Genomic DNA, 57,671 nt, shown 5'->3' with positions numbered 1-57,671 from the left:
CTTAGTTACGTCATTCGTTCTGTTGAAACTTTATTTGAAAGGTATAAAATCAATGCTGTAAAAATCGGAATTGTTCCCAATCTGCATTATTTAAATCGAATTCTTTCGACTATTAAATTGTTATCACCTTCAACACAAATTGTTTGGGACCCTGTTTTAAAATCAACAACAAAGTTTGAGTTTATGAGTATTGAAGATCGTTTGGATCTGAATAAAATAGTATCCAAAATTGATTTGATAACGCCTAATTATAATGAAATAGAATTGCTTTTCCCGGGTTTTACTCAGCACCAACTTAGAATGCAAAATGAAGTCTCGAGTGCTATTTTACTAAAAGGCGGTCATAATCCTTTGGCTATTGGCACAGATCGTTTGTTTCTAAAAGATGAAATCATTGATTTATTGCCCTCCGAAAAAAAGTGCTTTGAAAAACATGGCTCGGGTTGTGTTTTGTCAGCCGCAATCGCCTCAAATCTTGCATTAGATCAAACTTTACAAGAAGCTTGTAAAAATGCTAAAACCTACATAGAAAAATACCTGAGCTCAACTTCAACTTTAACCGGATATCATTATGTACCATAAACTGCAATACATTTCACAAGGAAATACCATCGAAGAACAATTGTATAATATTCATCAGGCTCTGGACGCTGGATGCGATTGGATACAAATGCGTTTCAAAAATCAAACTGCCAAAGACACTTTTGCATTAGCAGAGGCTGTAAAATTTTTATGCGAAGAATATCTCGCCAATTTTATAGTAAACGATAATCTTTATCTGGCACAACAAATTGCAGCCGATGGTGTGCATTTGGGTTTAACCGATATGAATATTGCCGAAGCAAGAGCAATTTTGGGAAACACAAAAATTATTGGAGGAACCGCAAATACTTTTGAAGATATACAAAATCACGTAAAAAATGGTTGTGATTATATTGGTTTGGGACCATTCCGGTTTACTAAAACAAAAGAAAAACTAAGTCCTGTTTTAGGCTTATCGGGCTATTTACAAATTATGCAAAAACTCCAAACCAACCAAATAAAAATTCCGGTTTATGCAATTGGGGGAATTGATTTAAAAGATATTGATCCGTTAATAGCAACTGGAATTCATGGAATTGCCGTTTCGGGAATGATCACAGAAAGTGATGAAAAAACAAAAACAATTCAAAAACTAAACGAAAAATTATATGCAAACGTCATTGTTTAATATTGGTGACAAAACCTTCAAATCCCGTTTGTTTTTAGGAACGGGAAAATTTGGTTCGAATCTGGAAATGGAAGAAGCAATTTTAGCCTCAGAAAGCGAATTAGTGACTGTTGCTTTAAAACGTATTGATCTTGAAACACAAACAGATGCTATTTTATCGCATTTAAAACATCCAAATATTCATTTGTTACCTAATACTTCCGGGGCAAGAAATGCAAAAGAAGCTGTTTTTGCGGCACAGTTGGCTAGAGAAGCCTTAGAAACCAATTGGGTAAAACTAGAAATTCATCCGGATCCCAAGTATTTAATGCCTGACCCTATTGAAACTTTAAAAGCTACCGAAGAGTTGGCCAAACTCGGATTTTTTGTTTTGCCCTACATTCATGCTGATCCGGTTTTGTGCAAACATTTGGAAAATGCAGGAACAACTGCCGTAATGCCTTTGGGCTCTCCTATTGGAAGCAATAAAGGTTTAAAGACAATTGATTTTCTTGAGATTATTATCGAACAAAGCAATGTTCCTGTAATTGTTGATGCTGGAATTGGCGCGCCGTCTGATGCTGCAAAAGCAATGGAAATTGGTGCCGATGCGGTTTTGGTAAATACTGCCATTGCCGTTGCCGGAAACCCGAAATTAATGGCAGAAGCTTTTAGAGAAGCTGTAATTGCCGGTAGAAAAGCATTTGAAGCCAAAATCGCTAATCAGCAGAATTTTGCTGTTGCGTCTAGTCCTTTGACTTCATTTTTGTATGACTAGATTATTTCACGCAGATTTTTGCAGATCTAAGCAGATTAAAAATGATTTTAATTTTAATAAAGATGAAAATAAATAAAGTAAGATTATTCTTTAATTTTGTATTAATAACTAAAATAAAGAATAATGACAGAAAACGAAATATCATATCTAGTAAGAGGAGCTATTTTTAAGGTATATAATAATTTGGGGCCTGGGTTGTTTGAATCCGTTTATGAAAGTGCTTTGTTCTATGAATTAACAAAAACTGATTTACAAGTTCAAAAACAAGTTGAAGTTATAATTCCTTATGAAGAAATAATATTGGATCCTGCTTTCAGAATTGATCTTTTAGTAGAAAACAAAGTGATAATTGAATTAAAATCTGTTGAAGATTTAGCTCCAATACATTACAAACAACTTTCTACTTATTTAAGGCTCACAAATAAAAAATTAGGTTTACTTGTAAATTTCAATACTCTAAATATACTAGATGATATAAAAAGAGTTGCAAATAAAATTCAATAAACAGATACTGTATTTATAAAAAATTAAAATCATTTTTAATCTGCTTAGATCTGCAAAAATCTGCGTGAAATAAAACACACAATCCAATGAAAACATTTAAAGCAATATTTGAGCAATACAATTGGGATAACATTCAATCAAAAATATACCAAACATCAGCAAAAGATGTTGAACGTTCTTTATCAAAAACCAAACGAAATCTCGATGACTTTTTAGTTTTAATTTCTCCGGCTGCCCAAAATTATTTAGAACGAATGGCACAGGAATGTCATCAAATCACGAAGAAGCGGTTCGGAAAAACGATCCAAATGTATGCACCGCTTTATTTAAGCAACGAATGCCAGAACATTTGTACTTATTGTGGCTTTAGTTTAGACAATAAAATCAAAAGAAAAACACTTTCTGATACTGAAATTAAAATTGAAGTTGAAGCCTTAAAAAATCTTGGTTTTGATCACGTTTTATTAGTTACCGGTGAAGCAAATTATAGTGTAAATATTAATTATTTCCTGAATGCGATTGCTTTGATAAGAAAACAATTCTCAATTATTTCTGTTGAAGTTCAGCCTCTTTCTACAGAAGAATACAAACACTTGCACGGAGCCGGAGTTTATTCGGTTTTAGTTTATCAGGAAACATATCACCAGGAAGTTTACAAAAAATATCATACAAAAGGAAAAAAATCAAATTTTGATTATCGTCTGGAAACTCCTGACCGAATTGGAACCGCGGGAATTCACAAAATAGGTTTGGGCGTTTTATTAGGCTTGGAAGATTGGCGAACAGACAGTTTTTTTAATGCACTGCATTTAGATTATCTTCAAAAGAAATACTGGCAAACCAAATACTCAGTTTCTTTTCCGAGATTGCGTCCCGCAGAAGGTATTATTGAACCCAATTTCATTATGGACGACAAAGATTTAACTCAACTTATTTGTGCGTACCGTTTATGGAATGAAGATCTTGAAATCTCAATTTCAACCCGTGAAAATGAGAAATTCAGAAATAACATTATCCCAATTGGGGTAACGAGTATGAGTGCAGGTTCTAAAACCAATCCAGGTGGTTATGTTGTTGACCCGCAATCTTTGGAACAATTTGAAATTAGTGATGAACGTCCAGTTAGTGAAATTGCCCAAATTATAACTAATTCAGGCTACGAACCCGTTTGGAAAGATTGGGATAAAAGTTATAGTTAGGAAAAATTCCAAAAAATAAATTCCAAATTCCATCCCGAAGCTTCGGGACTAAAATCTAAAATGAGCAATTTAAAATTCCCAAAATGAGCATTATACAAGAATTTCTACGCTATAACAGACAAACTATATTGCCGGAAATTGGCGATGAAGGTCAGGAAAAACTAAAAAAAGCAAAAGTATTAGTTATTGGAGCAGGCGGTTTGGGCTGTCCAATTTTACAATATATTTCGACTGCCGGAGTTGGTTTTATTGGAATAATGGATTTTGATACTGTTGAAATTCACAACTTGCATAGACAGATTTTATATACCGAAAATGAAATTGGACAAGAGAAGGCAATCGTCGCTACAGAAGTAGTTTCAAAACTAAATCCGTTGATTGAAGTTGAAGTTATTAATATGAAATTGACAACTGAAAATGCCTCTACGATTATTCAACAATATGATATTGTCATAGATGGTTCTGATAATTTTGCAACACGTTATCTGGTTAATGATACTTGTGTTCAATTTCAAAAATCTTTAGTTTATGGAAGTATTTTAAAATTTGAAGGTCAGATTGCTGTTTTTAACCACAATGGAAGCAAAAATCTTCGAGATTTATTTCCTGAAATGCCAGATCCAAAAGATGTTCCAAATTGCAATTTAAATGGTGTTTTAGGAACTTTACCCGGAATTATCGGTACCATGATGGCGCACGAAACACTTAAAGTAATTTTAGGTTTACCGGTTTTAAAAAATGAATTAGTACTTTTTAATACTTTAAACTGGAGTTTTACAAAATTGAATTTTTAGAAAACAATTTCGTCCCCAACTTTAATTAATCCGCTATTTAAACTTACAATATTGGTTCCAAAAAAAACTGAATTGTCCACTTTTCGGTACTTACTTAAAGTTTTCAAAGGTTCTTTTTTGATGATGCCTTTTTGCGGATCATTATTTACCATGATACATCTTCCACAAGGCTTTACGTTTTTAAAATTGACTTCTCCAATTTTGAAAGTGTCGAAGTTGTCTTCTTCATGAGAAACTTCACTGCTTATAACAATATTTGGGCGAAATCGTAAAATTGTAATTTTATCTTCTAATTTTTCATTCAAAAAATCAAGACTTTTTGTCCCAACTAATAAATAAGGATAACCATCAGCAAGGCTTACATTGAAGGTTTCTTTTAATCTTGAGCTTTCATGTTTTCGATCTCCGCTTTTGATGATTTTTACCAATTTACACTCAAAACCTAATTGTTCGCTAAACCATTTCGATGTTGATTTATTTACTTCGACAACTTCACTTTTATCCTCCCACACTTTGGTATCTATTGGCTGATCTAAATGTTCATTAGCCGAAAATTCATGTTTAAGCTCTTTAAAAGTAATACTGATTTTTCCATCTGAAATTTGAGGATAAAACTGGCTCAAAATTGGGTATTCTCTTTGCGTTAAATGTAGATTTTCAGTATTAATCAACATCCATCTACGATCGTTTTCAAATCCCATTTCTTCAGCAAAAGCTTGTTTACAGCTAATTCCTGCAAGACTTTTTATCGGATAAATATAAATTTCTTTTACAGTGTAAATTGCACTCATAATTTCTTATTTTCTAAAATGGACATAAATTCTTCACGGTCAATTTCACGACAACCTAAACTCTCTAAATGCGGATTATAAACCTGACAATCTAATAGCTTGTAATTTTCTTCTTTTAAAGATTGTACCAATGCTATAAATGCTACTTTAGAGGCATTTGATACTTTTGAAAACATACTTTCGCCACAAAAAACATGGCCTAAATCTATTCCGTATAAACCACCAACCAAAACCTCATCTTGCCAAACCTCAACTGATTTTGCCATGCCTTCTTTATGTAATTGACAATAAGCATCGATCATTTCATTTGAAATCCAGGTTCCGTCCTGACCTTCTCTTTTTATTTTTTGACAATTTGAAATAACCTCCAAAAAATTTTGATTGAAAGTTACTTTAAACTGATTCCTGTTCAAAACATTACGCATACTTTTTGACACAATCAATTCATCCAGAAACAAAACCATTCTGGGGTCCGGTGACCACCAGAGAACAGGCTCTCCTTCATTAAACCAGGGAAAAACTCCACTTGTATAAGCCAGCTTTAAACGTTCGGGATTTAAATCGCCACCTATTGCCAGAATTCCTTCTTCATCGGCTTCAGAAACTGGGGGGAAAAATAAATCTTTGAATACGTAATACATGTTTTAAAATAAAATTACAAAATAAGTAAATTCCAAATTCTAAGCCTTAAGCTTCAAATAGACACAATCTTGTCAAATTACAAATAAAAACAAAAAACCAAACCCCAATTACATATTTATGAATTGGAATTTGGAATTTATATTTTAGAATTTAAACTTTTAGAAAGGCAAATCGTCTGGTTCGTCTTCGTTTAAATTAGTAGCCGGAGCAAATGCTTCTGCAGCAGGCATTGGTGGAGTTTGTCCAGGACCTTCAGGCGCTACTCTTTCGATTCTCCAACCTTGAATACTATTGAAATATCTGGTTTCTCCTTGTGGATTAACCCATTCTCTTCCTCTTAAATTGATAGAAACTTTTACTGCCTCTCCTTGCTTATAGCTACTTAACAAATCGCATTTATCTTGTGTAAATTCGATTAAAATATGTTGTGGATATTGCTCATCAGTAGTAACAACTAATTCTCTTTTTTTGAATGAGGCACTAACTTGTTGCTCTGGGTTTACCACTTTTACTTTTCCTGTAACTTCCATCTTCGTCTATATTAATTATTGTTTCTTTTCTTATTTTTTAGCTAAAAGCACTTTCCAAGCAGATGCAACATCTTCTTTATCAAGGTATTTTTTAGCCTCCAGATGTATCTTTTCCTGATCATCGGAACTTAAAACTCCTTTTACAGAAAAATTTTCTTTCACAAATATACTAACTTCTTCTGTTGTAGGCAAGGCTTCTATGTTTCCTAATTTACCAAGATCATTTCCGTTAAAAACAGGGCTCTCTTTTATAAAATTAGGAATAACATCTACTCCAACACCTAAAGTTGTAAGTGGTTTTTGAACTTCAAAAAGCCCCTGGTTAGACCTTGAATACCAATTATTTCCTAATCTTGAAACCAGATCAATTTTATGCTGATCAATTGCTCCGTTTTCATCTAAAACAGATTCATGAATATGTATTTTTACCACTTCACAAAGAATCAGATTTCCTGCACCGCCTTCTGTTCCCAGCGGAATTATCTGCGTAACTTTGCATTCAAACTGCACCGGAGATTCTTTTACACGATATGGTTTTACAAAATCTGACGGAATTTGTGTTAATCCTGTCTTTATAAATTCGTTTACTCCATCGCCGTATTCTGTACTGGCCAGTGATGTTTGCTGTACCAAATCATAGTTTACAACATTAATCACAACCTCGCGAGTCGCCTCTACATTGATAAGAGTATGTTTAATAGTGTTGTCACGCACTCGTCTTGCCGGCGAAAAAACTAAAATTGGCGGATTGGCACTAAATACATTAAAGAAACTAAAAGGTGACAAATTCGGGATTCCTTTTGCACTTATTGTACTGGCAAAAGCAATAGGTCTTGGGCCAATGGCACTTTGTAAATAACCTTGTAATTTTACCGTTGAAATCTCTTTTGGATCAATGCTAATCATAATTTTTCTTTTTAACCAAATCTCGTTTTGGCAACTACAAAAGTATAGAAATGGTTTAAGTCAGAGAAATAGTTTTAGCCTTAAAAACAAAAATCTTTAGTGCAATCAAAATATTAAATGGGTATATTTCGTTATATTTATACCTCAAAAATTACTTTATGCGTTTTTCTGAAAGTAGAAATACAACTCGTTGGATTATTATTTTTATTTCCTTTTCGATCATTACTTTGATTCTTTGGAATACTTATACTTTTTTTCAAATATTCAAAAATGAGGAAAGAATCAAAATGAAACTCCTGGCTAATGCGCAAATAGCATTAATTAATGCAGACGAAAATACTGATCTCGAACTTCCTCTTCAAATTTCCAGCAACAATACGTCTATTCCTGTAATATTAACAATGTACGACAAAATTCTGACTACCAGAAATGTACCTGACGAAATATTAAACGACCAAAAAAAATCGATGCGCTTTTTAAAAAATCTCCAAAGTGAAAATGAGCCCATTGTATTTGAATATTCTCCCGGAAAGTATCAAAAATTATATTATGGAAATTCGGCTTTACTTAATAAACTCAAATATTATCCCATCGCATTATTGCTGATTATCTTTTTGTGTGGTGCTTTGGTCTACAATTTTTATAAAAGCACAAAAATGGCGACTCAAAATAAACTTTGGGCGGGAATGGCAAAAGAAACAGCGCATCAAATTGGCACACCATTATCATCATTAATTGGCTGGGTTGAGATTTTAAAGACCGAAGAAATTGATCAGTCCATAACTTTTGAAATTCAAAAAGATATTGAACGTTTACAAACCATTACAGACCGTTTTTCAAAAATTGGCTCTGTTCCTGTTTTAGAAGTTCATGATATCGTTGAAGAAACTTTAAACTCATTCAAATATTTACAATCCCGTTTTTCAAAACAAGTTGAGTTCTCTTATGATACTCCAACTGAGCCTATTTGGGTTATGATAAATCCGACTTTACATAGCTGGACAATAGAAAATTTGGTGAAAAATGCCATTGATGCCATGAAAGGAAAAGGAACCTTAGACCTTCAAATTGAGCAGGATGCACATCATGTAAAAATAAATGTAAAGGATTCCGGAACCGGAATTTCTAAAAAACAATTCAAAACTATATTTGAGCCTGGTTTTACTACCAAAAAAAGAGGTTGGGGTTTAGGGCTTTCTTTAACAAAGAGAATTGTTGTAGAATATCATAGCGGCAAAATAAAAGTTTTGCATTCTGAAATAGGAAAAGGGACTACATTTCAAATTCAGTTAAATAAAAAAGTGTAGTAAAATAATTCTACTACACTTTTTTTATTCTTTTTATCAAACTGAACGATTTTATCTGTCAGGCTGAGCGGAGTCGAAGCCTTTTGTGCCCAATCAGAACTGGGCTTCGACTCCGCTCAGCCTGACATACGAAAACTATTCTCTGTAAATCTATTACAAATTTGCCTGAATACTTTTGGCTAAAGCTTCAAATTCTTCTTTAGATAGTGATACTTTATTGTGAAAACGCATTTCATCCATTTCATTTAAAGGAATCAGATGAACGTGTGCATGAGGAACTTCTAAACCAACAACTGCCATACCAACTCTTTTACAAGGAACAGTTTTTTCTAAAGCAATTGCAATTTTCTTAGAAAACTTCATTAATCCCAAATACAATTCATCTTCCATATCAAAAATCTTATTGATTTCTTGTTTTGGAATACAAAGCGTGTGTCCTTTTGCATTTGGATTTACATCTAAAAAAGCCAGATAATTTCCGTCTTCGGCAATTTTATAAGCTGGAATTTCTCCGTTAACTATTTTGGTAAATATCGACATCGTTTATTTGTTTATTTGTTTATTTGTTGAATCGTTAAATCGGTTAAACAAATAAACGATTAACCAATTAAACATTTATAATTTAGTCTCTTGAAATTTCAAGGATTTCAAATTTCAAAACTCCATTTGGCACGGTGATTTCTGCCACTTCTCCAACTGATTTTCCTAGTAAACCTTTTCCAATAGGAGATGTTACCGAAATTTTTCCGGTTTTCAAATCAGCTTCACTTTCAGCAACAAGTGTATATTTCATTTCCATCCCGTTACTTTGGTTTTTAATTTTTACGTTAGAAAGTACCAAAGCTTTCGAAACATCAAGTTGTGATTCGTCTATTAATCTTGCATTTGAATACACTTCTTCTAATTTAGAAATTCTCATTTCTAATAAACCTTGTGCTTCTTTAGCGGCATCGTATTCTGCATTTTCAGATAAATCACCTTTGTCTCTTGCCTCTGCTATGTCTTGAGATGCCTTTGGTCGCATTACACTTTTCAAATGCTCCAACTCATCTTTTAGCTTTTTTAATCCTTCTGCTGTATAATAAGATACTTTACTCATAACTTCATCGTTTATATAAATACAAAAAATCCCATCGGGACGGGATTTCTTATTACAAATATACTATTATTTTTAATAGTACATAATTATATGTTAATCATATAGAATTCAAAACTAAATAATTTAATTTTGTTTCACTAATACTTTTTAAAATAATGAAAAAATTCTGGCTCTTTATCGTATTAACTTGTGTCTTTTTCTCTTGTAGTGATAGTAATAAAAGCAACAACAATCCTAATATTCCTAATTATGCAGTAAATGCTTATCTTAATACAAGTTTGCCATCGTACAATAACCTTTTATATGTGAGCAGCCCGGTTTATGTTCCAAATTATGGAGCAAAAGGTATTATTGTAATGAAAACAGGCGAAGGAACTTATACCGCTTTTGATGCTGCATGCCCAAATCAGGCCTTAACTTCTTGTGTTGCCATGACAATTGACGGTATTTATGCCGTTTGTTCTTGCGACAAAACATCTTACAATTTATTTACAGGACTTGGCGGACAGGAATACCCGATGAAACAATATCGGGCAGAATTATCCGGAAGTTCTGTTCACGTATATAACTAAATAAAAAAAGCCTGAAAGTTAAATTTTTCAGGCTTTTTTGTTTCTGCTCCTTTTTTTAGAATTTTAAAGTTAATCCTGCCAGGAAATTAATCCCCGCCTGAGGATAATAGTATGGGTAAACGTCATACATATATCCGTTTGAAACATATTTTTTGTCCAGAACATTATTTACCAAACCTGTAATCATTATTGATTTAAAAATAGATTTTGGTTTGATTTCAAAAGATACATTTAGATCATTTACAAAATAATCAGCAAGCTTAGCTTCCGGTAATTCTATATTATTCATGTATTGTTCGCCAACATATTTTTGTAATAATGAAATATGTAAATTTTCAATCGGACTGTAAACAATAATATTTCCTGCAATTACTTCTGGTGAATATGCAATAGACGTGGTTCCGTAATTTTGTCCTTCTACAGCCAAATCAACATTTTTATTACTGCTTAAAGTAAAGTTTGGACGCAGCATAAATTTTTCTGAAAGTTTGATTGTTGCATCAACTTCAAATCCTAAACGATAACTTTTTTCACTATTTGAACGAATTGGAGATCCAACATCATCCAGTGTTCCTGTTAAAATTAATTGATCTTTGTAAGCCATATAATAGAAGTTCGAATTCAGTTGAAATTTCTCTGAATTGAATCTCCAGCCTAATTCAAAATCATTTAATTTTTCCGGCTTTACATTTCCACCTTCATAATCGGTTCTGTTTGGTTCGCGATTTGCTCTGGCGTATGAAAAGTAAAGCGTGTTTTTTTGATTGATTTCGTAATTCAATCCCGCTTTTGGATTGAAGAAATTAAAGTTATCATCTACCAAGCCTGTTTCAATACTATTAGCTTTATACTGTACATTTCTATATTGTAAATCTCCGTAAAAACTCAATTTTTCTGTGAATTGATAATTTGCTTTCGCGAAAATATTTCCGTCTGTTTTTGTCGAAAAATCATCATAATAATGATCCCCTAACTCTGATTGAGAAGCATATCTTGCCCAGATTACTTTGCCATAATGATCGCCTTCATATTTATTCCAGCCTCCGCCAAAGATCACGTCAAATTTTTCGTCTTTATATTTTACAGAAAATGTAGTTCCGTAAAAATCATTGTCTAACCATTTTTGGCGTACTAAATCGGTTGTAGTTATTGCCTCAATAGGCAGTAAACCATACTCCTTCATATCGGCATCTTCTTTGTAATTTTCGTAATATCCTTTTCCTTTTGTATAATGTACCGCTAAATTCGTGCTCCATTTATCCGAAAAAGATTCGTTCCAATGCAATTGATAATGATCTTGTTGGTAATTATCAGTTTCATTGTCATAAAAACGAGTATTTCCTGCTTCATCAGTGTACATTCCTGCAGAATTGAAAGTACGGTTTGTATTTAAAGTTTCAGCATCGATCCCATTCCAGGATTGGTATGTTTTTTCGGTTCCGCCAAAAACTAATGCTTTGATTAAAGTAGTTTTACCAACATAAGTTCCCTGTAAAAAATAAGATTTTAAATCAGAACTTGCTCTGTCAATATAACCATCAGATTTTAGTGTAGACAATCGTCCTGCCAATTCAAAATGATCGTTTAATAAACCTGTACTAAATTTTACAGTATTTTTTCTAGAATTGAAACTTCCGTAAGAACTGGAGACTTCGCCATTTGCTTTAAAAGCATAATTATCAGTGAGCATGTTTAAACTGGCTCCAAAAGCTGAAGAACCGTTTGTAGATGTCCCTACACCGCGCTGCAATTGCAAACTTTCTACAGAAGAAGCAAAATCGGGCATATTTACCCAGAATGTTCCTTGACTTTCAGCATCATTGTACGGAATTCCATTGATGGTAACATTTACTCTTGTGGCATCGCTTCCGCGGACTCTGATTCCGGTATATCCAAAACCATTTCCTGCATCAGAAGTCGTAACAACAGATGGTAAATAGTTCATTAAAATTGGAATATCCTGACCAAGATTTCTGTATTTAATATCTTTTTTATCCAAATTACTAAACGTAACCGGCGTTTTTGCAGTAACACGAACAGCGGAAACCAAAACCTCATCGAGAGAATTTACCCTCGTAGAGTCCTGCGTTTGTGCGAAAGAAATTAGAGTACAGAAGAAAGAAAATAGAAGAAAGAAAATAGATTTGGTTTTGCTCAATTGATGAGACTTAGAACCTTTGTAACTTAGCACCTCAGTGCCTTCAAAAAATGTTTTCATCCGTAAAAAATTACGAATAAAAGGGGGAATTATTCTTTTTGTTAAATTAATAAATGTGTTTCTTACAACAAAATATAGTGTGCACACTAACAATTGTCGTTTTTTCCCTTAGCAACATTACTCGCTCAGGTTCTTTGGGTATGATCTCAGCTCGTTATTTAGAGCACCCCTTTGAGACAGTGCAAATGTAAAGTTAAAAATTCCAAAAATCAAATTCCAAATTCCAAAAACTTACTTTTAATTTAAATTCAAAAAAAAGAAATTCCAAATTTCAAAAGACTTACTTATGTAGTTTTCAATTGGAATTTGGAATTTAATAATTGGAATTTATTTTGAAATTTAATCTAAGTTCGGTTTTCTTCGAGATTGCTTTATCTCAGAGATATTCTTTTTATCCTTAATTCTCTTTTTAATTACTGATTTTGGAATCTTGGTTGCTTTACGAACTTTCGGAACAAACAATCCTTTTTTAATGATTTCTAAAAAACGTTTTACAACAATTTCTTTATTTTTAAGCTGACTTCGGTCTTCGTCACAGTTTAAAATCAGAATATTTTCAGATGTTAAGCGCGGGGCAATATTAGTTTGCAAAAGTAATTTCTCTTCTTCAGATAAAACCTGAGAAGCGTTTAAATCAAAAGTCAAAACCACTTTCGAAGAAACTTTATTTACATTTTGTCCGCCGGCGCCACTGCTGCGAACGGCTTTAAAATTTAACTCTGATATGATTTTTTCTGAATCCATTACTGTGGCTGATGTGCCGGTTTTAATAAGTCATTTACTGTTTTTACAGGACTAAAAGTAATTAATGGAACAGCAACAAAAATAGTTATCCAATTTGACATTTCACCGTTCCATAAACCAGGCAATTCGTAACTTTTAACTATTTTTCCATCAACACTTTTCTCTACAATAAATCCTGTTTTATGATCTACAAATTGAGTGAGGTCAAATTTTTCGTTTTTATAATTTTTGATTCCGCAAACTAAATCAACGGGATTAAAATGGGTAGCTTCCGCTAAAATTTGACGCTGTTTCTTGTTTTTTAAATCTACCTGAGATGTTTCTACAATCTGAAGTGAAACTGTTCCTTTTTCATCCATAACCCAAAAAGGACCTCCTCCTGGTTCTCCTTCATTTTTCACCATTCCGCAAACCCTTATTGGTCTGTCTAATAGTTCTTTAATTTTAATAATTTTATTTTCAAACGTAAATTTATTAAAATCATTTGTCAAATTAATATTCAACTGTTCTTTTAAAAACTGAACAATTTCAACAACGTTGCTCTCTTTTATATGCTGTTCTTCAATAGCTTTTAAATAACCAAAAACGTTTTGCTGAATTTCAATTAAAATTCCCGCAAGACCTTTCTTGTACAACGCAATTTTATCAATATGATTTTGAATTACGTTATCTATATTTTTAATAAAAATAATATCTGAATCAAGTCTATTCAAATTTTCGATTAGTGCTCCATGTCCTCCAGGTCTAAAAACCAATTCTCCATTTTTATTTCTAACTAATTCATTATCAACATCGACTGTAATAGAGTCTGTAGTTTTATTTTGATAAGAATATCCAATATTAATTTTAGTTTTGGCCTGTTTTTCTATGTTACCCTGAACCAAATCAACCGCTTTTTCAAATTGAGACTGATGAATTTCTGAAACCGTAAAGTGTAAGTTTGATATTTGATCGGCTGTAGCATAATGCACACATTCATTCAAATGTTCTTCTATTGGGGTTGCAATATGGGTTTGATAGTGATGAAACGGTAAAACTGCTTTGGGCTTATTTGCAAAATCAAAATAGTCAGGAGATAATAATAATTTTATGAAATAATAATTTTTGTAATCTGTGTCTAAAGTTTCAAAATCAGGATAAACTTCTCTAAGCCTTTTGTCTACAGCTTCAAAAAAAGGAAACTTTTCCATTGCTACAATAAAAATAGACAAATCACTATCTTTTTTTCTGTTTATGTAAGCATTTATAGTTTCTTTTTGAAGATCAAAATCATTCAAAAAAGTAGTCAAAAACTTAAACATTCGACTTGCTGCACCAGATGCCGGAACAAATTTCTTTAATTTTAATTTTGATTTTTGAAGATCAAAAAAACGAGCTTTTGCTTCAAAATCAATTTCTGTTAAATTTAAAATTCCATTACTAATTGTAGCCGGACTTATTAAATTACTCTTTAAAATTCCGTTTTTAAAAATTTCCAGTTGCTTTAAAACACTTTCAATAGAAACTCCGTGATTGTAAATTTCAACAAAATCAGAAGATGAAAATCCGTGTTCTTTGGCAATTGTCAGGTTATCAATAATAATTGCGGCTTTTGCCAAGCGGCTTTCTTTATTCCCCGAAAGGGTAATAAATGGTTTTTTATTATCTATTAGAGTTTGTTTAAAAACCGAAAAAACAGTTTCTCTTCCTTCTGGCTTATCTCTAATATCATCTTTTTCCCAAGGAACATCTATATCTGTCAGGAAAAATAAATCGTATTCATGTTCTAATGCTTCTTCATTTAAAAGAGGATCACAAAAACCATAATATATTTCAGAAAAAACTTTTGTAACCATTAAATTGGTATCGCAAAACAAGTATTTCTTTGCCGAAGAAAGTTTTTCATTTTCTAATGACATTTGTCCGTATGCAATTGGAAGCATATCATCTGCCTCACATATATGTTGGTTTTCTTCCCATCTTTTTTGCAAATAATCACGTGCAAACTCAGGAACCCATTCCGTTTCGTAATATGCGGCAAGTTGTTTTGCCAAAGTTGTTTTGCCTGTACTTTCAGGACCAAACAAAGCAATTTTTATTATAGCTGTTTTTTGCTGTCTAAGATTTTTCTCCATTCTAAATAAGCTGAAATAGCTAAAATTGTAAAAATTAAATATTGAAGTGACAGCATTCCTAAGCCGCGATAAGCATAAAGAGGCACAACAATAATATCACCAATAATCCAAAGTGTCCAGTTTTCGATTTTTTTTCTGGCCATATACCACATTCCTGCAAAAAATATTCCCGACGAAATCATATCAACATAATTGTCATTATGAATCTCGTAATCAAAATATTTATAAATGCCGAAAACTACAAAAATGGTCACAAAAAACAATATAACACCGATTATTTTTTCATAAAGATTTGTTCGTGTTATAGGTAAATTATCTTCGACCGTTCCTCCTTTTGCCCAAACGTACCAGCCATAAATGCTCATTACAGAAAAGTAACCATTAATAATCATATCGCCAATATAACCGGCAATATATAAAAGATAAACAGAAATTACAGTCGCAATTAAACCTGTTGGATATACCCAAATGTTCTCTTTTTTAGCAAACCAAACACTTAAAATTCCGAACACAAAAACCAGAAACTCTAAAGCAATATGCCATAAAGGGGCATTTTTATAACTTTCTAAAAAAAAATCAATCATTTGGGTTGTTGTATTTAGCTATTATTTAATTTCTATGACTCAAAAAAACGGCTGTTATTTTCGAAAGCTGTTCCTATAACCACTAAATCTGCACCGGCATTGTACGCATTCTGAATTCCTTGCAAATCTACAATTCCTCCTCCAACAATTACAGGAATTTTAACGCTTTGAGAAATTAGCTGTATCATTTTGAATGGAACCGCTTTTTTGGCACCACTTCCGGCTTCAAGATAAATTAATTTATTTCCTAACATTTCTCCAGCTTGTGAAGTTGCCAAAACCAAATCGAGATTCTCCCTATTTAACGGCTCTGTTTTACTTACTCTTGCCACTGCTGTTTCATTACCGCTTTCGATTAAAATGTATCCTGTTGAGATTACTTCAAGATTCATTTTTTTAAGAATTGGCGCCGCCTGAACCTGATATTCTATTAAATAATCCGGATTTCTACCTGATATTAATGACAAAAACAAAATAGCGTCTGCCTGAGGTGAGATTTGTGAAGGATCTCCAGGAAAGATAACCACCGGTAAATTTGTCTTTTGTTTTAATTGAGCAATTAACTCTTCTAAAATTGTTGTCTGAACAATACTACCGCCCACAAAAATATGCGTAGCCGGAGATTGATTAATTTTCAGCAATAAATTTTCTATATTTTCTAATACAATCTTATCTGGATCTAAAAGAATGGCAAGCAATTTTTGTCCATTGTTTTTGGCCTGAATAATTTGCTCGTAAATATTGGGTATTTTTTGTTGCATAATGGACGTAAAAGTAAAAGTTTTTTAATGTAGAAGAACAATTTTGAATGAATTATATTTGTGTGAAGGCTTTTAGAATCCAAAAAACAAAATTATGATTCCTACTGAATTATTAGAAAAATATGGTGCTTTGAAGAAAGTTTTTGATAAAATGGCTATTATTTTTGAAGAAGGAAATTTACCCGCTTATTATTATCAAATCGTTTCCGGCGAAGTAAAAATGAGCAATTATAATGATGATGGAAGGGAATTTATTCAGGGAATCTTTTATAAGGAACAATCTTTTGGGGAACCGCCTTTGTTTCTAAATCAAAATTATCCGGCTAACGCAATTGCTGTTGAAGATTCGGAAGTTCTTCTTCTTTCAAAAAATAATTTCATGAAATTGCTGGAAGAAAATCCTTCCGTAAGTATTAAAATAATTCAGAATCTGGCGCAGCGATTATATTATAAATCGGTTATGGCGGCAGAAATGTCAACGCAGGAACCAGAACATCGGGTTTTAAAATTAATGGATCACGGAATTGCTTATTTCAATTTCCAAAAGGATGAAAATGGATACCTCATCAATTTTACCAGACAGCAAATTGGCGATTTAACCGGTTTACGGGTTGAAACCGTTATCAGAACTATTAAAGCATTGGAAAAAAAAGGCGTTTTGAAGATTATAAACAGGAAAGTATACAGATAAAAAAGTTTCTGTTTTATGATTAAAGTCATAAAATGGAGTTGTATAGTGCATGTACCTTTGTAGTATAAAAATCTCAATATCATGACACTATATCAAACAACATTCGAAAATTTCAACAAAAACTATATGGGTTCTGCTGCAATGGCTGTAATTGGTCAAAGCTGTTTAGGTGGTGCAGCTGCAATGTACATTCTTTCACACGGAACTTCTATTGTACAAATGATACAATTGGCAATTATTGTTTTAGCCTCTGTTTTTGCCAACACTTCAATTTTAGCACAAATGAAACATAAAGTAGTTTTTAACCTTATCATTTTAAGTGCTCTATTAAGTGTTTTCTTTATATTTCTGAATAGTTTTGTACTATGAAAAAACAAATAGAAAATAGAGCCGATGTCGAATTTCTGGTACATCAGTTTTATGCTAAAATAAGAGCCGACGAAGAAATCGGCTTTTATTTTAATACGATGATAAAAGATTGGGAAAAACATCTTGAAAAACTGACTGATTTTTGGGAAACCAATTTATTTGCCGTAAAAAAATACAAAGGAAATCCGCATGCTGTGCATAATGAAGTTGATGCCCATTTTGGCGAAAAAATTACTTCAAATGAATTCGGAATTTGGCTTAATCATTGGTTTCAAACTATCGATGAGCATTTTGAAGGCGAAAATGCAGACACACTAAAACGTCGCGCCAGAAAAATGAGTACTTTTTTATATATGAGTATGTTTGAACATCGAAAAAAAGAAAGCGAAGTGTAGCTTTTGTCTTTTAGACCGAAGATAGGAATCACAAAATTGTGCATATTTCAAATCCGAAGAGTTAGGGATTTAGTCCACAAACTACTTCCTATTTCTCAAAGGCATACACCAAAGTAAAAATATCATCAAAGTTATCTGATTTAATTTCTTTGTAATGCACATCAAAGTCTTTTACAAGATTATCAAAATGAAGGCTTGCATCCGTTCTACTTTCGGTTAACGAAAAATCTTCAACCTGAATATGATCTTTAAAACTGATTCCTTTTTCATTTCTGATTTTAAAGATCGCTTCTTTTGCTCCCCAAATTACGGTAAGTTTTTTTATGTATTCTTCTAAAACATTTTGATTTAAATAATCAAATTCGGTATCAACAAATTTATCGGCAATTCGAAGTATTTTTTCGCGCTGCAATTCCATATCAATTCCAACAGTTTCGTGACTGATTATTATGGCCGCAAAATGATACGAATGTGTAATCGAAATATAGTTATGACAATCAAAATAAGGTTTTCCAAATTCGTCATAATGCAAATCGTGATCTGTAAAACCCATTTCCTGAATCAACATACGAACACTCAAAAAAGCACGCTGATGCAATTGAGATTTCATTCCGTTTAATCGATTCTGTGTTTTCTCTTTTAAAACTACTTTACTCAATAACTCCTCAAAAGATTCCGTTATTTCCCAAATTAAAAGTTTGGTAGTTTCGTTACACTGTATGGTTTGAAATAAAGGCATTACTTTTTAATTATGAATATGAGTTGTGAATTATGATTTTTCTAATCTTATCAGTTATGAATCTAAAAAATGCAATTAGTAAAGAAAGTACATTTAACAGAATCTTTTTTAAATGAACTTACATCACTTATATGGTGAAAATTAATTTCGAAACTAATGTTCTAAAGATTAAGAAATTAAACATTTCACAAATCTTACAGAAATAGTCAAAATTAAAAACCTATTCCGTAAATTTGCAAAAATTTTACAATATACAAATATACACTATAAATGAGTACTACAACTACGCCTTTTGTGGCTTTCAAAGTAAAAGACATTTCTCTAGCGGCTTGGGGAAGAAAAGAAATTGAACTAGCTGAAGCTGAAATGCCAGGTTTAATGGCGCTTCGTGCTGAATATAAAGACGAACAACCTCTTAAAGGTGCTCGTATCGCTGGATGTTTACACATGACGATTCAAACTGCAGTTTTAATCGAAACTTTAATCGCTCTTGGTGCAGAAGTTACTTGGTCTTCTTGTAACATTTTCTCTACTCAGGATCAGGCTGCTGCTGCAATCGCTGCTGCAGGAATTCAGGTTTATGCCTGGAAAGGTCTTGATGAGCAATCATTTGACTGGTGTATTGAGCAAACTTTATTCTTTGGTGAAGACAGAAAACCATTGAACATGATTCTTGATGACGGTGGAGATTTAACAAACATGGTTATTGATCGTTTTCCAGAATTGGTTCCTGAAATTAAAGGACTTTCTGAAGAAACTACAACTGGAGTTCACAGACTTTACGAAAGAGTAAAAGCCGGAACTTTACCAATGCCTGCCATCAACATTAACGACTCTGTTACGAAATCTAAATTTGATAACAAATACGGTTGTAAAGAATCTGCTGTAGATGCTGTACGTCGTGCAACTGACTTAATGTTAGCTGGAAAAAGAGTTATCGTTTGCGGATACGGTGATGTTGGAAAAGGAACTGCTGCTTCTTTCAGAGGTGCAGGATCTATTGTAACTGTTACTGAAATTGACCCAATTTGTGCTTTACAAGCTGCAATGGACGGTTATGAAGTTAAAAAATTAAACACTGTAATTGCTAATGCTGATATCATCATTACAACTACAGGAAATAAAGATATCGTTCTTGGATCTCATTTCGAACAAATGAAAGACAAAACTGTTGTTTGTAACATCGGACACTTTGATAATGAAATTGATATGGCTTGGTTGAACAAAAACCACGGTGCATCTAAAATCGAAATCAAACCACAAGTTGACAAATATACTATCGCTGGAAAAGATATCATTATTCTTGCGGAAGGTCGTTTAGTAAACCTTGGTTGTGCTACAGGTCACCCAAGTTTTGTAATGAGTAACTCATTTACAAACCAAACTTTGGCACAAATCGAATTATGGAAAAACAGCGCTGCTTACAACAATGACGTTTACATGTTACCAAAACATTTAGATGAAAAAGTTGCTGCTTTGCACTTAGCTAAATTAGGAGTTGAATTAGAAACTTTACGTGACGACCAAGCTGCATATATTGGCGTTCCGGTTGAAGGTCCATTCAAACCAGAATACTACAGATACTAGTAAATTTTAGATTTCTGAGTTTAGATTTTAGATTCTAAATCTCTCGATTTCTTTATTACATATTCAAACCCGATAAGTTTTAAAAACTTGTCGGGTTTTGTTTTTTATTCAGGAAGTAATCAGATTATATTTATATATTAGCTATAAAACAGAGTTTAAATCTCATCGAACACAAAAATATGATTGAAAAAGTTTTATGCGAGCAACATGGATCAAAAGAAATGTCTTTTTCCTGTATTCATATTGCAATGGCTATAGACAAAAAAGAAAAAGTTGGTTTTTTCTATTCAGAGGCTGAAGAAGACCTTCCGCAAATTGCCTGGTGTGGTGCATGTGAACAATGGTTATTAGAAAATGGAGAAGAATGGAATGATACCTTTGAAACCATAGCCGATTTTAAAACATTATGTTCTGATTGTTTTGAAGAAGCAAAAAACAATGAATTAGAAATTCATATCCGATAAATAAATCTCATGAAAAAAATTATTCTTTATATATTTCTTTGTTTGAATTTTACTTTATCAGCACAAAATAAAGATACCTGGATTTCATTTTGGGATAAAGACACAACCCATTTAGGATTTAAAGATAAAAGCGGCAACATCAAAATAGAACCGAGATTTATGGGCTTCACAATTGCTCATAAATTTGAAAATATAATTGCTGTTAGCGAAGAAGAAAATGAAAACTGGAAAAGCTACTATCTAACTAAAACCGGAAAAATAGTCGGACGCGACAGTTTATATGTTTTCGACAATGGTCCTGATTGTGAAAATGAAGGCTTTATACGCTTTAATGATCCTAAAACAGACAAAATGGGTTTGTTTAATGGAGATGGAAAAATCGTAATTCCGGCTGAATACAGTGATTTAACAAGAGTTAGAAACGGAATGATTATAGCTCTAAAAGATGCCGTTAAAGAAAAAGATGGAGAACATTTTTTTTGGACTGGGGGAAAAGAATTTCTAATTGACATTAACAATAAAATTCTAATTGAAAATTTTGGCTTCAATGATGAGTTGAATTTTTATTCTTTAGAAAAATCAAAAGAAAAAAATCCAGATCCTGTCAGAGATAATTTCCTTGGCGTTGATGGACAATATTATTCGTTTATCAATTTTGATAAGGAATTTAAAGAATGGCTTAAAAACATCTTACTTACTGATTTATCAAAAGAAAATTTACTGAAACACTCTTACGATGAAATCACGTATTGGAAAAAGAAAGACGATGACGACGGCTGGATAACCAAACCAAAAGAAGCGTTTATGAAACTAAATTACAAACTCATAAAAGCGAAACTATTAGAATTAAAATCGACAAATTGTGATTATCATATTTTTTCTGAAAGCTTAAATAAATTCATCTTTGAAGCAGATGAATATGATCAATATTTTGATAATTGTCGTCAGGCGAAAGACTGGATTAATCCTGTAAAAAATATTGTTATTTCTCCTCAGAATAAAAATGAATCAGGGCAAGATCATTTTGAGTTTTTAAGAACCAAAAACGGATATAAACTTATAAGCGCGTCATCAAGAAAAGAGGATCTTAAATGAAATTACAATTGAATTGTTTCAGGTTTCAAGTTTCAAGTTTCAGATTACGCAACAACCTGAAACTTGAAACAAACAAAAGTGAACTCCGCAAGTTTCGGATTTTATAACCGCAAAATCCACCTGATATTTGTATTATAAAATTGAAGAAATGAACACACAAGAAAACATCAATTATAATCGTATCGCCGAAGCAATCGATTATATCAAAGCAAATTTTAAGGACCAGCCCAATCTTGATGAAGTTGCCGAAAAAGTACATTTGAGTCCGTTTCATTTTCAGAGGCTTTTTAGCGAATGGGCAGGTACAAGTCCGAAGAAATTTTTGCAGTACACAAGTTTAGAACACGCTAAAAAACTTCTTAAAGAAAATCAGGCTACAATTTCTGAAACAGCGTACGAAACAGGTCTTTCAGGTACAAGCCGTCTTCACGATTTGTTTGTAAACATTGAAGGAATGACGCCTGCTGAATATAAAAATGGCGGTAAAAACCTGCAAATTAATTTCAGTTTTGCCGAAAGTCCCTTTGGAAATATTATTGTCGCTTCTACACAAAAGGGAGTTTGTTTTATGGCTTTTGCCGAAGATGAAAAAAGAGGATTTGAAGATTTAAAACATAAATTTCCTAATGCAGCATTTTCAAGAAAACTCGATTTAGCACAACAAAATGCCCTTTTCATTTTCCAAAATGACTGGAGTAAATTATCTGAAATCAAACTGCATTTAAAAGGAACTGATTTTCAATTGAAAGTTTGGGAAACCTTGCTTAAAATTCCAATGGGCCAACTTTCGACTTATGGTTCTATTGCACAGAAAATCGAAAAACCAAACGCATCCCGAGCCGTTGGAACTGCCATTGGAAGCAATCCCGTAGCTTTCCTTATTCCGTGTCATCGTGTTATTCAATCGTCTGGAATTTTTGGCGGTTATATGTGGGGCAATACTCGAAAAACAGCCATTATTGGCTGGGAAGGTGCGCAGGTAAATCCAATAATCTAAAATTTCTATTTACAATTTATGACGACAATCTTTGTGTAGACGCACTGCTGTGCGCCTCTACAGATATGCCTTGTGTGAATAATTCGTCATATAAAATTCAATCTAAAATTATTTATGCAAAATATACAATCAAAAATTGCTTCTCTTAATTGGGAAAGCATCACTGAATCTATGCACGAAAATGGATTTGCAGTTATTCCAAACATATTAAATAACGAACAATGCGAAGATTTAAAATTCGATTATGACAATCCGGCTTTATACCGAAAAACAGTTGTAATGGAACGTTATCGTTTTGGCTTAGGCGAATACAAATATTTTAATTACCCTTTGCCTGATTTGATTCAAAATATTCGATCTTCTATTTATCCGAAGTTAGCCCCAATTGCAAATGGCTGGATGAAAGCATTAAATATCAATACTATTTTTCCTGAAACGCACGAAAAATTACTCGAACAATGTCACGCCAACAATCAATTAAAAGCAACTGTTTTAATTCTAAAATATGGTAAAAGCGGTTTTAATACTTTGCATCAGGATTTATACGGAGATATTTATTTTCCTATTCAAATAGTGCTTTTTCTCAACGAGCCAGATGAAGATTTTACTGGTGGAGAATTTGTCTTAACACAGCAAACGCCCAGAGCGCAATCTAAAGCGATTGTTTTGAAACCCAAAAAAGGTGATGTTTTAGTTTTTACAACCAATTTCAGACCTGTAAAAGGTACAAAAGGATATTATCGCGTAAATATGAAACATGGCGTTAGTGAAATTCATTCTGGCGAAAGACATACATTGGGAATTATTTTTCATGATGCGTTGTCTTAAGAAAAGAGAGACAAAGTGTCAGAGGGACAAAGCTACAAAGATTTTACAGCCTTGTTTACGAATGCCTCCTTACCTTTGAACCTCTGCTTCTTTGAACCTTTAAACCTAAAAACAAATGATCTATCATAATGAAATTCTGGATTCAGATCTTCGAAATAAAATTAAAAATGCAGAAATTTGCTTTGGTGGAAACCAAAAACTAAAAATCTACGGAACCTTAAAATGTTCGTCAGGAAAAAGAATGAAACGTGAAAATCGGGTTTTCTTTTTATCTGAAAATGAAGCAAAACAAAATGGTTTCAGACCTTGCGGACATTGTATGAAAACCGAATATCAAAACTGGAAAAATGGACTTATTTAATCCCGAAATAAACGAAACTACCAACTTGCTTCCAAAAAATGGAACTGTAAATTATTACGGAAAATTGTTTTCGAGAGAAAATTCAAATCATTATTTAGATGTTCTTTTAAATACTATTGAATGGAAAAATGACGAAGCCGTAATCTTCGGAAAATTAATTCTGACCAAACGAAAAGTTGCCTGGTATGGAGATTCGGAGTTTGAATATACTTATTCGAATACAACCAAAAAAGCATTGCCGTGGACGAAGGAATTGTTAGAATTAAAAAAGGTTATTGAAAAAAAAACAGGCGAAACATTCAACTCCTGTTTGCTTAATTTATATCATTCCGGAGATGAAGGAATGGCGTGGCACAGCGATGCCGAAAAGGATTTAAAAAAGAACGGCGCAATTGGTTCGGTAAGTTTTGGTGCTGAGCGTAAGTTTGCTTTTAAGCATAAAGAATCAAAAGAAGTTGTCTCATTAATTTTAGAACACGGAAGTTTGTTGGTAATGAAAGATGAAACACAAACACATTGGCTGCATCGTTTGCCACCTACAAAAACAACTACAAAACCAAGGGTGAATTTAACTTTTAGAACAATTGTGAGGTAACCGTAAAGTAAACCCGACAGGTTTTAAAAACCTGTCGGGTTTCTGTTGACCATAATCTTTGGATTACCAACCTTGATTCAAGCCATTTTTTAGAACTTCTTCATATTTATCTTTATCAAAAGTATAAAGGTTTGGCGCTTTGTGAGCAACGTTACTTTTCTTTTCGTCAAGTTTATTCAGGATTCCGATGTTGGTTATTTTTCGCAGGAAGTTTCTTCTGTCAAGTTGTTTGTCCAAAATGGTTTCATATAATTTTTGAAGTTCCGGAATCGTAAATTTTTCGGGCAATAAATTATATCCAATTGGCATTAAATTCAATTCTATTCGTAGCGTATCCAAAGCTTTATCAAGAATTTCCTTGTGATCCAAAATAAGTTCAGGAACTTCTTTATGGTCAATCCATTCTATGATTTCCTGACTATTATCTTTTTGCGGAATCGCTTTTAGAAAGTCGACCAAAGCATAATATCCAATTGTTACAAAACGCTGTGTAAACCAATTTCCCGCTTCTTTGGGAATTTTAAAATGTTCTAAAACGGCATTGTTAAAATGCTGATCGTTTCGTTTTACTTTTCCGAAAGTTGCAAATTGCCTTAAAAAAATACCTTCTATTCCGGTTCTGCCATTTAAAACTGTACTGGCCGCAGTATCAATATCCTGATCCAGAGGAATAAATCCGCCGGGCAAAGACCATTTATCTTCATAAGGGGTTTTAATCAGTAAAACTTTAAGCTGGTTATCGTGAAATCCGAAAATAACGCAATCAATTGAAAGTCCCGGTTGATAATTTTCGCTATTTTCTATAAATCCGTTTGACATTCGCCTTTTTTAAAATTTGATTTCAATTAAACATGCAATTTAAGGATTTTTATAAATTGACAGAATTTTTTTAAAGAAGCAATATTTCATGCCCATAATTTAGAAGTGTAGAATTCACAATTTTTACTTAAAATAGAAATTGAATTAAAAAAATAATTACATTGCGTCATAATAACACATTAAACAGTTTTTTTGCTTTAAGTTACAGTAAGTACTTACAAAAGTAATAGTTAAAGATAAAATCTTTATTTACAGGTTTAATATTACGACTTTTTGTAACAAACATAAAAACAAATAGTCTATTAGATTTAGAAATATAAATTGATTAATTATGAGCATTCCAAATTTTACAAAACTCAACAAAGGGCTTATTAAAAAGGTCTGTTCTTCTTTTGGATTAGTTTCAAAAAACGATCTTTTAGAAGCTTCTATAAAATACAGCGAAGAGCAGGAAAGAATTTTCAACGAGATGCTTGTTGAAACAGGAACCAAAGATAAAAAAGCAAAACGCGAAGCTTTTGATAAAGCGTTATACGCTTCTTACAAAGGAATTGGCGCTATGGATTTTATAAATACTGTCTTGAAATAATTCAAAACTGTTTATAAAATCCATAACGCCAATTAATTAACATTCTATTTATTGTACTAATTCAAAATTTGCTTTTAATTTAATATCTGCTGAAGAAGCTCCAATCATTACTTCAAAATCTCCAGGTTCAGCAACCCATTCTATTTTATCATTGTAAAGAGAGAGTTTTTCTTTGTCGATTGTAAATTCGATTGTTTTAGATTCTCCTGCATTTAGTTTTACTTTTTGAAAATCTTTCAATTCTAAAACCGGTCTTACTACAGATCCAAATTTATCCTGTAAATACAACTGCACAACTTCTTCTCCGGCAACTTTTCCAACATTTGATAACTGAAAAGAAACTTTAATGGTTTCGTTACTTTTTATTTTAGCAGAAGATAATTTCAAATCGGAATAATTGAATTTTGTATAACTCAAACCATATCCAAAAGGAAATTTTGGTGAGTTTTTCAAATCAATATAAGAAGAAACATAACCTGTTGAATTTTCATTCGGAGCCGGTCTTCCGGTACTAAAATGATTATAATAAATTGGCACTTGCCCTACTTCTCTCGGAAAAGTCATTGGCAATTTTCCAGACGGATTATAATCTCCAGACAAAACATTGGCGATCGCATTTCCTGCTTCAGTTCCCAGCCACCAAGTGTACACAATTGCCGGAATATTATCTGCAGTCCAGTTAAAAATAAGGGGTCTCCCTGCATTTACCAAAACCACAACCGGCTTTCCTGTTGCCTGAATTGCCTTCACTAAATCTTCCTGAACCCCTGGTAAATGAAGATCACTTCGGCTTTTTGCTTCACCACTCATATCGCGTCTTTCACCAATACTCAAAATAACAACATCAGCTTGTTTTGCAGTTGCAACAGCTTCTGCAAATCCATCTTTGTTATCGCCATCTACTTCACAGCCTTTTGCGTAAAGCAATTTGGTGTTTTTGCCCACTTTATTTTGTAAACCATCCCATTGCGAAACAACCCATTTATCATAATCAACGTCTGGCAATTCTACAGACCAAAATCCCATATTGGCTTTGTATTCTTTTACCATTGGACCAATAAATGCAATTGTTTTAAGGCTTTTAGAAAGTGGCAAAGTTTGATTTTCATTCTTTAATAAAACAATACTTTTCTCGGCAACTTCAAGCGCCGCTTTTCTGTTTTCAGGATTATTCAAAGCTTTTTCAGCTCTTTTATCATCTGAATATTTATACGGATTTTCAAACAATCCTAATTCGTATTTTTTACGAAGAATACGTTTTACAGCATCATCAATAAGATCAATAGATACTTTTCCTTCTTTTACTAATTCGGCTAAATTATAACGGTATGCGTTACTTTCCATATCCATATCACTTCCGGCTGTAATAGCAGAAAGTGCAGCCGCTTTAAGATCTTTAGAATAACCGTGGGCTACCATTTCTCCGATTGAACCCCAATCTGAAACTACAAATCCCTGAAAGTTCCATTTTCCTTTTAAAATGTCACGTTGTAAATGCACATTTCCAGTTGCCGGAATTCCGTTAATGTCATTAAATGAATTCATAAAAGTGGCTGCACCTGCATCTAAAGCTGCTTTAAAAGGAGGCAAATAGGTTTCAAACAACATTCTTTCACTCATGTCAACCGAGTTGTAATCTCTACCGCCTGTTGCAGCACCATAAGCTGCAAAGTGTTTTACGCAAGCCATAACAGAGTTTAAATCTCCCAATTTATTTCCCTGAAAACCTTTTACCCTTGCATAAGCAATTTTAGAACCCAGATAAGTGTCTTCTCCCGCACCTTCCATTACACGGCCCCAACGCGGATCACGGCCAATATCTACCATTGGCGCAAATGTCCAGTGAATACCACTTGCAGAAGCCTCGGTTGCAGCAACTCTGGCAGCTAATTCAATTGCCTGTAAATCCCAACTTGCAGCTTCAGCTAACGGAATTGGAAATGTTGTTTTATATCCGTGAATTACGTCCTGACCAAATAATAGCGGAATCTTAAGGCGTGACTGCATTGCTAATTCCTGATATTGTCTGGTATATTTTGTTCCAACAACATTAAGCATCGAACCTATTAAACCAGCTTTTATCTCCGCTTGTTTGTTTGGATTTATGGTAATTGGACCTGTTGCCGAATTATCGCCTGTATATTGATTAAGCTGACCTATTTTTTCTTCAATGGTCATTTTTTTCAATAAAGCATTTACTTTTTGATCGATTGTTTCTTGTTGTGCGGCCGCAAAAAACGACACCATCAACAAGGCAAATGTGGTTAATTTTTTCATTTTAGTTTAATTAATTTCAATATAAACCGGCAAGTGATCTGATGGATATTTTAAATCTTTAGAATCACTTAAAACGGCATGCTTCTGCACTTTTAATCCGCTGTTTTTAGAAATAAAAATATAATCTATAAGCAAGTTTACAGGCTTGTTGTGTTCAAAATCATTAAAAGTTCCTGATGGTCCGAAAGGTTTTTCTATTGAAACATCTTTTGTATCATCCATTACTTTTTTTATCTCTGTAATTTGAGGCGTATCAGGTTCTGAATTAAAATCCCCCATCAAAAAAACAGGATAATTTTTTGTGTTGAATTCTTTTATTTTCGAAAGAACCAATTGTACTCCTTTTATTCTTGCCTCGTTTCCAATATGGTCGAGATGCACGTTAAAAACCCAAAAAAACTTCTTTGTCTTTAAATCTTTAAAAAGAGCCGACGTACAGACTCTGTTACAAGCAGCATCCCAACCCCTGGAAACTACATTTGGGTTTTCCGACAACCAAAATGTATTTATGTTTTGTACCTGAAAACGGTCTTTTTTATAATAAATCGTACACGCTTCGCCTTCTTCTTTTTCTTCTCTTCCAATTCCAAATTTGTTATATTCCGACAAAGCCGAAGCTATATAGTTAACCTGATTTGGCAAAGCCTCCTGAACGCCAAAAATATCAGGACTGTAAAATTGTATTTGCGACGTAAAATATTCTTTTCGATTTGGCCACGCATTTTCTTCATCTGAAGGATTATCTAACCGAATATTATAGGTCATCATTCTTAAATTTTGACCATAAAATGACAAACTCACAAAAAGTACGAATACGACTAAAACAATTTTATTTAACTTTTTCATATTTAAAAAATTTTAATCTGTAAAACTAGTGTTTCCGTAGTCTTAAAGAGAAAAACTCATTTAAAAATTATGTTAATTAACTATCAAGATTTAACTTCTAAAGGAATATGCTCTTTATTTTTTTACTTCAGAGAAATCTAAATAATTCAAATTGAAACCTCCGTTATCAAAAAATACTTTGATTTTATTTGTACCTTTTTTTAATTCAATTCCTGATAAAATAACCGTTTTAAATTTGTCATTTCCTCCTGTTGGAGCAAGCGTAATTGGTTCTGATTTTTTCCCGTTTTCTATTTCTAAATGAAGTTCTCCTTCTAAGTTTTCACTTGAATAACGAATTGCTACATTGTATACATTTGATTTTGAAACTTCAACCGTATATTGCAGCCATTCTCCATCTTCAATAAAAGAAACCTGATAACCGTTTGAACCTGAATTTTTGCATGGCAAAATATCAACTCCGTCATTTCTCATTGAATTTCCTTTGTTCCATTCTTCAAAATTTCCGGTTTCGACTCTGTAATTCACAAAATCTGTGTCTGAATAAGCTTTTCCATTCGTTCCCAAATCATAAAGTGTTGCCGCAATTTTTCCGGGAATAATATGTTTTTTGTATGGTTTTGTATCATTGGTTTGTACTTGCCTGAACATTGCATCAATTACATCCGGTTTTACAGTTAGGTTTTCCATTTTGTAATTATCTGCCATTTTCATCAATGTTTTTTTAGCAAAATCTGCCGATGGTTTTTCTCCTCCGTCTTTCCAATATTTTAGCAAAACATCGTATTCCGGAATTTTGGTTACAGAAGTAACTCCGGCAATATTTTCGATTTTTTTCATTGGCCAAAATGCCCATCCAATATTATTTGTTTCTACTAATGTCAGCGCGTCTTTAAACCAAACATTTGAGTTTTCTCCGCTTTCGCCCAACCAAATCGGAACGTTGTATTGTTTTCTGTAATCGAGCATTTTCTGGATAGAAGCCGTAGTATTGTAATTCCAGTATTTGTGAAAACTCAACGCCATATTTTCATCCCATAAAGGGAAAATTCCGTTGTAATTATTTCCCCAACAATTTCCTTCAATAAAAATTAAATGGTTGGTATCGACTTCGCGAATTGCTTTTGTAACGCGAACCATTAAATCTCTTAAAGGTCCGTTTGCGTTTTCGTCGCAGCCATTTTTATTCGTTCCGGTAAAATTCCAGTTGGGTTCGTTGATAATGTCGTAAGCACCAATCCACGGATTATCTCTGTAACGTGAAGCGAGTTTTTTCCATAAAGCAATCATTTTTTTCTGATTGTCTTCACTTTGCCATAAAGATGGTTTTGTAGTATCGTAATCTGAAATTGCAGCATCATTTCCTTGTCCGCCCGGCGCAGCGTGCAAATCAAGAATCAGATACATTTTGTTTTCAGCACACCATTTTACTAAATTATCAGTCATGGTAAAACCTTCTTCAATCCATGTAATTTTGCCGTTCTTTTCCTGTTCAATTGGAGGTGTGTATAGGTTGTAATGCATGGGCAAACGAATGGAATTGAATCCCCATTTTGCCAGCGAATCAACATCTCTTTTAGTTATTCCGTTTGCTTTATAAGCAGCATAAAATTCTTTTGTCCCTTCTTCGCCAATAACTTCCTGAATTTTTTGTTTAATCATATATTGCGGACTCGCAAAAGGCTGGGTCTGCAACATATAACCTTCCTGCACCATCCAGCCGCCAACGCCCAAACCTCTTAATATTACATTTTTGCCGTTGCCGTCTACAATATTTTGTCCGTCTCTGTGCAAAAATCCTTGTGCAGAACCGGCAATTGAAAGCAACAATTGTAATGTTATAATTAACTTTTTCATCCTTTATTTAAATATTAATCCTTTGGGTGTATTATTTTAACACATAGAAACATAGCTTAGTTTGCGTTCAAAAGGCGTTTCACTTGTATTAATGCATCCCGAAGCTTCGGGACTATGTGTGAGAAACTAGTTTCTTTTTATTCTCTTTTTTATTGATTTCTAAATATAAAATCTATGTTTCTATGTGTTTAATTTAAACTTAAAATACCTACAAGGTTTTGAAAACCTTGCAGGAATGTATTAGACTAATTTATTTTAGTAAAAAATCCGTTTTTTGATTGGCGATTTGAACTGTAAATGTTCCTTTTTCGGAAATCCATTTTAGGTCTTCGTTTACAAATTGAAGGTCTTTTTGGTTTAAAGTAAATTTTACTGTTTTGGTTTCGTTTGGCTCTAGACTGATTTTTTCGAATCTTTTCAAAGATTTAAATTCAGGAGTTATCGAAGCAAAATTATCTGACAAATACAATAAAACCGACTCTTTTCCAGCTCTTTTTCCTGAATTTGTAACATCAACAGAAACATTGATTTCATCTGTATTGCTGATTTCCCTTTTATCAATTTTTAAATTAGAATAAGAAAAAGTGGTGTACGATAATCCCGTTCCAAATTCGAATTGTGGTAAATAACTTTTCTCGTAAGTTGCATCGTTATTTTGCTCTCCTTCAGAAATACTTTCGGTATATTTTCTGTTGTATTTCTCTAGTGAGTTTGGATATCTTGGATAATTATAAGGCAATCTTCCGCTTGGGTTTATGTCTCCGTAAAGAATATCTACTAATGCTCTTCCGCCTTCATTTCCTGGCAAATAACACTGAACAACAGCGCTCATTTTATCTTCAAAATCACTAATTAATCTTGGTCTTCCTTCATTTAAAACTAAAACAATTGGCTTGTTTAATTTTGATAAGGCCAGCGCTAATTTTATTTGAGATTTACTAATATAGATATCGCTGATGTCTCCTGGTGTTTCTGTATAATTTTTCTCTCCTAAACACAATACTATTTTTGATGCATTTTTTGCCAAATCAACGGCTTTCTGAATTTCGGCATCGTCTTCTTTTTCAAGATCGGCACCAGCTGTGTATAATACATTTTCTTTGCCTAATTTATTTTGAAAAGCTTCCAGTATTGTTGATTTATCAGCGGCATAAGTATCTGAGTTTTCGCCTTGCCAATTGTATGACCAGCCTCCGTTAAGGTATTTCATGCTATTTGCAGTTGGACCTGTAACCAGAATTTTTTCTGTTTTGTTTAAAGGTAAAACGGCATCCTTATTTTTCAATAAAGTAATCGATTCTGCAGCCGTATTATACGCTTCCTGAATGTGTTCTGCCGAACCAAATTTTGGATAATCTTTAAAATCAGCTACTGTATTTTGGAACAAATTCAATTCGTATTTCATTCTCAAAATTCTTGTTACCGCATCATCAATTCTGGATATTGGTACTTCACCTTTTTTTACCAAATCAACTAAATCTGTATAAAAAGAAAATTCTTCCGGAACCATGCTCATATCAATTCCTGCCATTACAGCGATACGCACGGCATCTCTTTTGGTTTCGGCAACTTTATGTCTGGTATTTAAGTAGATAATATCTTTCCAGTCGGTTACAACAACGCCCTGAAAACCTAGTTCGTTTTTAAGAATATCGGTAATTAAATGTTTGCTGGCGTGTACGGGAGTTCCGTTGATTTCTCCTGAACTTACCATTACACTTTTTGCTCCGGCTTTGATTGCTGCCTGATAAATTGTTAAATCGTATTGTCTTAGAATGCGTTCCGGTATAATGCTTGGTGTTCTATCTTTTCCGGTTGTTGTGCTTCCGTAACCTATGTAATGTTTCATACATGAAGCAACGCTGTATTTTGAACCTACATTGTTGTTTCCTTCAAAACCATCTACTAAAGCGACTGCCATTTTTGAAGATAGATAAGCATCTTCTCCAAAAGATTCCCACATTCTCGACCACGCAGGATTTCTTGGAAAATCTAAATCCGGAGAAAAAACCCATGGAATTGATGAAGCTCTGGTTTCGTAAGCTGAAATTTCAGCTCCACGTTTTACTAAAGCTGTGTTGAAAGTCGCAGCCAAACCTATTTGCTGTGGAAACAATGTTGCTCCGGCTGTATAACTTGCGCCGTGAATGGCGTCGATTCCGTATAAAACAGGGATTTTTAATCTTGTTTTATTGGCTTCATTTGTAATCGCGGTCATGGTTTCCTGCCATCTTTTTACAGTTGGCGCACCCGGATTTGGCACATTCAAAATAGAACCAATATGATAATCCTGAATTCCCTGCTTTAATTTTGCAGCATCAAAATAACCTGGTTTTTTTGTGTCTTCAAAAATGGTGACCGTGATTTGAGTCATTTGTCCCACTTTTTCTTCTAGTGTCATTTTTGATAATAACTCTGAAACTTTAGCATCAATAGCTGCTTTATTATTTTTTGATTGGCTCCATCCTGCTCCACAAATAAGAAACAAAGACAATAGCAAAACTGAATTTTTCATTTTAATTTTTTAAATTAATATCTTATTAAAAACTAATACACAAGCGTTTGCATCGCATGTGCCGGTATTGTAATTGTATTTTTTTGAGATTTAACTGTAATTGTATACACCACATTTTTGTCTGATTGATTCATAACAATTGTGGCTATTTTTCCATCTGTATTTTTAAATGAGGTTGAAAGCAAAACTTTATCACTTACAGTTTCACTTATTCTTTTAGCATCGGGACGAACGAATTTTGAAAGATGTCCAATATAATAATACATCGGTGTATAAATTAATTGTCCTGTATTTGTATCGGCATGAATGGGTGCAAAACAAAAATTACCAACATGATTTGGCCCGCCATTTTGGTCTAAGAGAATATTCCAGTCTGTCCAGCCAACGGTTCCATTATTAAAATCGTTGATCATGTTAAGACCGTAACGTTCGGCATTTCCCCAAAACTGAAATTTCGTTGCGTCAAATTTTTCGATACAGCCTTCTGTAAATAATAAATTTTTGTTTGGAAAAGCTTTGTGAACGTTACCGACAGATTCGAATTTTGGTGTTCCGCCGTTCCAGGTTTCGTACCAGTGAAATCCAATTCCCCATGCATATTTTGAAACTTCAGGATCTGAGAAAACAAGCTGTGCTCTTTTTTCCAGCATGTCTCCACGATTATGATCCCAGATAATTATTTTTTTATCTCCTAAACCGTCTTTTTCTAAAGTGGGTCCGAGGAAGTTTTTCAGGAAATCTCTTTCGGCTTCGGGAGTATAAATACAAGATTCCCAACGCTGGGTCGCCATTGGTTCATTTTGAATAGTCAACCCCCAAACAGGGATTCCTTCTTTTTGGTATTCTTTTATAAATTTTGCATAATAATTTGCCCATGATTGTGCAAACTCAGGCAATAAAACGCCGCCGTGTAATATATCATTATTGTCTTTCATGAAAGCTGGGGGACTCCACGGACTAACAAATAAAGTTAATTTTCCGTCGGCAGTTTTAATTGCTCTTTTGAGTAATGGAATCCTGAATTTTCGATCGTGATCAATATTGAAAGTTTTCAAATCTTTGTCACCTTCAGCTATATAAGTATAACTTTCGCTGCTAAAATCACAGCTATGGATGTTTGTTCTGGCTAATGAATAACCAATTCCTTTGTTTTTATCGTAATAAGCGGTTAGAAATTCCTGTTGCTTTTCGGGAGAAAGTTTAGCAAAAACTTCGGCACTTGCGTCTGTTATTGCACCACCAATTCCCAAGAAAGTCTGAAACGTTTTTGATGCATCAATTTCAATAAAAACGGTCGCTTTTTCTTTCGAAATCAAATTATTAGACAACGACAGCTTTAAATCTGAATTTTCGGCTGTTGTATATATCTGGATTTTTTTATTTGATTTTGATGATGAAACTCCGGGAGATCCTGCATTTTGTGATGAAGAATAATTAGCCTGCAGAATTAATATCGAGGTTAAAAATATACTGCTGATTGATTTCATGTGGTTCTAAAACTTATTACTTTAAAAATTGTCTTTTTACTATTGCGAAAAAATTAATAAACCAATGTTTGTATCGCGTGCGCCGGAATTTTGACAATCGATTTTTCTGTCCCAATAATAAAATTGTATGTAATTTCATTATCAGTATGATTCATTACAATCGTCGCCATTTTGCCATCAGTATTTAAAAATGAAGTACTTAACAAATAGCTTCTGCTTACTGCACTACTTACTCGAACTGCATTTGGACGAATGAATTTTGAAAAATGCCCGATGTAATAATATGATGGTGTATAAATTAACTGACCTGTATTTGTATCTGCATGAATAGGCGCAAAACAAAAATTACCTACGTGGTTTGGCCCGCCTCGTTCGTCCAGAAGAATATTCCAGTCTGTCCAGGCAACGGTTCCGTTGTTAAAATCGTTAATCATTGAGGTTCCGTATCTTTCGGCATTTGGCCAAAACTGATATTTTGTGTCGTCAAATCTTTCTACGCATCCTTCTGTAAACATTAGTTTTTTATCCGGATATGCTTCGTGTACTCTTGCTACGTTGTCGAACATTGGTTGAGCACCTGTCCAGGTTTCGTACCAGTGAAAACCCATTCCCCAAACATATTTTGAAGCTTCGGGATCTGAATAAATAATGTTTGCTCTTTGTACCATTAAATCACGATTGTGATCCCAGGCGATGATTTTCACATCTCCTAAACCTTCTTTTTTCAATGTTGGTCCAAGATAATTTTTAAGAAAATCTCTTTCTTCTTCTGCAGTATACAAACAAGATTCCCAGGTTTGAGTTGCCATTGGTTCATTTTGTACCGATGTTCCCCAAATTGGAATTCCTTCTTTGTTGTAAGCTTTTATAAATTTGGCATAGAAATTTGCCCAAGGCTGAAAAAATTCAGGCAATAATTTTCCACCTTTTAGTACGTCTTTATTGCTTTTCATAAAAGCATTTGGAGACCAAGGCGTTGCATAAGTAACTAATTTTCCGCCAGCTGTTTTGATCGCATCTTTGATTAACGGAATACGGTATTTTCTATCGTGATCTATCGAAAAAGTTTTTAGCTCTTTATCGCCTTCTTCAATGTAAGAATAGCTTCCACTGCTAAAATCAGAACTCTGAATGGTTGTTCTTAGCAATGAATATCCAATTCCTTTTTGGGCATCGTAATAGGCATTTAAAAATTCTTGTTGTTTTTCTTTAGATAATTTAGCGAAGATTTCGGCACTTGCGTCTGTAACGGCACCACCAATTCCCATAAAGGTCTGAAACTTTTTTGAAGGTTCTACAAAAACCGAAACTTCTGTTTCAACGGGTTGTTTCGATGCTGTAAAACTTAAATTATCTGTAGGGGTTAACCTTAATTTTGTATTATCGGCAGTAGTATAAACTGTGATTTTTTTGTTGGTTGTTGTAAATTTCTGTACCGGTTTTTGGCTCTTTTGTGAAAAAACAGATAAAGAAAAACATAAACAAGTAGTAATAATGAATGTAATTTTTTTCATTGTATATGTTTTAGTAGTAAGACTTTTGTACAAATCTCGTTTTGAACTTAGTCAACCTGATTAAAAAATAGCCCATAATCAATAAAGAATATGGGCTATTCTGACAACCAAACTTAAACTTAACTCAAACTAACATCATATTTGAAGTTACAATTCTTATATGATATTATTATTTTTAAAATAATTTAGTAAAGATCGTTTTGAACCATTTTAGTGTTGTTGAATTCACTGTAAGGAATTGGGAAAGCTTCATTTTTTCCTGCAGTAAATCCTTTGAAAGCCAATTTAGCAGCAGCCTGACCTGTTCTTACCAAATCAAACCAACGGTGTCCTTCTCCGGCAAGTTCTAATCTTCTTTCTGCATAAATAGCATCTAAAGAAACGGGTACCGGTAATACTCCTGCTCTTAATCTAACTGCATCTAAAAGTGCCTGAGCTCTTGCTCCTGTTCCTCCTAAAGCTTCAGCTTCCAGCAAATAAGTATCAGCTAAACGAATGATATAAGTATTAATACCAAAATTTAAGAATGGATTAGACGATTTAATATCGCTATTAACAGCCGCATATTTAATAAAATGATATCCAGTTTCATTATAACTGTCGGTATATGTTATAAGTCCATTGGGATCAGTATTTCCAGTACCTCTTGCTGTACCTGCATCAAAAATAGTAGAAGCATAACGCGGATCTCCTAGTAAAGCAGTTCTTAAATCATTAGTAACTACCATGAAACCCCAACCATTAATATAATCTGGTAAAAGTGCGGCAATACCAGCAGTTTTTCTGGTATAATCTCTAATACCCATTAACTGAGCAGCAACGTTTCCTTCATCGTCACCTCTTTCAAAATTACCCCAGTCAGCATTTGATTTATCTGTATAAGCAATTTCAAAAATAGATTCTGTATTAAATTTGTTCGCATGATTCCATAAATCCGAAAATTTAGGCATCAAATTATAACCATAACTACTTGGCTGGCCAGGAGTAGTTCCGTTTACTTTTGCTAATTCGACAGCAGCTTCTGCTTTTTTATTGTCATATAAATATACTTTTCCTAAAAGAGCAGTTGCAGCTCCCTTTGTAAATCTTCCTAATTCAGCTGATGGTAATGTTATTGGCAAATCAGCAATAGCTTCGTTTAAATCTTTTTCGATTTGAGCATATACTACTTCCGGTTTAGACTGTTCAACTAATGGAATTTCTTCCTTAAGTACAATAGGAGCCAGGATTAAAGGAATGTTTTTAAACATTCTAACAAGATCAAAATAATAATAAGCACGTAAAGCTTTTACTTCGGCAGTAAATCTTGTTTTTTTAGCAGCATCCATAGGAATAGCAGGAAGTTTTGCCAACATGATATTACATCTTGCAACACCTTTGTAATAATCTGCCCAAATATTTGGCGGAATATTTCCAGGGCTTATGCTATAGTTTGACGCAACCTGAAGACCTGGCTGGTCATCTGGCCCTCCACCACCTGCATAGAAATCATCTGATGCAGAGTTTAAAAATAATAAAGGTGCGTTTTCCATTGCTCCTGCAAACTTTCCTAATTTATCGTAAGCGGCAACAAGACCTGAATAAGCTTCTGTTTCGTTTCTATAAAAATTTTCTTCATATACTACTCCATCACCTTTCACTTCTAATTTTTCATCTGTATCGCACGCTCCAAGTGTAAGCAACACTCCAAATGCCATAAGTGACTGTTTAAAACTTATAAGTTTCATAATATTTTATTTTTTTAATTAAAATTGCAAATTAACTCCTAACATGTACGATTTTGCCTGAGGATAATAACCTCTGTCAACACCTTGTACGTTGTTCATCCCTGCAGTAGTAGGCCCTCCAATTTCAGGATCATAACCAGTATATTTGGTTATTGTCCATAAATTTTCTCCTGTTACGTACAATCTTACTTTTTGCAATGAAATGCTTTCTATCCATTCTTTTGGAAATGAATATCCAAGTTGAACTGTTTTAAATCTGAAGAAATCTCCTTTTTCTAAGTTAAAATCAGATGGGTTTGTAAAGTTTTTGTTCGTGTCATTTGTAGTAACTCTAGGATAACTGTTTGTTGATCCCGGTCCTGTCCAACGACCTAAAACTTCTGTTTGGTAGTTTGCGTTTGTAATATCAAGTCTTCTTAAACCTTGGTAAATCATGTTTCCACCAGCTCCCTGACCAAAAACTAACATATCAAATCCTTTGTAATCTAAGTTTAAAGTAAACCCGTAAGTATATTTAGGCAATGAAGTTCCCAAGAAAGTTCTGTCATTAGATCCAATTGAACCATCTCCATCTAAATCTTGCCAACGGAAATCTCCTGGTTTAGCATTTGGCTGAATTACTTTTCCTGCAGCATTTTTATAATTATCAACATCTGCCTGAGTCTGGAAAATACCATTTGTTTTAAATCCGTAGAAAGAGTTATAAGCTTGTCCTACTTGTGTTCTGTTGATCTCATAAGAGCTAGACTGAACCGTTTCATCACCTACTAAAAAGTTAGTTCCTTTATCAAGGTAAGTAATCTCATTTTTGATGTATGAGAAGTTTCCATTAACTGAAAGGTTTAATGCTCCAATTTTTTTACGGTATCCTAATTCAATATCAATACCTCTATTTTCCATATCTGCTAAGTTAGCATATGTTTTTCCTGTTGCTCCAACATATCCCGGAACCGGAACTGGCATTAAGATACCTTCTGTTTTTTTGTTGAAAAAATCTACACTTAAATTGAAATCGTGAAATAACATAGTTTCAAAACCAATGTTTGTTTGTTTTGTTTCTTCCCATTTCAAATCAGGGTTTGCGATTGCATTTGTACTTTGTCCGTTAGCAATGTTTCCACCAATAGTGTAGTTTCTTTGAATTCCAACTGTTGAAATATATAAGAAATCCGGAGAAGAGTCATTACCAGTTACACCGTAACCTCCTCTAATTTTTAAATTATTTACAACATCATTTTCTTTCCAGAAACCTTCTTTAGACGGTACCCATCCTAAAGACACAGAAGGGAAAGTTCCGTATTTGTGGTTTGGTCCAAAACGTGTGGAACCATCACGACGAATAATACCTGTAAAAATATATTTCTCTTTGTAATCGTAATTTAACCTTCCAAATAATGATTCAACTCTGTGCTCTAAAGCTTGTGCATTATAAGCATTTGCAATTTTATCAGCAATTGGAATATCAACGTTAAATGATGCGTCAGCATGAGTTGTTGCAGGAACGCCTCTGTAAGTGATATCATTACCAGATGTAATGTTATCCACATAAGTTCCTTTACCTACTAAAACACTAAAGTTATGATCTCCGAATTTTTTAGCATAATTCAAAGTATTCTCCCAATTCCAGCTATATGATTTTTTGTAAGATCTAAATAATTCGTTTACATCTTTTTTCGTAGCTCCGTTTAAGTAGTAAACCGGAGTAAAATTATCTGAACCGTAATAAGCTAATTTAGCACCTGCAGTAGATCTGAATTTTAATCCAGGCAAAATTTCTGCTTCAACAAAAATATTTCCAACAAAATTTTCAGAGAAATCATTATTTCCTAATCTTGTTTGTGTATAAGCTAATGGATTTGAAGTTTCCTGAGTAACGTTTGTAGAAATACCATAGTAGTTTCCGTTTGCATCTCTAAGCGCATTTGCATTTACATATGGGCTACCTGCAACTGCAGCTTCTGGACCAACAATTGATGGTGTTAACGGATCTAAGTTGATTGCAGATGATAATGGACCGCCAAACTCATCATTTGTGTTACCAATACCAATTGTTTTTTCGTTAGAATATCCTAAAGTCTGACCAATTTTGATATACTTACCAAGCTTATGATTAGAGTTTAAACGGATATTTTTTCTTGTATAATTTGAAATATCAGTTGTAATAATACCCTCCTGATCTGTTAAACCAAATGACATATAAAAAGTCGAAGTATCATTACCACCACTAAAGCTTAATTCGTGAGAATAACGTTGAGCATGATCATTAAAAATTACATCCTGCCAGTTTGTTCCTTTAGCTGTTGTTGGTGCGAAAGGTGCAGCTTTACCTCCATTTACATATGCTTCATTTAAAATAGTTGTATATTGAGAAGCATCTAATAAATCGATTTTTTTAGCAGCCTGAGATGTTCCTGCATAACCAGTATAGTTTACAGAAATTTTACCTGCTTTACCTTTTTTAGTAGTTACCAAAATAACTCCGGCAGCAGCACGAGAACCGTAAATTGCACCAGAAGCACCATCTTTAAGCACCTCAATAGATTCAATATCAGATTGATTCAAATATCCAATTCCGCCATTATCTACAATTACACCATCAACAACCCATAAAGGATCGTTATTGTTTAATGTAGTAAAACCACGAATACGTATTGTAGACGCTGATCCTGGCTGACCTGCATTTGCAGCAATAGAAACCCCTGAAACTCTACCTTGTAGAGCTTGCTCTACTCTCGTTATTGGTAAACTTTCCAAATCTTTTGCTTTAACACTAGAAATTGATCCAGTTACAACACTCTTCTTTTGAGTACCATATCCTACTACTACAACTTCATTTAAGTTTTGAGATTCTGGTCTTAATTTAATATCCAGTTTAGTTCTTCCATTTACTGGTTCGTCTACAGTAACATATCCTACAAAAGTTACTGATAAAGTTCCATTAGAAGGAACACTGATTTGAAATTTTCCATCAAAGTCAGAGGCAGTAGCTTTTTTAGTCCCTTTAACTGATATTGTTGCGCCCGGGACGGGTAATCCACTTTCGTCATTTATAACTCCATTTACCGTAACGTCCTGTGCCATTGCGATAACTGAAAACATTAGAGACGAAAAACAAAAAATAAGTAATTTTGTTAATTTCATTTTTCTAAAAATTTTGGTTAATTAATTAGTAATTTGATGCAATAATAAAGTTAAATTTTTACTATTGATAATTAAAATTCATTACAAAAACACATCAAAGTAAATTTTATTACATTACAAAAACACATCATTTTTTTTATAAAAAATTGATTATTAATTATTTAAGTATAAATTATTAGATGTTATCGAAATGTTAATTATAAAAATAAACACTACATTTATGAAAAAACAATTATTTTCGCTTTTATTGAAAATAATTAAGTAAAACTATAGAATCATAATCACGATATTCGATTTTAAATCAAAATATAAAACATTACTCATAAAAATAGATCTTAAAAATTATGAAATTCATAAATTCACTTTCAATATTATTTGTAATTTTTATCTTACCTTTTTCGTTTTTTGCGCAAGTAAAAAGTGTCGGATTACCTCAGGTAAAGAACTATAAAAGGACAGAATATAAAGGAGGAACCCAAAACTGGAACATAGATCAGGATAAAAAAGGAAATATGTACTTTGCCAACAATAGTGGCTTAATTCAGTTTGATGGATCTACATGGCATAAATATTCCTTGCCAAACGGAACAGCAATAAGAAGTGTAAAAATTGACAATACCGGAAGAATATTTGTAGGAGGAAATGATGAATTTGGATATTTTAAAAGCAATGAAAAAGGAGTTTTAAAATACTTTTCACTTTCAAAATTGATTGATAAAAAAGCAAACAAAAACATCAATCTTATTTGGAGGATCCATCTATATAAAGGAGAAATAATTTTTCAATCATTTACCAAAGTATTTTTCTTTAAAAATGAAAAACTACGATTTATTGATGCTCCTAATAAGTTTCAATTTTCATTTTTGGTTAATAAAAAACTCTATTTTCAAGATAAAGTTCTGGGAATTCTGGAATATAAAAATGGAAAATTAGTTCCGCTTAAAGGTTCAACGGTTTTTAATGATAAGGAAATCTGGTCTGTTTTTCCTTTACCAAATAACAGGCTGCTTTTGGCAACTCTGGAAAAAGGGCTTTTTGTTACCGATGGAAATTCAGTTAAGCCATGGGAAACTGAAGCCAATGAATTCATTAAAAAAAACACATCACTGGGTGGCTGCATAATAAAGAATAAATTTATCGTTCTCAATTCTGTATTAAATGGATTCATAGTTTGCGATTTAAACGGAAAAATAATCCAACATCTTAATCGTCAAAAAGGGCTTCAAAACAATACTATATTAACTTCATTTGTAGACAGTAAGAACAATCTTTGGCTGGGATTGGATAATGGAATTACTTTTATAAACGAGAATTCGCCTTTCACCTTTTTTGATTATAGTTATAATATCGGAACAGTTTACTCATCTCTGCTTTTTAATGGATATTTATATGTTGCAACAAATCAGGGATTATTCTATCATTCCTGGAACAAATCATTTAAAGATGAACCCTTTAGCAGGGTTGAAGGTACAATTGCACAGGCCTGGAACGTACAGGTAATAAACAACACGCTATTATGCGCCAGTAATAGCGGAGCATTAGTGATTGATCAAAACAGGGTTTCGAAAGTACTAGATACAAAAGGTTATTTCGGATTTAAAGCAATTCCGAATCACGAAAACTATATAATAGGCGAAAGTTATAATGGTTTTTCGATTTTTAAAAAGGGTGCAAATGGCATTGAATATGTAAATCAGGTTGAAGGATTTGACGAAACTACAAATACATTTGAAATAGCATTAGATGGAAATTTTTTATGGCTAAAAAAAGATCCCTATTTATATCAAATGGTATTGTCTGATGACTTAAAAAGATTTGATAACATAAAAAAGCATACTCAGCTTTCATCAGACTATAAAGGAATCGGAAGCTTACAAGTACTGAATAAAAAAATCTACTTTCAAACTAAAAATCATTTTTATAGATTTTCGAAAGAACAGGAAGCTTTTTTTGAAGATAAAAAAATTACTCAGTTATTTCAAGGCATACCTACAATAAACACTTTAATAGAAGACACTTATGGAAATTTATGGTATTCATATAATGAATCGCTGGGTGTATTAACAAAAAACAAAAATGGCAATTTTACAAAGAAAGAGGCTCCGTTTTCTAACCTTACAGGCAACCTGGTTAATAATTACATTTCTGTAAACACTATTGATCCCGGCAATATTTTCATAGGCCTAACGGATGGTTTAACACATTATGATTCAAAAATATCAAACAGTTTTATAACGAAACCAAACACATTTATTGAAAGTTTTTCATTTACTGATGATACCATTCTTATAGGAAATCTTGAAATACCGGAAAAAGAATTTAAACTGCCTTATAGTTCAAATCATGTTAAATTTACATTTTCGTCACCAACTTATGAAAATCAGGAAAACTTACTGTATTCATATAAGCTGGAACCTTTTGACGATAGCTGGAGAAATTGGTCTACAGTAGCAATTAAAGAATATACCAATTTGAGAGAAGGCAATTATACAATGAAAATTAGGGCCAAAAACAGCTATGGTATTGTCTCTGATGTTAATGAAGTAAATTTTACTATATCTCCGCCATGGTACAGACATTTTCTGGCCTATCTTATTTATTTTATTTTTGTTTTAGCCGCTATCTATATTATTTCGAATAGAATTCAATCAAAAATTAGAAAAAATAAATATTACGAAACTATAGAACAGCGAAGATTGTATCTTGAAAAAGAATCCAGAATAAGACATGAACAACATGAACTTGAAAAAGAAATCGAAAAACTTAAAAGCGACAAGCTTCAAATTAAAATTTTAGCAAAAGATAAAGAACTCGTAAATAATTCGCTTCAGGTTGTAAAGAAGAATAAAATCTTAAATGGAATAATTCACAAACTCAAAGACATTGATACTAATATCCTGGACGACTCAACAAAATTTGAGTTCAATAAATTACACAAAAGCATCGTAAAAGAGGTCAATACAGACAAAAGCTGGAAGGACTTAGAAAAGCACATTAAAAATGTACATTTTGAGTTCTTAAAACGTCTAAAAGAAAAATACCCGACGATTTCTCCACGCGAACTCGATTTGTCTACTTATTTATTAATGAATATGTCAACAAAGGAAATAGCTGAAATTATGAATATTTCAAGCGGAGGTGTTGAACTTGCAAGATATCGATTAAGAAAAAAACTCGGATTAAATAAGAAAGAGAATTTAATTGGCTTTTTAATGAGCATCTAATCAAAAATAAACAGCCATTTACAATAATAAATGGCTGTTTATTTATGCTATTAAGTATTAAATATATTCTAAACTTCGTTCAAGAGCCATTCCTCTCGAACCTTTAATTAAAATAATATTGTCATTAAAATCTATGGTTTTAAGGTATTCTGCAAAAGCATCAAAGGTTTCAAAAAACCAGATATTTTCTTTTGAAATTCTATTCTCATAAAATGCTTTTCCAATAAAATAACAAGCAGATTCACTTTGATTGGAAACTGAATCGACAATGATTTTATGCTCTTGGACACTTTCGTTCCCTAATTCGAACATATCACCCAAAATCATAACTTTTTTTGGATTGTCTAATTGTACAAAATTGGCAATAGCCACCGCCATACTACTAGGATTTGCATTATAAGCATCCAAAATAATTTGATTTGTACCTTTTTTTAATAATTGAGACCTGTTATTATCCGGAACATATCCTTCAATAGCAGCCTTTATATCTTTTGTATCAACTTTAAAATAAGTTCCTATAGCAACAGCCGCATTAATATTATTAGCATTATAAAGACCAATTAAATTAGACTTTACATTAAAATCATTGTACTCAACTTCCACAAATGGATTGGCTTCAATACTATTAATTTCCAAATCAGCTTTCTCTTTTTTAATTCCAAATGTAAATGAAGCAATACCGTTTGATTTTTCAATCTGAATTGGGTCTTCCAGATTTACAAAAGCCGTTTTCTTATTTTTGGCAAGATATTGATACATCTCACTTTTTCCTTCAATTACACCTTCAACACCACCAAAACCTTCTAAATGAGCTTTGCCAAAATTGGTTATGTAACCATAATCAGGTTGCGCAATTTCACATAAAAATTCAATCTCTTTTTTATGATTTGCACCCATTTCAACAATACCTATTTGAGTTTCACCAGTAAAAGACAATAAGGTTAACGGAACTCCGATATGATTATTTAAATTTCCAATTGTTGCTTTTGTGTTGAATTTTTTAGCCAGAACAACATTAATCAATTCTTTGGTTGTTGTTTTACCATTGCTCCCTGTTAAGGCAATAATTGGCAATTTTAAATATGTTCTGTGAAATTTTGATAATTCCTGTAATGTTTCTAAACTATTTTGAACCAGAATAGTTCTTTCATCTATTAAATAAGATTCGTTGTCAATAACAACAAACAAAGCACCTAAATCAAGTGCTTGCTTAGCAAAAGTATTAGCATCAAAATTTCCTCCTTTAATAGCAAAAAACATAGAACCTTTTTCAATTTTTCTTGTATCAATTGAAACAGATTTACATTGCAAAAACAAATTGTGAATTTCCTGAATATTCATTTATAAAACATTTTTTATGAATTGTAAAAATAGAAAAGTTATCATAAAAAAATTCCAAATTCCAAACTGAATATTCAGTGCTTGGAATTTGGAATCATTTATTTTGAAATTTCTAAAACTTAGTTTCTAGGCGACTTTCTTCTTTCAGCTTTAGAACCTACTCTAGACATTGCACATCTGAAACCGATATAATCAGTTGCCATATCCTGAGGGAAATATCTTCTTTGAGCCGGATCTAACCAATAAGCTCTATCTCTCCAAGAACCTCCTTTGTAAACTCTTACTTTATCATCGATCAAAGTAGTACGTTTACTAGAGTTGTCATATTTTCTCATCATCTTACCTAAACTATCTGTAGTGATATTATGTTTAGGAGAGTTGTACATTGTTTGATCAGCTTTTGTTCCAGATTCTGAATCTCCAAAGTCAAAATATTTAGATGATTGTTTGTCACCATCTCTATAATTGATATTGTCACTTGTACTGAAATTTGTTCTCAAATAAGTTTCGTTTTCGTCAACTGGTACCTGAGCAATTTCTCCCGGAAGATTTCTAGCTACAACTTTACCGTTACTTAAAGTATCATATTTGATGTTTTCTTTAGTAATAATTTCAAGTTTACCGTCTTTACCAATTTTGTTTTTAGCATATTGATTTCCTCTATAGTAGTTAAAATCATTTGCTTCATTATCAATAATAGGTCTGTAAACGTCAGCAACCCATTCTGCAACGTTACCTGCCATATCGTATAATCCGAAATCATTTGGCGCGTAGCTTTTTACAGAGTTTGTAATATCTGCTCCATCATCTGACCATCCTGCAATTCCACCGTAATCACCGTTTCCTTGTTTAAAGTTAGCCAATTGATCTCCTTTATTTTTACGTTTTGCCGAACGAGTATAATCTCCAGACCAAGGATATTTCTTTTGTCCTTTATATATATTGTACTCTCTTTGTCCAACATCAGCTGCAGCAGCATATTCCCATTCAGCTTCTGTAGGAAGTCTGTATTCTGGCAAGATAACTCCGGAAGAACGTTGTGCGTACACATTTTTTTCTTCTACTACACCATCTTTATTTGCTTTTGGTCTTCTTCCGTTTGGATTTTTCTTTAATACTAATTCTTCGTTACCACCATAAGTAGTAGAAGGTGAAGCAAGGTAAGCTTCAGTATTAAATAAACTTTCAGCACTTACGTCTGTAGTTTTAGCACCTTTTTTAAGATATCCGTCTTTTTCTAAAACAGCTTCGTTTACACGGTCTGTTCTCCATTTACTAAATTCAACAGCTTGAATCCAGTTTACACCTACTACTGGGTAGTTAGCATAAGAAGGATGTCTTAAGTAATTATTAGTCATCGTTTCGTTATACCCTAAACGATTTCTCCATACCAAAGTATCAGGAGACGCTCCTTCATAAATATTCTTGTAATTTTCTTCTGTTGGAGGGAAAACTTTTTTAAGCCACTCCAGGTACTCTAAGTACATACCATTCGTAACTTCAGTTTCATCCATGTAGAATGATTGAACGTGTTGTTGAGTTGGTGTGTTATTCCAATCGTGCATAACATCATCCTGTACTTTACCCATAGTAAATGTACCTCCTTCAACAAAAACTAACCCAGGACCAGCCTGTTGTTTTTTCCCTGCATTTCTAGCAGCAGTTCCATTCTGACTATCTACATCCCAACCTGTTGCTCTAGAAGCGTGGCTTGAACTCGATTTTTTGCTACAACTAGCCGTGCCCAACATCAATACCATTGACATCATTAATTGCAAGACTACAATTTTGTTTACTTTCATACTCATTCTTAGGTGATAAATTTAGGTGCTGCAATATAATAATTAACATTTAATTAGCAACATCTGTTCTAATAATTTTATTTAGCTGTTTTTTACCAGAAAATAACCTATAGTTACGAACGCAAAAATATACTTTTTATTATTTACTATAACATGAAATACTATATTTTTACTTACTAAAATATTTTAATTTCAAACTAGTATTTTCAACCTATGAAACAAGCCATAATTCTATATCTTTTTTTGATTCCTTTTGTCTCATTTTCTCAGATAAATGGCGGCCTCACATTAGATTGGCAAAATAAAAAAGAGATGAGTTTTGGTGAATCCAAAATAATCATACCTTACTTCACAGGAAACAGTTTTAGGTTCGATACTACAAAAAAAAGCATAACACTGCTTCTTAAACTTGCCGAATCGAGCTCTTCAAACAGCAATTCTGTTTCGTTAACTAACGTCATATACGAAACAATTTCAATTACGGATTTAGGAGATTTAACACTTCAAAACATTCCGGACAGACCAAATGAAACGTTAAAAAACGTCTCAGCAAGAGATAAGAAACAAACTTTTCTATCTCTTTACCCAATTATTAAGGAAGGAAATAGCTATAAACGAATCAAGTCATTTTCGTATTCAATAAATAATAGTACAGCAAAAAGCAGTAATTCTTCTTCTTATCAAAAAACGGCCTTAGTTTCTAATTCTGTTTTGGCTTCTGGCGACTGGTATCGCTTTTATGTCGAAAAATCAGGTGCTTATAAAATTTCAAAGTCTTTTTTACAGAGTTTAGGATTTGATGCAGGCAAAGTTGATCCGAGAAAAATCAAAATTTATGGAAATGGTGGAAAAATGCTTCCATTAGCAAACAATACTTATTATCCTGATGACTTAATGGAAAACAGTATTCAAATTATAGGAGAAAATGACGGTACTTTTAATAATGAAGATTATATTCTTTTTTATGCAGAAGGAGTTGACAACTGGAATAATGAAAGCCAGACCAATATTAATTTATACGACACCAAATCATACTATTATATTACAGCAACCGGCACCGATGGGAAAAGAATTTCTACCGCAAATCAGCCAACAGGCAGCGCCACACTGAACTTAAACACGTTTGATGACTATCAATTTCATGAAACCGACCTTACCAATGTTGCCCATTTAGGGCGTCAATGGCTAGGAGAAGCGTTTGATATTAATGCAGAACAGGAATTTGAGTTCAATTTTCCAAATCTGGAAACAACAATTCCTGTAAAAATAGAAGTAAACGCAGCTTCGGCCGCTTACACCCCTACTTCTTTTGCGGTTTCTGCCAACGGGCAAAACATCGGCAATATTTCATTTAATTCATTAGTTACAGGTTCTGATGTTAGATATTACTCGGTAAAACTCCCTTCTAACAGCACTTTTACAGGTGCCGACAATATCAAAATAAAACTTACCTATAATAATAATGGTGTACCCGGATCAAAAGGATATCTGGATTATATCAACCTAATTGCAAAACGAAAACTGCAGGGCACAGGAAAACAATTTAAGTTTCAATATGATCTGGCAGGTTCAACTTCGGGAATTGTGAATTATACTATTGGCAACGCTTCAGGCATTAGTCAGATTTGGGATGTTACAGACCTATATAATGTATCAAAAATAGAAAATGCAAATTTGGCCACTTTTAGCTTTAAAGCTTCTTTAGGAGAAATTCGAAAATACATTGCAATTGATGCTTCAGATTTTTATACTCCTTTAAAAGATAGTCAGCCCAAAATTGCAAACCAGAATTTGAAAGGAACACTTTTTAAAAACAATCAAAATGCGTTTCAGGATATTGATTATGTAATTATAACTCCTAAAATTTTAATTTCCCAAGCAGAAAAACTAGCCAATTTTCATCGCACTAATTCTAATTTAAATGTAAAAGTAATTTCACTAGAGAATATCTATCAGGAATTTTCTTCCGGAAAACAAGATATTTCAGCCATTAGAAACTGCATTCGATATATTTATGACAATGCTTCTTCCGCAGAAAAAAGAATTAAATACGTGAATTTGTTTGGCGATGCTTCATTCGATTATAAAAACAGAATTTCAAACAACACGAATATTGTACCTATATATCATTCCTTAAATAGTAACACCGTTGGAGAATCTTCATTTGCATCAGATGACTTTTACGCCCTCATGGATGCTGACGAAGGAAATGTGATTTCTTTTTTTGGAGGAATTGATATCGCGGTTGGAAGAATGTTAATCTCAGACAATGCTCAGGCTGAAGAAATGGTTAATAAGGTTTTAGAATATCACGATACTAAATCGTACGGAAACTGGAGAAATAATTTTGTTTTAGTAAGCGATGATGCTGACCAGAGTTCTGATGCTTCTTTGCAATCCCGTCAAAATGCATTGGCAGATCTTATTTCAACCGAAAAACCTTTTTTTAATATTGACAAAATTATTCTGGACTCATATACTCAGGAAGCTTCTGCCGGAGGATCGAGATATCCAAAAGCAAGAACTGACTTTTTTGATGCTTTTGAAAAAGGAGCTTTGGTTTTTAATTATCTGGGACATGGCGGTGAAGATGGATTGGCAGCCGAAAGAATCTGGGAGAAATCTGACGGTCAAAATTTAAACAATCAATACAAATATCCCTTATTTATAACTATTACCTGCGAATTTTCAAGATTTGATGACCCAACAAGACCAACAGCGGGCGAATACACATTTTGGAATCCAAAAGGAGGAGCGATTGCAATGCTTACAACCATTCGTGCTATAGGTCAATATAATGCAGAAAATTTTAATGACAACCTTACAAAAAACCTGCTTTCTTATGGCACAAACCAATATACTGCAATCTCAGAAGCACTTCGGATTTCTAAAAATGATAATCCAAGCTCATCCAGTAATGTAATTTTTTATATTGGAGATCCCGCTTTGATGCTGGCTATTCCCAAACCCAGAATTAATTTAACAAAAGTAAATGATGTTGTTATCTCACAGCCTATTGCTGATTTTAAATCTTTAGCAAAAATTAAAATTACAGGAGAAATTACAGACGAGAACAATACTGTTTTAAGTAATTATAATGGCGAATTGGCCACTGCTATATTTGATAAATTAATTACAACCACAACTTTAAATAATGATGGTTATAGCCCTGGAATGTCTTTCAAAACTTTGGGAGAAACTATTTTTAGAGGAAATGCATCAGTAACCAATGGTCAGTTTGAATTTAGTTTTGTTGTTCCAAGAGACATTAGAATTCCGGTAGACTATGGCCGAATTAGCTTTTATGCAAAGAAAACGGCACTCTTAGAGAACCAATCAGGCTATAATACTACCATTAAAATAGGCGGAATAAATGAAAATGCACCTGCGGACAATATAAATCCGAAAGTGAAGTTATATATGAACGACGAAACTTTTGTTTCTGGCGGAATCACAAATAGTTCTCCATTTTTATTGGCTTTTTTAGAAGATGAAAACGGGATAAATACCGCTAGCGGAATTGGTCATGATATTGTTGCGATTTTAGACGGAGATGTAAGTAATCCTTATATATTAAACGATTATTATCAAACTAAATTAGACGATTACACAAATGGAAATTTACGTTTCCCGCTAAGAAATTTAGAAGCAGGACTGCACACTATAAGTTTTACAGCCTGGGATGTTTATAACAATCCTGTAACAAGCGAAATACAGTTTATAGTTGTTGGAGATGAATCGCTGACCCTGACACACGTTCTTAATTATCCTAATCCATTTTCGACCTACACTCAATTCTGGTTTTCACATAACAGACCTTATGAACCTTTAGATGTTCAGGTTCAGGTGATGACAATTACCGGAAAAGTGGTATGGACAAAAAATCAGGTTATTACAACCGAAGGTTTTTTATCAAGAGAGATAACCTGGGACGGCAAAGATGATTTTGGAGACCGCATTGGGAAAGGCGTTTACATCTACAAACTTACTGTTAGATCAAATTTAACAAATAAAAGAGCAGAAAAGTACGAAAAACTTGTCATATTATAAATATATATATATTTTTACCATAAAAACCTTAAATCTATAAATGAAAAAAATATCTCTACTATTAATTTGTTTATTAATTATTTCGTACGCAAAAGCCCAAGACATTGAACGTCCCATTACTACCGGAGTACCTTTCTTACTCGTTGCCGCAGATGCAAGAGCGGCCGGTATGGCAGACCAGGGTGTAGCAACAGCAACAGACGCTTATTCTCAACAATGGAATCCTGCAAAATATGCATTTGCAGTAGAAGCACAAGGGCTTTCAATAAGCTATACTCCTTATTTGACAGATCTGGCAAACGACATTTCTTTAGGACAACTTACCTATTACAATAAAATTAACGAACGAAGTGCTTTTGCAACAAGCTTTCGTTTCTTTGGTTTTGGAGGAATTGAACTAAGAGAAACCGGAGATCCAAATGAGCCTACAAGAGAAGTAAATCCTAATGAATTTGCCCTAGACGGATCTTATTCATTAAAATTAAGCGATAAATTTTCTATGGCCGTTGGCGCAAGATACATCCGTTCAAACTTAAAAATCCCTTCAACCGACATTGATGCATCAGCTGCAAGTTCTTTTGCAGTAGACATCGCTGGTTTTTATCAATCTGATGAAATCGCTTATGCTGATTTTAACGGAAGATGGAGAGCAGGTTTTAATATGCAAAATTTAGGTCCAAAAATAAGCTATGATAATGATGATATAAGTGCAAACTTCTTGCCTGCAAACCTAAGATTGGGTGGAGGTTTTGATTTTATTTTAGACGACTACAATAAAGTTGGTGTAAGTTTAGAATTTACAAAACTTTTAGTACCAACTCCTCCAGGACCTGGAACTGCAGTTGATGCAAACGGAGATGGGGACTTTACAGATGCCGGAGACATTTCTCAGGCAGATGCCGATGCCGCAAATTATAATGCTTACAATGATATTGGCTGGGTTTCGGGAATATTTAAATCTTTTGGAGACGCTCCGGGAGGATTTAGCGAAGAACTAAAAGAAATCACATATAGTGTTGGTGCAGAATATATGTATCAGGATTCATTCGCAGTAAGAGCCGGATATTTTCACGAAAGCCCTGAAAAAGGAGCCAGACAATTTTTCTCTTTAGGAGCAGGATTCAAGTATAGCGCAGTAAAAATTGACGTATCTTACTTATTTTCGTCATCAAAAGTTAAAAATCCTTTAGAAAACACACTTCGTTTTTCTTTAACGTTTAACTTTGGCGACAAATACGAGCAATACTAAACAAAAAAATTAAAACAATATAACAATCCAAATTTCTGATTTTAGAAATTTGGATTTTTTTTCCCTTAAAAAGAATGAAAGAAATAAGCGTTACATCATCATTTTTAGTTTATGATTCAATAAAAGAACTTTCAAATGAAGTTCAGGACTTAATGGAACAGGCAATTGAAATTCGAAAAAAAGCATATGCGCCCTACTCAAAATTTAGAGTTGGTGCTGCTTTACTTTTAGATAACGGAAAAATAGTTTTAGGATCAAATCAGGAAAACGCAGCTTATCCTTCAGGATTATGCGCAGAACGTGTGGCTATTTTTCACGCCGGAAGTGTTTATCCGGAGGCCAAAATCTTAAAAATGGCAATTACAGCAGCGTCAGACACCAATCAGACAAAAGCTCCGATTCCACCATGTGGTTCATGCCGTCAATCAATAGCAGAATACGAAATTAAACAGGAAACCCCTATAGAAATCTATTTTATGGGTGAAATTGGAGAAGTTTACAAATCAACATCCCTTAAAAATTTGCTCCCTTTTATGTTTGATAAAAAGTTCTTGTAAAAAAAAGCCAAAAAGTAGCGTTTAAATTTTAGTTCTTAAATGTAATGTCTTATTTTTGCATCCCGACCTTTCGGGCGCAAATTTGTGGGAGGAAACTATTTTGCGTTATAGGCAACAATTGATAACACAAACAAACTTTAGCAAAAGAAAGAATTCAGATGAAAGAAGTTACAAAAGAAGTATATTTAAAGTGGTACGAAGACATGCTGCTTTGGAGAAAGTTTGAAGACAAACTTGCAGCATTATACATTCAACAAAAAGTTAGAGGTTTTCTACACTTATATAATGGTCAGGAAGCTGTATTAGCAGGCGCATTGCACGCTATGGACCTGACTAAAGATAAAATGATTACTGCTTACAGAAACCACGTGCAGCCAATTGGTATGGGAGTTGATCCCAGAAACGTAATGGCTGAACTTTTAGGAAAAGTAACAGGAACTTCTAAAGGTATGGGAGGTTCTATGCACATTTTCTCTAAAGAACACCGTTTTTACGGAGGTCACGGTATTGTAGGTGGACAAATTCCGGTAGGAGCTGGTTTGGCTTTTGCTGATAAATATTTCAACACTGGCGGTGTTACCATGACTTATTTTGGTGACGGAGCTGCAAGACAAGGTTCATTACACGAAGCTTTCAACATGGCTATGTTATGGAAATTACCAGTTGTATTTATCGTTGAAAACAACGGTTATGCAATGGGAACATCTGTAGAAAGAACTGCAAACCATACTGATATCTGGAAACTTGGTTTAGGATACGAAATGCCTTGCGGACCTGTTGACGGAATGAATCCTGTAAAAGTTGCAGAAGCTATGCACGAAGCTATCGAAAGAGCACGTCGTGGAGACGGACCAACTTTCCTTGAAATGAAAACGTATCGTTACAGAGGACACTCAATGTCTGATGCACAATTATACCGTTCTAAAGAAGAGGTTGAAGAATACAGAAAAATTGACCCAATTACTCAGGTTTTAGATGTAATTATGGATCAAAAATACGCTACAGAAGAAGAAATTGAAGCAATTGACCAAAGAGTTAAGGATTTAGTTGAAGAATGCCAGAAATTTGCAGAAGAATCTCCATATCCTGAATTGCAACAATTATACGATGTAGTATACGCACAAGAAGACTATCCATTTACACCTCATAAACTATAATTAATTATGGCTATTAAAGTAACAATGCCTCGTTTGAGCGATACTATGACGGAAGGAACGGTAGCGACTTGGCTTAAAAAAGTAGGCGACAAAATTAGCGAAGGAGATATCTTAGCTGAAATTGAAACAGACAAAGCAACAATGGAGTTCGAATCTTTTAACGAAGGAACTCTTTTACATATTGGAATTCAGGCTGGAGAAACTGCTCCGGTTGATTCATTATTAGCAATTATTGGAAAAGAAGGAGAAGATATTTCAGCACTTTTAGCTGGTGGAGATGCTCCTGCTGCTAGTCCAGAAGCTTCGGCACCAAAAGCTGACGCTCCTGCTGCTGAAGCAAAAACAGAAACTGCTGCTCCTGCAAAAGCTGCAACTGAATTACCAAAAGGTGTTATAGTAGTTACTATGCCACGTTTGAGTGATACAATGACAGAAGGAACTGTAGCAACCTGGTTGAAAAAAGTAGGCGATACTGTTGCTGAAGGAGATATTTTAGCAGAAATTGAAACAGACAAAGCTACAATGGAGTTTGAGTCTTTCAATGCCGGAACATTATTATACATCGGTATTCAGGAAGGAAATACTGCGCCTGTTGATAGCTTATTAGCTATCATTGGACCAGCAGGAACTGACATTGCCGGAATTGCTGAAAATTATACTGGCGGAGGCGCTGCAACTGCAAGTGCTCCTGCAACAGAAGAAAAAGCTGCTGCTCCTACTGCTGAAAAAGCTACAGAAGCTGTTGCCGATAATTCAGGAGGAAGAATTTTAGCTTCTCCATTAGCTAAAAAAATCGCTTCTGATAAAGGAATCCAATTAACTCAGGTTAAAGGTTCTGGAGAAAACGGACGTATCGTAAAAAGTGATATCGAAAACTTTACTCCATCTTCACAAGCAAAACCTGCTGCAAGTGCTGACGCTAAATCAGAAACTGCTGCACCAGCTGCTCCAAAAGTATTTGTTCCTGCCGGAGAAGTTTACACAGAAGAGATCAAAAATTCTCAAATGCGTAAAATTATCGCAAAACGTTTAGCAGAATCTTTATTTACAGCACCTCACTACAACTTAGTGATCGAAGTAAGCATGGACGAAGCAATGGGCGCAAGAGCAACTATCAATACTGTTCCTGATACAAAAGTATCTTTCAATGATATGGTAATTAAAGCTTGTGCTTTGGCATTGAAAAAACATCCAAAAATTAACTCTCAGTGGAAAGAAGATGCTATCATCATCAACCACCACGTTAATATTGGTGTTGCCGTTGCTGTTGAAGACGGATTAGTAGTTCCTGTATTGAAATTTACAGATGCTATGAGTTTATCTCAAATTGGTGCTAGTGTAAGAGATCTTGCAGGAAGAGCAAAAAACAAAAAATTAGGACCACAAGAAATGGAAGGAAGTACTTTTACAGTATCTAACCTTGGAATGTTTGGTATTACTGAATTTAATTCAATTATCAACCAGCCAAACTCTGCTATCCTTTCTGTAGGTGCAATTGTTGAGAAACCAGTAGTTAAAAACGGTCAGATTGTAGTTGGAAACACAATGATGTTATCATTAGCTTGTGACCACAGAACAATTGACGGTGCAACCGGAGCTCAATTTTTACAAACGTTAAAACAATACATCGAAAGCCCGGTTACAATGTTGGCATAATCGATTGTTTACATATTTAAATCCCGTTTTGAGTAATCAGAACGGGATTTTTTATTTAATTTAGTTTCTCAATTTCAATACTTCATAAATATGAAAAAAATATTCTTAGTAACCTTATTTTTAGCAGCTTTTGCGTGTCAGAAAAAAGATCAGACAGAAAAAACAACCACTGCTAAAGCTACTATTAAAGACGAACACACTTTTTCTAAAGCAGATCTTGCTGTTGTAAAACACTTAGATCTTGATATCAAAGTAGACTTTGATACACAAACAATCTCAGGAAAAGCTTCCTGGCAAATTGATAATATTAGCAAAGGAAACGAAATTATCTTTGATGAAAACACGCTAAATATTACCAAAGTAACTTTAGGCGACGAAGAAAAAGAAACTAAATTCGAACTCGGTGCAGCAGTTGAATTTCACGGAAAACCACTTCATATTACTATTGAACCAAACACTACAAAAGTTAACATCTATTATAGTACAACCAAAGATGCTGTTGCATTGCAATGGCTAAATCCGCAACAAACTGCAGATAAAAAGAAACCTTTTGTTTTCTCTCAGGGAGAAAGTATTTGGTCTCGTACCTGGATCCCGTGTCAGGATTCACCGGGAATACGCTTTACTTATAATGCAAAAGTTACGGTTCCTAAAGATTTATTGGCTGTAATGAGCGCCTCTGTAAATCCGCAACAAAAAAATGATACGGGAGTTTATACTTTCAAACAAGATAAAGCGATTCCATCTTACTTAATGGCAATTGCTGTTGGAGACATTGCTTTTCAATCAATTGACAACAGAACCGGAGTTTATGCAGAACCTTCTATATTAAAAAAAGCTGCATGGGAATTTGCTGAGCTGGGAAAAATGGTTGGTGCTGCCGAAAAACTTTACGGACCATATCGTTGGGGACGTTACGATGTTTTGGTTTTACCTCCAAGCTTTCCTTATGGTGGAATGGAAAATCCAAACTTAACTTTCCTGACTCCGGGCGTTATTGCCGGCGATCG

Annotated in this window: 49 protein-coding genes (2 of these 49 running past the window's edge); 26 read left to right on the top strand and 23 right to left on the bottom strand. The window is 33.5% G+C overall.

Annotated features, from left to right (window positions below):
• From BUE22_RS10485 to BUE22_RS10460, 6 genes are all read left to right on the top strand, one after another.
• Positions 1 to 582: the 3' portion of a hydroxymethylpyrimidine/phosphomethylpyrimidine kinase gene (locus tag BUE22_RS10485; RefSeq protein WP_073394982.1), read on the top strand. 174 nt of this gene lie to the left of the window's left edge; the window shows 582 of its 756 coding nt (coding positions 175-756); its start codon lies beyond the left edge, outside the window; its stop codon occupies positions 580 to 582.
• Positions 572 to 1,210 carry a thiamine phosphate synthase gene (locus tag BUE22_RS10480; protein ID WP_073394981.1) on the top strand — a complete coding sequence of 213 codons (639 nt, stop codon included), beginning with the start codon at positions 572 to 574 and terminating at the stop codon, positions 1,208 to 1,210. The genes BUE22_RS10485 and BUE22_RS10480 overlap by 11 nt, the downstream gene beginning before the upstream one ends.
• Positions 1,191 to 1,967 carry a thiazole synthase gene (locus tag BUE22_RS10475; RefSeq protein WP_073394980.1) on the top strand — a complete coding sequence of 259 codons (777 nt, stop codon included), beginning with the start codon at positions 1,191 to 1,193 and terminating at the stop codon, positions 1,965 to 1,967. The genes BUE22_RS10480 and BUE22_RS10475 overlap by 20 nt, the downstream gene beginning before the upstream one ends.
• A 123-nt stretch (positions 1,968 to 2,090) precedes the next feature.
• Complete coding sequence (locus BUE22_RS10470; protein ID WP_042566246.1) at positions 2,091 to 2,471, top strand: GxxExxY protein; 381 nt, start codon at positions 2,091 to 2,093, stop codon at positions 2,469 to 2,471.
• An 86-nt stretch (positions 2,472 to 2,557) separates the two neighbouring features.
• The gene (thiH, locus tag BUE22_RS10465; RefSeq protein ID WP_073394979.1) at positions 2,558 to 3,670 is read left to right on the top strand and encodes a 2-iminoacetate synthase ThiH; all 1,113 of its coding nucleotides are present in this window, start codon (positions 2,558 to 2,560) and stop codon (positions 3,668 to 3,670) included.
• Between the two features lie 83 nt (positions 3,671 to 3,753).
• Positions 3,754 to 4,464, top strand: coding sequence for a HesA/MoeB/ThiF family protein (locus BUE22_RS10460; RefSeq protein ID WP_073394978.1), 711 nt, complete (start codon positions 3,754 to 3,756; stop codon positions 4,462 to 4,464).
• On the opposite strand, the gene BUE22_RS10455 is transcribed toward BUE22_RS10460, so the two are convergent.
• The 4 genes from BUE22_RS10455 to BUE22_RS10440 form a co-directional block, all read right to left on the bottom strand.
• Entirely contained in the window at positions 4,461 to 5,255 is a 795-nt protein-coding gene (locus BUE22_RS10455; protein ID WP_073394977.1) for an MOSC domain-containing protein, read from the bottom strand. The genes BUE22_RS10460 and BUE22_RS10455 overlap by 4 nt on opposite strands.
• Positions 5,252 to 5,896: a leucyl/phenylalanyl-tRNA--protein transferase gene (gene aat / locus BUE22_RS10450; RefSeq protein ID WP_073394976.1), complete on the bottom strand. Its 645-nt coding sequence runs from the start codon at positions 5,894 to 5,896 to the stop codon at positions 5,252 to 5,254. The genes BUE22_RS10455 and aat overlap by 4 nt, the downstream gene beginning before the upstream one ends.
• Positions 5,897 to 6,055: 159 nt before the next feature.
• Positions 6,056 to 6,427, bottom strand: a complete 372-nt coding sequence (locus tag BUE22_RS10445; RefSeq protein WP_042566241.1) for a DUF3127 domain-containing protein — start codon at positions 6,425 to 6,427, stop codon at positions 6,056 to 6,058.
• Positions 6,428 to 6,457: 30 nt separating this feature from the next.
• Positions 6,458 to 7,333 carry a flavin reductase family protein gene (locus tag BUE22_RS10440; protein WP_073394975.1) on the bottom strand — a complete coding sequence of 292 codons (876 nt, stop codon included), beginning with the start codon at positions 7,331 to 7,333 and terminating at the stop codon, positions 6,458 to 6,460.
• 158 nt (positions 7,334 to 7,491) lie between these two features.
• On the opposite strand from BUE22_RS10440, the gene BUE22_RS10435 reads away from it, so the two are divergent.
• The gene (locus BUE22_RS10435; RefSeq protein ID WP_073394974.1) at positions 7,492 to 8,640 is read left to right on the top strand and encodes a sensor histidine kinase; all 1,149 of its coding nucleotides are present in this window, start codon (positions 7,492 to 7,494) and stop codon (positions 8,638 to 8,640) included.
• A 153-nt stretch (positions 8,641 to 8,793) separates the two neighbouring features.
• Here BUE22_RS10435 and BUE22_RS10430 read toward each other — a convergent pair whose 3' ends face one another.
• On the bottom strand, positions 8,794 to 9,180 hold the full coding sequence (locus tag BUE22_RS10430) for an HIT family protein (RefSeq protein WP_073394973.1): 387 nt from the start codon (positions 9,178 to 9,180) through the stop codon (positions 8,794 to 8,796).
• A gap of 82 nt (positions 9,181 to 9,262) precedes the next feature.
• A complete protein-coding gene (gene greA / locus BUE22_RS10425) occupies positions 9,263 to 9,739 on the bottom strand; it encodes a transcription elongation factor GreA (RefSeq protein ID WP_035623677.1) in 477 nt (158 codons plus the stop codon).
• Positions 9,740 to 9,894: 155 nt separating this feature from the next.
• Here greA and BUE22_RS10420 point away from each other — a divergent pair, with 155 nt between their 5' ends.
• Positions 9,895 to 10,311, top strand: coding sequence for a Rieske (2Fe-2S) protein (locus BUE22_RS10420; RefSeq protein ID WP_042566236.1), 417 nt, complete (start codon positions 9,895 to 9,897; stop codon positions 10,309 to 10,311).
• Positions 10,312 to 10,366: 55 nt separating this feature from the next.
• Here BUE22_RS10420 and BUE22_RS10415 read toward each other — a convergent pair whose 3' ends face one another.
• The 5 genes from BUE22_RS10415 to BUE22_RS10395 form a co-directional block, all read right to left on the bottom strand.
• Positions 10,367 to 12,529 carry a TonB-dependent receptor gene (locus BUE22_RS10415; RefSeq protein WP_073394972.1) on the bottom strand — a complete coding sequence of 721 codons (2,163 nt, stop codon included), beginning with the start codon at positions 12,527 to 12,529 and terminating at the stop codon, positions 10,367 to 10,369.
• Positions 12,530 to 12,868: 339 nt separating this feature from the next.
• Entirely contained in the window at positions 12,869 to 13,273 is a 405-nt protein-coding gene (arfB, locus tag BUE22_RS10410; protein WP_073394971.1) for an alternative ribosome rescue aminoacyl-tRNA hydrolase ArfB, read from the bottom strand.
• Positions 13,273 to 15,387: a DUF4301 family protein gene (locus BUE22_RS10405; RefSeq protein WP_073394970.1), complete on the bottom strand. Its 2,115-nt coding sequence runs from the start codon at positions 15,385 to 15,387 to the stop codon at positions 13,273 to 13,275. Before BUE22_RS10405 ends, arfB begins: the two co-directional genes overlap by 1 nt.
• A complete protein-coding gene (gene pnuC / locus BUE22_RS10400; protein WP_073394969.1) occupies positions 15,351 to 15,971 on the bottom strand; it encodes a nicotinamide riboside transporter PnuC in 621 nt (206 codons plus the stop codon). Before pnuC ends, BUE22_RS10405 begins: the two co-directional genes overlap by 37 nt.
• 32 nt (positions 15,972 to 16,003) lie before the next feature.
• Entirely contained in the window at positions 16,004 to 16,732 is a 729-nt protein-coding gene (locus BUE22_RS10395; RefSeq protein WP_073394968.1) for a phosphoglycerol geranylgeranyltransferase, read from the bottom strand.
• A gap of 94 nt (positions 16,733 to 16,826) precedes the next feature.
• On the opposite strand from BUE22_RS10395, the gene BUE22_RS10390 reads away from it, so the two are divergent.
• The 3 genes from BUE22_RS10390 to BUE22_RS10380 all read left to right on the top strand — a co-directional run bounded on the left by BUE22_RS10390 (position 16,827) and on the right by BUE22_RS10380 (position 18,187).
• Positions 16,827 to 17,423: a Crp/Fnr family transcriptional regulator gene (locus BUE22_RS10390; protein ID WP_073394967.1), complete on the top strand. Its 597-nt coding sequence runs from the start codon at positions 16,827 to 16,829 to the stop codon at positions 17,421 to 17,423.
• An 81-nt stretch (positions 17,424 to 17,504) separates the two neighbouring features.
• Entirely contained in the window at positions 17,505 to 17,792 is a 288-nt protein-coding gene (locus BUE22_RS10385; protein WP_042566229.1) for a hypothetical protein, read from the top strand.
• The gene (locus BUE22_RS10380) at positions 17,789 to 18,187 is read left to right on the top strand and encodes a group III truncated hemoglobin (protein ID WP_073394966.1); all 399 of its coding nucleotides are present in this window, start codon (positions 17,789 to 17,791) and stop codon (positions 18,185 to 18,187) included. The genes BUE22_RS10385 and BUE22_RS10380 overlap by 4 nt, the downstream gene beginning before the upstream one ends.
• An 88-nt stretch (positions 18,188 to 18,275) precedes the next feature.
• Here BUE22_RS10380 and BUE22_RS10375 read toward each other — a convergent pair whose 3' ends face one another.
• Positions 18,276 to 18,926: a 4'-phosphopantetheinyl transferase family protein gene (locus tag BUE22_RS10375; RefSeq protein ID WP_073394965.1), complete on the bottom strand. Its 651-nt coding sequence runs from the start codon at positions 18,924 to 18,926 to the stop codon at positions 18,276 to 18,278.
• 270 nt (positions 18,927 to 19,196) lie between these two features.
• Between BUE22_RS10375 and ahcY the strand changes: the two genes are divergently transcribed.
• The 7 genes from ahcY to BUE22_RS10340 all read left to right on the top strand — a co-directional run bounded on the left by ahcY (position 19,197) and on the right by BUE22_RS10340 (position 24,853).
• Positions 19,197 to 20,513: an adenosylhomocysteinase gene (gene ahcY, locus BUE22_RS10370; RefSeq protein WP_073394964.1), complete on the top strand. Its 1,317-nt coding sequence runs from the start codon at positions 19,197 to 19,199 to the stop codon at positions 20,511 to 20,513.
• 179 nt (positions 20,514 to 20,692) lie between these two features.
• On the top strand, positions 20,693 to 20,977 hold the full coding sequence (locus BUE22_RS10365) for a hypothetical protein (RefSeq protein ID WP_073394963.1): 285 nt from the start codon (positions 20,693 to 20,695) through the stop codon (positions 20,975 to 20,977).
• 9 nt (positions 20,978 to 20,986) lie between these two features.
• On the top strand, positions 20,987 to 22,072 hold the full coding sequence (locus BUE22_RS10360) for a WG repeat-containing protein (RefSeq protein WP_207761263.1): 1,086 nt from the start codon (positions 20,987 to 20,989) through the stop codon (positions 22,070 to 22,072).
• A gap of 148 nt (positions 22,073 to 22,220) precedes the next feature.
• Positions 22,221 to 23,069, top strand: a complete 849-nt coding sequence (locus tag BUE22_RS10355) for a bifunctional helix-turn-helix domain-containing protein/methylated-DNA--[protein]-cysteine S-methyltransferase (protein ID WP_073394962.1) — start codon at positions 22,221 to 22,223, stop codon at positions 23,067 to 23,069.
• Positions 23,070 to 23,183: 114 nt separating this feature from the next.
• The gene (locus BUE22_RS10350) at positions 23,184 to 23,897 is read left to right on the top strand and encodes a 2OG-Fe(II) oxygenase (protein WP_073394961.1); all 714 of its coding nucleotides are present in this window, start codon (positions 23,184 to 23,186) and stop codon (positions 23,895 to 23,897) included.
• Positions 23,898 to 24,012: 115 nt separating this feature from the next.
• Positions 24,013 to 24,258, top strand: a complete 246-nt coding sequence (locus tag BUE22_RS10345) for an Ada metal-binding domain-containing protein (RefSeq protein ID WP_073394960.1) — start codon at positions 24,013 to 24,015, stop codon at positions 24,256 to 24,258.
• Positions 24,245 to 24,853, top strand: coding sequence for an alpha-ketoglutarate-dependent dioxygenase AlkB family protein (locus BUE22_RS10340; protein WP_073394959.1), 609 nt, complete (start codon positions 24,245 to 24,247; stop codon positions 24,851 to 24,853). Before BUE22_RS10345 ends, BUE22_RS10340 begins: the two co-directional genes overlap by 14 nt.
• 63 nt (positions 24,854 to 24,916) lie before the next feature.
• Here the strand turns inward: BUE22_RS10340 and BUE22_RS10335 are convergent, their stop codons facing one another.
• Positions 24,917 to 25,672 (bottom strand): NUDIX hydrolase, encoded by a 756-nt coding sequence (locus BUE22_RS10335; protein WP_073394958.1) that lies wholly within the window; start codon positions 25,670 to 25,672, stop codon positions 24,917 to 24,919.
• A 331-nt stretch (positions 25,673 to 26,003) separates the two neighbouring features.
• Between BUE22_RS10335 and BUE22_RS10330 the strand changes: the two genes are divergently transcribed.
• Positions 26,004 to 26,261 (top strand): hypothetical protein, encoded by a 258-nt coding sequence (locus BUE22_RS10330; RefSeq protein ID WP_073394957.1) that lies wholly within the window; start codon positions 26,004 to 26,006, stop codon positions 26,259 to 26,261.
• Between the two features lie 48 nt (positions 26,262 to 26,309).
• Here BUE22_RS10330 and BUE22_RS10325 read toward each other — a convergent pair whose 3' ends face one another.
• From BUE22_RS10325 to BUE22_RS10290, 8 genes are all read right to left on the bottom strand, one after another.
• The gene (locus BUE22_RS10325) at positions 26,310 to 28,538 is read right to left on the bottom strand and encodes a glycoside hydrolase family 3 N-terminal domain-containing protein (RefSeq protein WP_073394956.1); all 2,229 of its coding nucleotides are present in this window, start codon (positions 28,536 to 28,538) and stop codon (positions 26,310 to 26,312) included.
• 6 nt (positions 28,539 to 28,544) lie between these two features.
• On the bottom strand, positions 28,545 to 29,384 hold the full coding sequence (locus BUE22_RS10320) for an endonuclease/exonuclease/phosphatase family protein (protein ID WP_073394955.1): 840 nt from the start codon (positions 29,382 to 29,384) through the stop codon (positions 28,545 to 28,547).
• A 114-nt stretch (positions 29,385 to 29,498) separates the two neighbouring features.
• The gene (locus tag BUE22_RS10315; protein WP_073394954.1) at positions 29,499 to 31,241 is read right to left on the bottom strand and encodes a cellulase family glycosylhydrolase; all 1,743 of its coding nucleotides are present in this window, start codon (positions 31,239 to 31,241) and stop codon (positions 29,499 to 29,501) included.
• A 250-nt stretch (positions 31,242 to 31,491) separates the two neighbouring features.
• Positions 31,492 to 33,756 (bottom strand): glycoside hydrolase family 3 N-terminal domain-containing protein, encoded by a 2,265-nt coding sequence (locus BUE22_RS10310; RefSeq protein ID WP_073394953.1) that lies wholly within the window; start codon positions 33,754 to 33,756, stop codon positions 31,492 to 31,494.
• Between the two features lie 32 nt (positions 33,757 to 33,788).
• Complete coding sequence (locus BUE22_RS10305; RefSeq protein WP_073394952.1) at positions 33,789 to 35,243, bottom strand: glycoside hydrolase family 30 protein; 1,455 nt, start codon at positions 35,241 to 35,243, stop codon at positions 33,789 to 33,791.
• Positions 35,244 to 35,296: 53 nt separating this feature from the next.
• Positions 35,297 to 36,757: a glycoside hydrolase family 30 protein gene (locus tag BUE22_RS10300; protein WP_073394951.1), complete on the bottom strand. Its 1,461-nt coding sequence runs from the start codon at positions 36,755 to 36,757 to the stop codon at positions 35,297 to 35,299.
• A gap of 185 nt (positions 36,758 to 36,942) precedes the next feature.
• The gene (locus BUE22_RS10295; RefSeq protein WP_073394950.1) at positions 36,943 to 38,484 is read right to left on the bottom strand and encodes a RagB/SusD family nutrient uptake outer membrane protein; all 1,542 of its coding nucleotides are present in this window, start codon (positions 38,482 to 38,484) and stop codon (positions 36,943 to 36,945) included.
• Positions 38,485 to 38,502: 18 nt separating this feature from the next.
• Positions 38,503 to 41,625 carry a SusC/RagA family TonB-linked outer membrane protein gene (locus BUE22_RS10290; protein ID WP_073394949.1) on the bottom strand — a complete coding sequence of 1,041 codons (3,123 nt, stop codon included), beginning with the start codon at positions 41,623 to 41,625 and terminating at the stop codon, positions 38,503 to 38,505.
• 344 nt (positions 41,626 to 41,969) lie between these two features.
• On the opposite strand from BUE22_RS10290, the gene BUE22_RS10285 reads away from it, so the two are divergent.
• Positions 41,970 to 44,849: a triple tyrosine motif-containing protein gene (locus tag BUE22_RS10285; protein ID WP_073394948.1), complete on the top strand. Its 2,880-nt coding sequence runs from the start codon at positions 41,970 to 41,972 to the stop codon at positions 44,847 to 44,849.
• Between the two features lie 57 nt (positions 44,850 to 44,906).
• Here BUE22_RS10285 and BUE22_RS10280 read toward each other — a convergent pair whose 3' ends face one another.
• On the bottom strand, positions 44,907 to 46,190 hold the full coding sequence (locus BUE22_RS10280) for a UDP-N-acetylmuramoyl-tripeptide--D-alanyl-D-alanine ligase (RefSeq protein WP_073394947.1): 1,284 nt from the start codon (positions 46,188 to 46,190) through the stop codon (positions 44,907 to 44,909).
• Between the two features lie 119 nt (positions 46,191 to 46,309).
• Entirely contained in the window at positions 46,310 to 47,992 is a 1,683-nt protein-coding gene (gene gldJ, locus BUE22_RS10275) for a gliding motility lipoprotein GldJ (protein ID WP_073394946.1), read from the bottom strand.
• A gap of 213 nt (positions 47,993 to 48,205) precedes the next feature.
• Between gldJ and porU the strand changes: the two genes are divergently transcribed.
• The 6 genes from porU to BUE22_RS10245 form a co-directional block, all read left to right on the top strand.
• Positions 48,206 to 52,042: a type IX secretion system sortase PorU gene (gene porU, locus BUE22_RS10270; protein ID WP_073394945.1), complete on the top strand. Its 3,837-nt coding sequence runs from the start codon at positions 48,206 to 48,208 to the stop codon at positions 52,040 to 52,042.
• 40 nt (positions 52,043 to 52,082) lie between these two features.
• Complete coding sequence (gene porV, locus BUE22_RS10265; protein ID WP_073394944.1) at positions 52,083 to 53,291, top strand: type IX secretion system outer membrane channel protein PorV; 1,209 nt, start codon at positions 52,083 to 52,085, stop codon at positions 53,289 to 53,291.
• A 74-nt stretch (positions 53,292 to 53,365) separates the two neighbouring features.
• The gene (gene cdd / locus BUE22_RS10260) at positions 53,366 to 53,848 is read left to right on the top strand and encodes a cytidine deaminase (RefSeq protein ID WP_073394943.1); all 483 of its coding nucleotides are present in this window, start codon (positions 53,366 to 53,368) and stop codon (positions 53,846 to 53,848) included.
• Between the two features lie 158 nt (positions 53,849 to 54,006).
• A complete protein-coding gene (pdhA, locus tag BUE22_RS10255; protein WP_073394942.1) occupies positions 54,007 to 55,005 on the top strand; it encodes a pyruvate dehydrogenase (acetyl-transferring) E1 component subunit alpha in 999 nt (332 codons plus the stop codon).
• Positions 55,006 to 55,011: 6 nt separating this feature from the next.
• Complete coding sequence (locus BUE22_RS10250) at positions 55,012 to 56,661, top strand: pyruvate dehydrogenase complex dihydrolipoamide acetyltransferase (RefSeq protein ID WP_073394941.1); 1,650 nt, start codon at positions 55,012 to 55,014, stop codon at positions 56,659 to 56,661.
• A 90-nt stretch (positions 56,662 to 56,751) separates the two neighbouring features.
• Positions 56,752 to 57,671: the 5' end (the start) of a hydrolase/aminopeptidase gene (locus BUE22_RS10245; protein WP_073394940.1), read on the top strand. It continues 943 nt past the right edge of the window; only the first 920 of its 1,863 coding nucleotides appear in the window; it begins with the start codon at positions 56,752 to 56,754; its stop codon lies beyond the right edge, outside the window.

This window comes from Flavobacterium pectinovorum, from assembly GCF_900142715.1.
Classification (GTDB): domain Bacteria; phylum Bacteroidota; class Bacteroidia; order Flavobacteriales; family Flavobacteriaceae; genus Flavobacterium; species Flavobacterium pectinovorum.
Note: the sequence above shows the minus strand (reverse complement) of the source record. Positions and strands in the feature narration are given on the sequence as shown.

Bases quoted from the DNA above. Each gene is read 5' to 3' on its own strand.
- BUE22_RS10480 (WP_073394981.1), top strand. From the start codon at position 572: ATGTACCATAAACTGCAATACATTTCACAAGGAAATACCATCGAAGAA.
- BUE22_RS10475 (WP_073394980.1), top strand. From the start codon at position 1,191: ATGCAAACGTCATTGTTTAATATTGGTGACAAAACCTTCAAATCCCGT.
- BUE22_RS10470 (WP_042566246.1), top strand. From the start codon at position 2,091: ATGACAGAAAACGAAATATCATATCTAGTAAGAGGAGCTATTTTTAAG.
- thiH (WP_073394979.1), top strand. From the start codon at position 2,558: ATGAAAACATTTAAAGCAATATTTGAGCAATACAATTGGGATAACATT.
- BUE22_RS10460 (WP_073394978.1), top strand. From the start codon at position 3,754: ATGAGCATTATACAAGAATTTCTACGCTATAACAGACAAACTATATTG.
- BUE22_RS10455 (WP_073394977.1), bottom strand. From the start codon at position 5,255: ATGAGTGCAATTTACACTGTAAAAGAAATTTATATTTATCCGATAAAA.
- aat (WP_073394976.1), bottom strand. From the start codon at position 5,896: ATGTATTACGTATTCAAAGATTTATTTTTCCCCCCAGTTTCTGAAGCC.
- BUE22_RS10445 (WP_042566241.1), bottom strand. From the start codon at position 6,427: ATGGAAGTTACAGGAAAAGTAAAAGTGGTAAACCCAGAGCAACAAGTT.
- BUE22_RS10440 (WP_073394975.1), bottom strand. From the start codon at position 7,333: ATGATTAGCATTGATCCAAAAGAGATTTCAACGGTAAAATTACAAGGT.
- BUE22_RS10435 (WP_073394974.1), top strand. From the start codon at position 7,492: ATGCGTTTTTCTGAAAGTAGAAATACAACTCGTTGGATTATTATTTTT.
- BUE22_RS10430 (WP_073394973.1), bottom strand. From the start codon at position 9,180: ATGTCGATATTTACCAAAATAGTTAACGGAGAAATTCCAGCTTATAAA.
- greA (WP_035623677.1), bottom strand. From the start codon at position 9,739: ATGAGTAAAGTATCTTATTATACAGCAGAAGGATTAAAAAAGCTAAAA.
- BUE22_RS10420 (WP_042566236.1), top strand. From the start codon at position 9,895: ATGAAAAAATTCTGGCTCTTTATCGTATTAACTTGTGTCTTTTTCTCT.
- BUE22_RS10415 (WP_073394972.1), bottom strand. From the start codon at position 12,529: ATGAAAACATTTTTTGAAGGCACTGAGGTGCTAAGTTACAAAGGTTCT.
- arfB (WP_073394971.1), bottom strand. From the start codon at position 13,273: ATGGATTCAGAAAAAATCATATCAGAGTTAAATTTTAAAGCCGTTCGC.
- BUE22_RS10405 (WP_073394970.1), bottom strand. From the start codon at position 15,387: ATGGAGAAAAATCTTAGACAGCAAAAAACAGCTATAATAAAAATTGCT.
- pnuC (WP_073394969.1), bottom strand. From the start codon at position 15,971: ATGATTGATTTTTTTTTAGAAAGTTATAAAAATGCCCCTTTATGGCAT.
- BUE22_RS10395 (WP_073394968.1), bottom strand. From the start codon at position 16,732: ATGCAACAAAAAATACCCAATATTTACGAGCAAATTATTCAGGCCAAA.
- BUE22_RS10390 (WP_073394967.1), top strand. From the start codon at position 16,827: ATGATTCCTACTGAATTATTAGAAAAATATGGTGCTTTGAAGAAAGTT.
- BUE22_RS10385 (WP_042566229.1), top strand. From the start codon at position 17,505: ATGACACTATATCAAACAACATTCGAAAATTTCAACAAAAACTATATG.
- BUE22_RS10380 (WP_073394966.1), top strand. From the start codon at position 17,789: ATGAAAAAACAAATAGAAAATAGAGCCGATGTCGAATTTCTGGTACAT.
- BUE22_RS10375 (WP_073394965.1), bottom strand. From the start codon at position 18,926: ATGCCTTTATTTCAAACCATACAGTGTAACGAAACTACCAAACTTTTA.
- ahcY (WP_073394964.1), top strand. From the start codon at position 19,197: ATGAGTACTACAACTACGCCTTTTGTGGCTTTCAAAGTAAAAGACATT.
- BUE22_RS10365 (WP_073394963.1), top strand. From the start codon at position 20,693: ATGATTGAAAAAGTTTTATGCGAGCAACATGGATCAAAAGAAATGTCT.
- BUE22_RS10360 (WP_207761263.1), top strand. From the start codon at position 20,987: ATGAAAAAAATTATTCTTTATATATTTCTTTGTTTGAATTTTACTTTA.
- BUE22_RS10355 (WP_073394962.1), top strand. From the start codon at position 22,221: ATGAACACACAAGAAAACATCAATTATAATCGTATCGCCGAAGCAATC.
- BUE22_RS10350 (WP_073394961.1), top strand. From the start codon at position 23,184: ATGCAAAATATACAATCAAAAATTGCTTCTCTTAATTGGGAAAGCATC.
- BUE22_RS10345 (WP_073394960.1), top strand. From the start codon at position 24,013: ATGATCTATCATAATGAAATTCTGGATTCAGATCTTCGAAATAAAATT.
- BUE22_RS10340 (WP_073394959.1), top strand. From the start codon at position 24,245: ATGGACTTATTTAATCCCGAAATAAACGAAACTACCAACTTGCTTCCA.
- BUE22_RS10335 (WP_073394958.1), bottom strand. From the start codon at position 25,672: ATGTCAAACGGATTTATAGAAAATAGCGAAAATTATCAACCGGGACTT.
- BUE22_RS10330 (WP_073394957.1), top strand. From the start codon at position 26,004: ATGAGCATTCCAAATTTTACAAAACTCAACAAAGGGCTTATTAAAAAG.
- BUE22_RS10325 (WP_073394956.1), bottom strand. From the start codon at position 28,538: ATGAAAAAATTAACCACATTTGCCTTGTTGATGGTGTCGTTTTTTGCG.
- BUE22_RS10320 (WP_073394955.1), bottom strand. From the start codon at position 29,384: ATGAAAAAGTTAAATAAAATTGTTTTAGTCGTATTCGTACTTTTTGTG.
- BUE22_RS10315 (WP_073394954.1), bottom strand. From the start codon at position 31,241: ATGAAAAAGTTAATTATAACATTACAATTGTTGCTTTCAATTGCCGGT.
- BUE22_RS10310 (WP_073394953.1), bottom strand. From the start codon at position 33,756: ATGAAAAATTCAGTTTTGCTATTGTCTTTGTTTCTTATTTGTGGAGCA.
- BUE22_RS10305 (WP_073394952.1), bottom strand. From the start codon at position 35,243: ATGAAATCAATCAGCAGTATATTTTTAACCTCGATATTAATTCTGCAG.
- BUE22_RS10300 (WP_073394951.1), bottom strand. From the start codon at position 36,757: ATGAAAAAAATTACATTCATTATTACTACTTGTTTATGTTTTTCTTTA.
- BUE22_RS10295 (WP_073394950.1), bottom strand. From the start codon at position 38,484: ATGAAACTTATAAGTTTTAAACAGTCACTTATGGCATTTGGAGTGTTG.
- BUE22_RS10290 (WP_073394949.1), bottom strand. From the start codon at position 41,625: ATGAAATTAACAAAATTACTTATTTTTTGTTTTTCGTCTCTAATGTTT.
- BUE22_RS10285 (WP_073394948.1), top strand. From the start codon at position 41,970: ATGAAATTCATAAATTCACTTTCAATATTATTTGTAATTTTTATCTTA.
- BUE22_RS10280 (WP_073394947.1), bottom strand. From the start codon at position 46,190: ATGAATATTCAGGAAATTCACAATTTGTTTTTGCAATGTAAATCTGTT.
- gldJ (WP_073394946.1), bottom strand. From the start codon at position 47,992: ATGAAAGTAAACAAAATTGTAGTCTTGCAATTAATGATGTCAATGGTA.
- porU (WP_073394945.1), top strand. From the start codon at position 48,206: ATGAAACAAGCCATAATTCTATATCTTTTTTTGATTCCTTTTGTCTCA.
- porV (WP_073394944.1), top strand. From the start codon at position 52,083: ATGAAAAAAATATCTCTACTATTAATTTGTTTATTAATTATTTCGTAC.
- cdd (WP_073394943.1), top strand. From the start codon at position 53,366: ATGAAAGAAATAAGCGTTACATCATCATTTTTAGTTTATGATTCAATA.
- pdhA (WP_073394942.1), top strand. From the start codon at position 54,007: ATGAAAGAAGTTACAAAAGAAGTATATTTAAAGTGGTACGAAGACATG.
- BUE22_RS10250 (WP_073394941.1), top strand. From the start codon at position 55,012: ATGGCTATTAAAGTAACAATGCCTCGTTTGAGCGATACTATGACGGAA.